This window comes from Maritimibacter alkaliphilus HTCC2654 (genome assembly GCF_000152805.1).
Classification (GTDB): domain Bacteria; phylum Pseudomonadota; class Alphaproteobacteria; order Rhodobacterales; family Rhodobacteraceae; genus Maritimibacter; species Maritimibacter alkaliphilus.
On the sequence record NZ_CH902579.1, the window covers coordinates 83,366 to 139,441 of the forward strand.

General features: G+C 60.9%; 50 protein-coding genes (1 of these 50 running past the window's edge). 19 read left to right on the top strand and 31 right to left on the bottom strand.

The features are described from left to right. The 10 genes in view from RB2654_RS20945 to RB2654_RS20990 are tightly spaced (at most 17 nt apart) and all read left to right on the top strand, a layout consistent with a single transcriptional unit that may run on beyond the window. A protein-coding gene (locus RB2654_RS20945) for a VirB4 family type IV secretion/conjugal transfer ATPase (RefSeq protein ID WP_187432416.1) crosses the window boundary here: on the top strand, positions 1-750 show its final stretch. Its footprint begins 1,644 nt before the window's first position; 750 of the gene's 2,394 nt are visible here — the last part of the coding sequence; its start codon lies off the left edge, out of view; its stop codon occupies positions 748-750. After that, entirely contained in the window at positions 747-956 is a 210-nt protein-coding gene (locus RB2654_RS20950) for a hypothetical protein (protein WP_008335582.1), read from the top strand. The genes RB2654_RS20945 and RB2654_RS20950 overlap by 4 nt, the downstream gene beginning before the upstream one ends. Further along, entirely contained in the window at positions 953-2,065 is a 1,113-nt protein-coding gene (locus RB2654_RS20955; RefSeq protein ID WP_008335584.1) for a lytic transglycosylase domain-containing protein, read from the top strand. The genes RB2654_RS20950 and RB2654_RS20955 overlap by 4 nt, the downstream gene beginning before the upstream one ends. Then, entirely contained in the window at positions 2,062-2,829 is a 768-nt protein-coding gene (locus RB2654_RS20960; protein ID WP_008335586.1) for a type IV secretion system protein, read from the top strand. The genes RB2654_RS20955 and RB2654_RS20960 overlap by 4 nt, the downstream gene beginning before the upstream one ends. An 8-nt stretch (positions 2,830-2,837) precedes the next feature. Further along, entirely contained in the window at positions 2,838-3,263 is a 426-nt protein-coding gene (locus tag RB2654_RS20965; RefSeq protein WP_083783484.1) for a hypothetical protein, read from the top strand. Next, complete coding sequence (locus RB2654_RS20970) at positions 3,264-4,277, top strand: TrbL/VirB6 family protein (protein WP_008335595.1); 1,014 nt, start codon at positions 3,264-3,266, stop codon at positions 4,275-4,277. Positions 4,278-4,294: 17 nt separating this feature from the next. After that, positions 4,295-4,975, top strand: a complete 681-nt coding sequence (locus RB2654_RS20975) for a VirB8 family type IV secretion system protein (RefSeq protein ID WP_040885920.1) — start codon at positions 4,295-4,297, stop codon at positions 4,973-4,975. 5 nt (positions 4,976-4,980) lie between these two features. After that, positions 4,981-5,703: a TrbG/VirB9 family P-type conjugative transfer protein gene (locus RB2654_RS20980; RefSeq protein ID WP_008335598.1), complete on the top strand. Its 723-nt coding sequence runs from the start codon at positions 4,981-4,983 to the stop codon at positions 5,701-5,703. A 2-nt stretch (positions 5,704-5,705) separates the two neighbouring features. After that, positions 5,706-7,133 carry a TraB/TrbI/VirB10 family type IV secretion system protein gene (locus RB2654_RS20985; RefSeq protein WP_008335600.1) on the top strand — a complete coding sequence of 476 codons (1,428 nt, stop codon included), beginning with the start codon at positions 5,706-5,708 and terminating at the stop codon, positions 7,131-7,133. After that, positions 7,130-8,113, top strand: coding sequence for an ATPase, T2SS/T4P/T4SS family (locus tag RB2654_RS20990; RefSeq protein ID WP_040885921.1), 984 nt, complete (start codon positions 7,130-7,132; stop codon positions 8,111-8,113). The genes RB2654_RS20985 and RB2654_RS20990 overlap by 4 nt, the downstream gene beginning before the upstream one ends. Positions 8,114-8,632: 519 nt before the next feature. On the opposite strand, the gene RB2654_RS20995 is transcribed toward RB2654_RS20990, so the two are convergent. The 8 genes from RB2654_RS20995 to RB2654_RS21025 form a co-directional block, all read right to left on the bottom strand. Beyond that, the gene (locus RB2654_RS20995) at positions 8,633-10,522 is read right to left on the bottom strand and encodes a hypothetical protein (RefSeq protein WP_083783485.1); all 1,890 of its coding nucleotides are present in this window, start codon (positions 10,520-10,522) and stop codon (positions 8,633-8,635) included. A 10-nt stretch (positions 10,523-10,532) separates the two neighbouring features. Further along, a complete protein-coding gene (locus RB2654_RS21000; protein ID WP_036761585.1) occupies positions 10,533-12,530 on the bottom strand; it encodes a hypothetical protein in 1,998 nt (665 codons plus the stop codon). Next, complete coding sequence (locus tag RB2654_RS21005) at positions 12,527-13,132, bottom strand: hypothetical protein (RefSeq protein ID WP_187432417.1); 606 nt, start codon at positions 13,130-13,132, stop codon at positions 12,527-12,529. The genes RB2654_RS21000 and RB2654_RS21005 overlap by 4 nt, the downstream gene beginning before the upstream one ends. A gap of 491 nt (positions 13,133-13,623) precedes the next feature. Further along, a complete protein-coding gene (locus tag RB2654_RS21010; RefSeq protein WP_027246185.1) occupies positions 13,624-15,537 on the bottom strand; it encodes a type IV secretory system conjugative DNA transfer family protein in 1,914 nt (637 codons plus the stop codon). 16 nt (positions 15,538-15,553) lie between these two features. Further along, complete coding sequence (locus RB2654_RS21015) at positions 15,554-17,482, bottom strand: relaxase/mobilization nuclease domain-containing protein (RefSeq protein ID WP_008335610.1); 1,929 nt, start codon at positions 17,480-17,482, stop codon at positions 15,554-15,556. Beyond that, the gene (locus tag RB2654_RS21020) at positions 17,475-18,095 is read right to left on the bottom strand and encodes a helix-turn-helix domain-containing protein (protein WP_008335612.1); all 621 of its coding nucleotides are present in this window, start codon (positions 18,093-18,095) and stop codon (positions 17,475-17,477) included. The genes RB2654_RS21015 and RB2654_RS21020 overlap by 8 nt, the downstream gene beginning before the upstream one ends. Before the next feature lie 525 nt (positions 18,096-18,620). Next, on the bottom strand, positions 18,621-18,797 hold the full coding sequence (locus RB2654_RS23755) for a hypothetical protein (protein WP_165198475.1): 177 nt from the start codon (positions 18,795-18,797) through the stop codon (positions 18,621-18,623). A gap of 635 nt (positions 18,798-19,432) precedes the next feature. Then, positions 19,433-19,771: a DUF736 domain-containing protein gene (locus tag RB2654_RS21025; RefSeq protein WP_008335621.1), complete on the bottom strand. Its 339-nt coding sequence runs from the start codon at positions 19,769-19,771 to the stop codon at positions 19,433-19,435. A gap of 922 nt (positions 19,772-20,693) precedes the next feature. Here RB2654_RS21025 and RB2654_RS21030 point away from each other — a divergent pair. The 3 genes from RB2654_RS21030 (at position 20,694) to RB2654_RS21040 (ending at position 23,991) form a co-directional block, all read left to right on the top strand. Beyond that, positions 20,694-21,275, top strand: a complete 582-nt coding sequence (locus tag RB2654_RS21030; RefSeq protein WP_200813253.1) for a plasmid pRiA4b ORF-3 family protein — start codon at positions 20,694-20,696, stop codon at positions 21,273-21,275. Between the two features lie 78 nt (positions 21,276-21,353). Further along, positions 21,354-22,613: a phosphoribosyltransferase-like protein gene (locus tag RB2654_RS23515; RefSeq protein ID WP_139199595.1), complete on the top strand. Its 1,260-nt coding sequence runs from the start codon at positions 21,354-21,356 to the stop codon at positions 22,611-22,613. 199 nt (positions 22,614-22,812) lie between these two features. After that, positions 22,813-23,991, top strand: a complete 1,179-nt coding sequence (locus RB2654_RS21040; RefSeq protein ID WP_050772053.1) for a reverse transcriptase family protein — start codon at positions 22,813-22,815, stop codon at positions 23,989-23,991. Positions 23,992-24,200: 209 nt separating this feature from the next. On the opposite strand, the gene RB2654_RS21045 is transcribed toward RB2654_RS21040, so the two are convergent. The 7 genes from RB2654_RS21045 to RB2654_RS21075 all read right to left on the bottom strand — a co-directional run bounded on the left by RB2654_RS21045 (position 24,201) and on the right by RB2654_RS21075 (position 31,652). After that, on the bottom strand, positions 24,201-24,992 hold the full coding sequence (locus RB2654_RS21045) for an AbiJ-NTD4 domain-containing protein (protein WP_008335632.1): 792 nt from the start codon (positions 24,990-24,992) through the stop codon (positions 24,201-24,203). Positions 24,993-25,004: 12 nt separating this feature from the next. Continuing rightward, positions 25,005-26,222, bottom strand: a complete 1,218-nt coding sequence (locus RB2654_RS21050) for a type II toxin-antitoxin system HipA family toxin (RefSeq protein WP_027246249.1) — start codon at positions 26,220-26,222, stop codon at positions 25,005-25,007. Then, positions 26,215-26,814 carry a helix-turn-helix domain-containing protein gene (locus RB2654_RS21055; RefSeq protein WP_008335637.1) on the bottom strand — a complete coding sequence of 200 codons (600 nt, stop codon included), beginning with the start codon at positions 26,812-26,814 and terminating at the stop codon, positions 26,215-26,217. The genes RB2654_RS21050 and RB2654_RS21055 overlap by 8 nt, the downstream gene beginning before the upstream one ends. Positions 26,815-27,058: 244 nt before the next feature. Next, positions 27,059-28,534: an argonaute/piwi family protein gene (locus RB2654_RS21060; protein WP_008335638.1), complete on the bottom strand. Its 1,476-nt coding sequence runs from the start codon at positions 28,532-28,534 to the stop codon at positions 27,059-27,061. Further along, positions 28,531-29,865 (bottom strand): DUF4365 domain-containing protein, encoded by a 1,335-nt coding sequence (locus tag RB2654_RS21065; RefSeq protein ID WP_008335641.1) that lies wholly within the window; start codon positions 29,863-29,865, stop codon positions 28,531-28,533. The genes RB2654_RS21060 and RB2654_RS21065 overlap by 4 nt, the downstream gene beginning before the upstream one ends. A gap of 309 nt (positions 29,866-30,174) precedes the next feature. Beyond that, positions 30,175-30,765, bottom strand: a complete 591-nt coding sequence (scpB, locus tag RB2654_RS21070) for an SMC-Scp complex subunit ScpB (protein WP_027246250.1) — start codon at positions 30,763-30,765, stop codon at positions 30,175-30,177. A 2-nt stretch (positions 30,766-30,767) separates the two neighbouring features. Continuing rightward, positions 30,768-31,652 carry a DUF1403 family protein gene (locus RB2654_RS21075; RefSeq protein ID WP_008335645.1) on the bottom strand — a complete coding sequence of 295 codons (885 nt, stop codon included), beginning with the start codon at positions 31,650-31,652 and terminating at the stop codon, positions 30,768-30,770. A gap of 125 nt (positions 31,653-31,777) precedes the next feature. Between RB2654_RS21075 and RB2654_RS21080 the strand changes: the two genes are divergently transcribed. Then, positions 31,778-32,875 (top strand): tyrosine-type recombinase/integrase, encoded by a 1,098-nt coding sequence (locus RB2654_RS21080; protein ID WP_037207775.1) that lies wholly within the window; start codon positions 31,778-31,780, stop codon positions 32,873-32,875. A gap of 12 nt (positions 32,876-32,887) precedes the next feature. Here the strand turns inward: RB2654_RS21080 and repC are convergent, their stop codons facing one another. From repC to RB2654_RS21105, 5 genes are all read right to left on the bottom strand, one after another. Further along, entirely contained in the window at positions 32,888-34,168 is a 1,281-nt protein-coding gene (repC, locus tag RB2654_RS21085; RefSeq protein WP_081940158.1) for a plasmid replication protein RepC, read from the bottom strand. 226 nt (positions 34,169-34,394) lie between these two features. Next, entirely contained in the window at positions 34,395-35,417 is a 1,023-nt protein-coding gene (locus RB2654_RS21090; protein WP_037207731.1) for a ParB N-terminal domain-containing protein, read from the bottom strand. Then, a complete protein-coding gene (locus RB2654_RS21095; protein WP_009804235.1) occupies positions 35,414-36,769 on the bottom strand; it encodes a ParA family protein in 1,356 nt (451 codons plus the stop codon). Before RB2654_RS21095 ends, RB2654_RS21090 begins: the two co-directional genes overlap by 4 nt. A gap of 209 nt (positions 36,770-36,978) precedes the next feature. Further along, complete coding sequence (locus RB2654_RS21100) at positions 36,979-37,317, bottom strand: DUF736 domain-containing protein (protein ID WP_008335659.1); 339 nt, start codon at positions 37,315-37,317, stop codon at positions 36,979-36,981. Between the two features lie 555 nt (positions 37,318-37,872). Then, complete coding sequence (locus tag RB2654_RS21105) at positions 37,873-39,036, bottom strand: ATP-binding protein (protein ID WP_008335662.1); 1,164 nt, start codon at positions 39,034-39,036, stop codon at positions 37,873-37,875. A 129-nt stretch (positions 39,037-39,165) separates the two neighbouring features. On the opposite strand from RB2654_RS21105, the gene RB2654_RS21110 reads away from it, so the two are divergent. Beyond that, the gene (locus RB2654_RS21110; RefSeq protein WP_008335665.1) at positions 39,166-39,459 is read left to right on the top strand and encodes a helix-turn-helix domain-containing protein; all 294 of its coding nucleotides are present in this window, start codon (positions 39,166-39,168) and stop codon (positions 39,457-39,459) included. Between the two features lie 8 nt (positions 39,460-39,467). On the opposite strand, the gene RB2654_RS21115 is transcribed toward RB2654_RS21110, so the two are convergent. The 11 genes from RB2654_RS21115 to RB2654_RS21165 form a co-directional block, all read right to left on the bottom strand. Then, a complete protein-coding gene (locus tag RB2654_RS21115; RefSeq protein ID WP_008335666.1) occupies positions 39,468-40,379 on the bottom strand; it encodes a DUF2493 domain-containing protein in 912 nt (303 codons plus the stop codon). 298 nt (positions 40,380-40,677) lie between these two features. Further along, positions 40,678-41,724 (bottom strand): DUF7146 domain-containing protein, encoded by a 1,047-nt coding sequence (locus tag RB2654_RS21120; protein WP_008335668.1) that lies wholly within the window; start codon positions 41,722-41,724, stop codon positions 40,678-40,680. Then, positions 41,721-46,118 (bottom strand): strawberry notch-like NTP hydrolase domain-containing protein, encoded by a 4,398-nt coding sequence (locus RB2654_RS21125; RefSeq protein ID WP_008335670.1) that lies wholly within the window; start codon positions 46,116-46,118, stop codon positions 41,721-41,723. Before RB2654_RS21125 ends, RB2654_RS21120 begins: the two co-directional genes overlap by 4 nt. 126 nt (positions 46,119-46,244) lie before the next feature. Continuing rightward, complete coding sequence (locus RB2654_RS21130; RefSeq protein WP_008335672.1) at positions 46,245-46,544, bottom strand: type II toxin-antitoxin system RelE/ParE family toxin; 300 nt, start codon at positions 46,542-46,544, stop codon at positions 46,245-46,247. After that, complete coding sequence (locus tag RB2654_RS21135; RefSeq protein ID WP_008335674.1) at positions 46,537-46,809, bottom strand: type II toxin-antitoxin system ParD family antitoxin; 273 nt, start codon at positions 46,807-46,809, stop codon at positions 46,537-46,539. The genes RB2654_RS21130 and RB2654_RS21135 overlap by 8 nt, the downstream gene beginning before the upstream one ends. Before the next feature lie 29 nt (positions 46,810-46,838). Further along, positions 46,839-47,483 (bottom strand): hypothetical protein, encoded by a 645-nt coding sequence (locus tag RB2654_RS21140; protein ID WP_008335676.1) that lies wholly within the window; start codon positions 47,481-47,483, stop codon positions 46,839-46,841. A 106-nt stretch (positions 47,484-47,589) separates the two neighbouring features. After that, a complete protein-coding gene (locus RB2654_RS21145) occupies positions 47,590-48,066 on the bottom strand; it encodes a DUF6915 family protein (RefSeq protein WP_008335678.1) in 477 nt (158 codons plus the stop codon). 1 nt (position 48,067) lies between these two features. Continuing rightward, the gene (locus RB2654_RS21150) at positions 48,068-48,451 is read right to left on the bottom strand and encodes a DUF6878 family protein (RefSeq protein WP_008335679.1); all 384 of its coding nucleotides are present in this window, start codon (positions 48,449-48,451) and stop codon (positions 48,068-48,070) included. Positions 48,452-48,528: 77 nt separating this feature from the next. After that, positions 48,529-48,825, bottom strand: a complete 297-nt coding sequence (locus RB2654_RS21155) for a hypothetical protein (RefSeq protein ID WP_008335680.1) — start codon at positions 48,823-48,825, stop codon at positions 48,529-48,531. A 116-nt stretch (positions 48,826-48,941) separates the two neighbouring features. Further along, positions 48,942-49,322 (bottom strand): DUF3768 domain-containing protein, encoded by a 381-nt coding sequence (locus tag RB2654_RS21160; RefSeq protein ID WP_008335689.1) that lies wholly within the window; start codon positions 49,320-49,322, stop codon positions 48,942-48,944. Positions 49,323-49,448: 126 nt separating this feature from the next. After that, complete coding sequence (locus RB2654_RS21165; protein WP_008335691.1) at positions 49,449-51,620, bottom strand: ParB/RepB/Spo0J family partition protein; 2,172 nt, start codon at positions 51,618-51,620, stop codon at positions 49,449-49,451. 299 nt (positions 51,621-51,919) lie between these two features. Here RB2654_RS21165 and RB2654_RS21170 point away from each other — a divergent pair, with 299 nt between their 5' ends. The 4 genes from RB2654_RS21170 to RB2654_RS21185 form a co-directional block, all read left to right on the top strand. Next, entirely contained in the window at positions 51,920-52,987 is a 1,068-nt protein-coding gene (locus RB2654_RS21170; protein WP_007803223.1) for a helix-turn-helix domain-containing protein, read from the top strand. Positions 52,988-53,136: 149 nt separating this feature from the next. After that, entirely contained in the window at positions 53,137-53,601 is a 465-nt protein-coding gene (locus RB2654_RS21175; protein ID WP_007803221.1) for an excisionase family DNA-binding protein, read from the top strand. Further along, on the top strand, positions 53,598-54,167 hold the full coding sequence (locus tag RB2654_RS21180) for a PIN domain-containing protein (RefSeq protein ID WP_007803220.1): 570 nt from the start codon (positions 53,598-53,600) through the stop codon (positions 54,165-54,167). The genes RB2654_RS21175 and RB2654_RS21180 overlap by 4 nt, the downstream gene beginning before the upstream one ends. A gap of 295 nt (positions 54,168-54,462) precedes the next feature. Next, positions 54,463-56,076 (top strand): ISL3 family transposase (locus RB2654_RS21185; protein WP_422908288.1); only part of this gene is annotated, 1,614 nt, incomplete at its 3' end.

Genomic DNA, 56,076 nt, shown 5'->3' on the forward strand with positions numbered 1-56,076 from the left:
CACATCCAGAGTGCCGTCGGCCAGAACGCCGATGCGGGCGCGGCGCTGCAGCGCTTCGCCAGTTTCGAGACCCTGTTTCAGTCGCTCGATGACGACGGCGAGCTGCAATCCCGCGTTGCCGAATGGGCGCCAGGCGGACGCTATGGCTGGGTCTTCGACGAGCCCGAGCGCGGCGCGGGTCTCAAGCTCACGGGCGACATCGTGGGCTTCGACATGACCGAAATCCTCGACATGACCACCGAGCGCATGGCGGTGCTCTCCTACATCTTCCGCCAGATCGAACGCGTGGTCGAAGACCGCCGCCCCACCATCATCGTGCTCGACGAAGCCTGGAAGCTCTTGGACGACCCGTATTTCGGGGCGCGGCTGGAAAACTGGCTGGTCACGCTTCGGAAGATGAACTGCGTCGTGATCATGATGACGCAATATCCAAGCCAGCTGCGCGACAGCCGCGTTGGCAAGACCATCGTCGAAACAGTCCCGACCCAGATCCTCTTCCCGAACGATCGTGCCACTGTCTCCGACTACGACTTCCTCCGCGTCAACGCCAAGGAGGCGGCCCTTCTCGTGCAGCCCACCATCGGCCAGCGCATCGCGCTCGTTCGCTCGGCGGGCGACAGCGTCTTCGTCGATGCCGATCTCTCTGCGCTCGGAGAGTTGCTGCCCATCCTTGGCGGCGGCGCCACCGGCGAAGCCCGCGTGCCTGCCGATTGGCGCGCCAATCCCGATTTCTGGAGACATGTGATATGAGTTCGCAACCCCTTCTCGCGCTTTGCGCCGCCGCAAGCCTTCTGTCGGCTTGCGAAAAATACACTGAGAAAACCTCGCCATGCTTCGGACGCAAGGGCGAGCCGCAGGTGACCCGGTCCGCACTTTCCTTCTCGACCATGGGCGCACCGGTTCAGGAGACAGCCAAACCCGACTGCACCTTCGAGCCCCTGCCCCGTCCGGAATGAGCCGTGCCGCAATCATATCCGCCGGGCTCTGCCTCGGCCTCGGGACCCTGCCCGCGCTCGCCCAGGGCGTGCCGACGCAGGACAATTCCGCGATCGGGCGTGCCATCGCGCGGGTGACGGCGCTCGCCGAGGATCTGGCCGTCCAGCAGGACAAGGACCGCACCGAATCCACCCTGGCCGATGTCCAGGCCGACCAGTTGCGCGTCCTCGAGGAGATGACGGCTGCCATCACCGGTCCCGGCTTCGATATCCGCGCGCTCGAGGGCAATGCGGATTTCGGGGTCGCGGCCGTCTATCCCAATACCGATGCGAGCCCGATGAACAGCCGCCTCTTCGGCGAAGGCCGTGAGACCGTAGAGATGATGATCGTCGAGGTCTCTAGCGAGTTTGCGAGTGCCCCCGGTGTAGCCCGCGCGGGTCTCTCGGCCACCCAGTGGCGCTGCCTTTTCCAGGCCCTGATCAAGCAGGAGAGCCGCTTCAACGTCGCCGCTGAAAGCCCGGTCGGAGCCTATGGCCTGACCCAGCTCATGCCCGGCACCGCCTCCGATCTTGGAGTCGACCGGTACGATGTGAAAGACAACCTCCGCGGCGGCGCGCGCTATATCACCACCCAGCTCAACCGCTTCGGCAACATACCCCATGCGCTCGCGGCCTATAACGCGGGGCCGGGTCGGGTCATCGAATTTGGCGGGGTGCCGCCCTTTGCCGAGACCCAAGGCTACGTGCGCAACATCTCGAAGTTCTACAACGAATACCTCGCCGTGGTCGGTGGCGCCGACGCGCTCGGAACACTCTCTCCCTCGGACTTTGCGCTCGCCGAATATGCCAGCATCTCAGAGGCGGGCGTCTATTACGCCGCCGACAGTTCAGCGACCACCGAACAGGTCATCAATCGTCTCCGCGCAATCATCCTGCAGATCGACGCGCAGCCCAATGCCAAGGCGGCCTGGGAGCTCAACACCTACGCCAAGGCCGAGATCGGCCGCATCCTCAACCTCCGCGTCCGGCTGATGGCGGCAAACCAGCAGCGCGAGGCGGCCTATGCGCAGCACCTCGTCGCCGACCGGCTGGCCGAGCGCGACTTCACGCAGATGGGAGTTCCCGAATGAGACAGCTTCTCCTGACCGTCGCGGCGGTCGCCACACTCGGGTTTGCCTCGCCCGCAACGGCCCAGGGCGTCCCGACCTTTGATGGCTCGCAGCTTGGTCAACTCGTGGCGCAGCTCGAGCACATGGCCGAGGATCTGAACGTCCAGATGCAGCAACTCGCCACCATGCGGCTGGAACTGGAAACCCAGCTGTCGCAGCTCACGAACCTCGAGGCGCAATTGACCTCGCTGATCGAAGGCAGCGGGCTCGGCGAACTCTTTGCCACAGTCGAAGAGTTCCGCGCGCTGCGTGGCAAGCTGGTGGCCCCGCTCAACACCGCGCAGTCTTTGGCCAGCGGCGATTTCCTGAGCGGCTTCAATCCCGGCGCCGAGCTTTCGGCCTCGGTCGAACGGGTGCTCTCGGGCAGCGGCTTCACCTCGGAACGTCTGAGCACGCTTTCGGGCTCCGATCAGCCCGCCGACAACCGCATCGCCGCCTCGGCCGGGGCCAGTGCCATGCTCTCCGTCGCGGCCGAGGCAAGCCATGAAGAGGCGGGGCAGAGCCTCGAACGGCTCGAGACCATGGTCGGGCTCATCGACGATCAGGACGGGCTGAAAGCCGCCGTCGATCTCAACACCCGCGTGACCGCCGAGCTTGGCATCATCCTGACCCAGATCTGGCGGCTGGAAGCGGCGCAAGGCGTCAGTGCCGGCCAGCTTGGCGTTGTCGACGCCGCAACGCTCGCGGATGAGCGCAAGTTCCGCTCGATGGCGGTGGACCCATGAGGCATGCCATGACCCACAGCTTGGCTCCAGTTCGGGCGCTTGGTCTCGCCGCGCTCGTCGTGAGTGCCTTATCCTGTGCCGCGCTGGCCCAGACCCCGAGCACGAACCCTTCCGTCGACACGCCCTCCAGCTCGATGGCTATCGCGCGGGACGAGGCCGACGACTGCCGCGTCGCGAAACCGCCCGTGGATCTCGCCGAAACCGCTTACCTGCGCAATGGTTACCGCGCGATCCTGCGCATCCTGATCGCCGAGGAGGCGCTGACCACAGAGAACTGCACTTGCCTGCTCGACCAGTTCACCTGGGATCAGGCCTTGGGCGCCCTGCCCCGGTTCCGGACCTCGGACAACCCGCGACTGCCGTTCAAGGTGCTCGATCTCTACGCCAAGGCCGATGCGCTGGAAGCCCAGGTTACGGAGGCCTGTGCGGAGTAAATGGGGGTCATTCGCGACATTCTGGGACAGGTCGATGCCGCAGTGAACACCGTGGCGCAGGACGGCTTTGTCTCTTCCGCAGCCTCGGTCGGCAATGTCATCTCGGCGGGCGCGACCCTCCTTGTCGTCCTTCTCGGGATAAACGCGGTGATGCAACTCCGTCCCCTGCCCTTCGGCACGGGCTTTGCCTTCGGGGTGAAGGTCGCACTTGTCGGGATATTCGCGCAGAGCTGGGAAAATTTCAGCGTCATCTATGGCGTGGTCACGGACGTCCCCGACTCCGTCGGCGCCTCGATCCTCGCGCTCACAGGCTCGGGCGACGAGGCCGGGGTCTATGAGAGCCTCGACAATATGGTCGCCCGAATAACCGCCTATGGCGACACGATTGGCGATCGCGCGGGCTGGGTCTTCGGCGCGGTCCTGGGCGCCATCTTCTTCGTCCTCTCCGCCGTCTTTGCCGCCGTCACCGCCGGGATCATCGCCTTCGCCCGCATCGTCTTCGCGCTGATGATCGTGATCGCCCCCTTCATGATCGTGACCTCGCTCTTCAAACCGACCCAGTCGCTCTTCGAGGCCTGGACCCGCGCCACCATCGGCTATGCGCTCATGCCGGTCGCTGCCGCCGGGGCCGCGGGCATCACCGTCGCCATCGCCGAAGCGATCGGGGACGCCTCCGCCGATCCCGGTGACGTGGAGACCGTCAGCCTTATCCTGCCGTTCCTCGTGATCCTGATTCTCAGCGCCGGGATCATGGCCTCGGTGCCCTACATCGCCTCCAACCTTACCGGGGTCGTCGGCATTGCCTCCAATGCCGTGGGCCTGACCGGGCTTGCGCGCCAGGGTTTCGTGAACACGCGGGAGTATGGCACGGGTGCTGCCTCGCGCCTCGTCACCGGCAAATCGCCGCATGAACTGAACCAGATGGCCAATGCGGGCGTGGTCAAGACCGGCGAGATGATCCGTCAAAGCCCCGGCGCGCTTCTCTCCGCCGCCAAGGCCTTCCGCAAACCCTGATGTGAAAGACGACGACTTTGAAGAAGACGGTAAATAGTTCTCCTGCGCCTGACCGCGACGCTTTCGAGGCGGATTTCATCTACGGGCCAAGACGGCGCGAGCGCTTTGCCTGGTTCGTTGCGGCGGCCGGCGTGCTGGTCGGCGTGGCCGGCATGGTCGCCGGCTCGAGCCTCTTTCCCCTCAAATCAACCGAAACCTTCGTGGTCGTGGTCGACAAGGAAACCGGCGAGATGGATCGGGTCGCCGCCGTCCAGGCCCTGACGCTCTCGGAAAGCGACGCCATCATCCAGGCCAATCTCGTGGCCTATGTCGACGATCGAGAGACCTATGACCTGACCGATGGCGAGCAACGTATCAACTCGGTCCTCGACCGCTCGGACGGCGATGCCGCCCGCACGCTGCGCGATCTCTGGTCCTCCACCAACGAAGACTACCCGATCACTGTCTATGGCCGCGACGCCAAGATCGAGGTGGTGATCAAATCGGTGAACCAGATCGAGCGCGGTGTGGCTCAGGTCCGCTTCACCCGCACGCTGCGCCGCCCCCGCGACACCCGCACCGTCACCCGGTCCTATGTCGCCACCGTCGGCTACGACTTCCAACCCGAAACCCGCCAGCGCCTTCAGGACGTCTGGGCCAACCCCTTGGGCTTCGTGGTGACCTCCTACCGCGTCGACGCCGAGACCCTGGAGAACTGACCAAGATGAAATCCTTCCCCGCGCTCTTCCTGGCGCTTGTCCTTCCTGTTGCGGCACTCGCCGAGGCCACGCCGCAAGGTGGCCCGCTCGACATCCGCATCCGCACCGCAGTCTATAATGAAAACCAGGTCTACCGGATCGAGACGGACTTGCGGCATTCGACCACGATCCATTTCGGGGCGGGGGAACGCTTCGAGGCGGTCATTGTCGGCGACACCGAAAGCTTCCAGGTCGACCCGATCCCCGAGCTCGGCAATGTGCTGACGATCAAGCCGCATGTCGCGCAGGCCTCGACCAACATGACGGTCATCACCAACCGCCGCACCTATTCCTTCCATCTGCGCGAAGGCTCGATCCCGAACCGCACCGGCATGTTCTTCGAAGTCCGCTTCCGCTACCCGGACGAAGAACGTCGCACGGCAGGTGCAACCCAGCCCAAGGGGTTCGAGGCACCCCGCAACTACAACTACCGTGTTTCGGGCGAGGGGGACTTCCGCCCCAGTCATATCTACGACGACGGGCGCTACACGTATTTCGTCTTCCCGGAAAACGCCCGTCAGCCCGCCCTCTTCAAGGCCGATGACCAAGGCCGTGAGCGCACGGTGAACTGGACCCAGCAAGGCAACACTGTCCGCGTTCTCGGAGTGAACACCTACTGGACGCTGCGCATCGGCGACGAAGCGATCTGTGCGTGGCGCGACGAGAGCGCGATCTATGTGAGCAACTGACCATGGCCGATCAAACCCCTCCCGACCTTCAGGACCGCCTCGATCAGTTTAGCCAGCGTGGCAAATCCAAACGCCGCGGCAACAGCCTCGGGGTCGGTGCCCTCGCCGCCGCCCTCGCTCTTGGCGGCGCCGGGGTAGCGTATTTCCTGGCGACTGGATTGCAGACAAGTGACAGCGCCCTCGAGACTTCCGATGTCGAAACCTTCCAGGACCGCCGCCCCGGCACCGGGGGGCGGCTGGAGTTCCCGCCCGACGAGACCGAGCAACGGGTCAATGACGCTCTGATCGCCGTCGAGGAAGCGCTGGATGTGCCTGCGGCCCCTGCCCCCGAGCCAAGCGCCGAAGTGCTGGCCGAGATTGCCAAGCTGCGCGAGGCCCTTGCCGCGAGCCAAGCCACGCGCAACTCAGAAATCCAGTCCGCCGTTTCTGACCTGCGCGAAGCCTTCGATGAACAGAAAGCGACGCTAGAGGCCACGCTGGCCGAAAAAGAAACCGAGCTTGCCAACCTGCAGCGCCAGACCGAGACCCGGATCGAAGGGTTGCAATCCATGCTCGATGCCGAGAGGGCGCAGCGCGAGGGGCTTGAGGCCGAGCTCGACCGTGAGGGGCTGATTGCTGACCAGCGCCTGCTCGAAGAACGCCGCCGTCAAGAAGAGGAACAGCGTCAGCGCGAGGCCGCACGGGTCGCCGAGGAGCTTCTGGCGGCGCAGATCAAGTCTCCTGCCGTGGTCTATGCCGACGGGCCGCGCGGCGGCGCGAGTGGCGCGGCAGTGGCCGAACCTACCGCCGCTTCTGGTGCCGGGGGGCCGGCCCTCTCGGGCAATGAGCAATTCCTGCAGACTGCCCGCCCGCTCGAGGTGCAGGAGGCTGCCCGCCTCGCTTACCCTGAGCGCACCCTGACCCAAGGCTCGGTTATCCAGGCTGCGCTCCAGACCGCCATCAACAGCGATCTGCCCGGGTCTGTCGTGGCGGTCGTCTCCGAGCCGGTTCCGGCGTTTTCCGGGGACCGGATCCTGATCCCCCGGGGCTCCCGCCTTTTTGGCCAATACCGCTCCGGCATCGAGATGCACCAGAAACGCATTTTGATCGTCTGGACTCGCGTCCTGACGCCGGATGGCACCTCGATAGAAATCGCCGCCGTCGGCGGGGATCAACTCGGCCGCTCGGGCCTGACAGGTCTTGTCGACACCAAGTTCGCCGAGCGCTTCGGTGGGGCGGCGCTGATCTCCGTGATCGGGGCGGCACCTGCCGTGGCGGCGGAGAGTACCAACAACGAAACCACAAGCATCGTCCTGGGTGATGTCGGCAGCGACCTTCAGGATGCGGTTGGATCGGTCATTGCCGACCAGGTCTCGATCGCGCCGACGATCTATGTCGATCAAGGGGCCTCGGTCACCGTGCTCGTGGACCGGGATGTGGTGATCTATTGACCCGGACTGACAGCCCAGCCTCCTACCTCGAACGCTATCTTGACCCGTTCCGCGACCTCTTGCGACGCGACGACGTGGTCGAGATCGCGATCAACCCGGATGGCAAGGTCTGGCTCGAAGTCGCGGGCGACGCCACCATGCGCCACGAAGGCCAGACTGTGGATCGCACCACCGCCCTCAACATGGCCCAGACCATCGTCGGCGACGCCAAAGCCCGCGTCTCTGAAAAGAACCCCCTCGTTTCCGGCAAGGTGGAATATGCAGGCCGTCCTCTTCGGGTCCAGGTCGCCGTGCCACCCGCCATCGATCGCGGGGCCTCGATCACCATCCGCCTTTTCGCCTCGGGCAGCGTTCGGGATTACGCCCCGGCCTATCTCTTCGGCAAGGCCGTCTCGCTCGATGCGCTCCGCGCCGAGAAGATGAAGAACATCGCCACACTCGCCGAAGTGAACCTCGAGGCCGCGCTGCAAACCCTGGTCGAGGCGCGGCTCAACGTCCTGATCAGTGGCGGCACCTCGACCGGCAAGACCACTTTCGCCCGCCATCTCCTGACCCATGTCAGTGAACACGAGCGGCTGATCACCATCGAGGATGCCTTCGAGCTCTTCCCCGGCCAGCCGAACACCGTCGCCCTCCTGGCCGACCGTGGTTCCGGCTTGCAACGCAGCGCCAATGCCCTCCTTCAGGCCTCCCTCCGTATGCGACCCGACCGGATCATCGTCGGCGAGCTGCGCGGGGCCGAGGCCCTGACCTATCTCGAGGCCATTAACACAGGCCATGGCGGATCGGTCTCCACCATCCACGCCGAAACCGCCGAACTCGCCATCGATCGACTGGCGATCATGGTGCTGCAGGCAGGGACGCCGCTGACATTCGCCGAGGTCCGGCAATACATCCGCAAGTCCATCGATGTGATCGTTCAGCTCGGGCGCGCCGAGGGGAAGCGGGGGATTACGGAGTTCTATCTGCCGGGGTCGTGAGACGTTCCGACACAGCAGGCGTCGAGCAAAATAACGTGCTTAGGCTACGAATGGCAGCAGCGCGCGAGCGCTGCTGTTCGCTTTGTATTCGTCAATAGCCGCTATTGGGCCGAGGCAAGCTGTCTTTTGGTGTCGGCCGAAAAAGCAACGTAGAATTACTTTCTCGACAATCGGACGCGTGATAATAAGGCATTTAAGGGAAAGAACTTACGCTACTAGGGCACAGTCGGCGGCGGTGCCACGCGTCCGGCGAGCTTCTGCCACTGTTTGTTGTCGATAAGGGTGGAACGGTAGATCCGCAGATTACCGCATCCCGGAAGTGACTTCAGCGTCTTTTTGACTGGATCAACCAACGCCGGTGCCAACCACGGACTAAAGGTTTGCTCAGACATTGCGCCATTGTCCTCATTTTCAATTCAGATATTGGTAGGCGGTTGAAAGGAAGATCGAAATCTGCGACGCCACAGACCCAAAAATCGGTTTGATGGAGTAACCTGGAGCAACTTTCATGATGCCGTATTACTTGAGGTCGTGCGGCGTCTTCCGGAGGGCTTGAACTCGGGCTACGACGATAAGGTATTCGGTATCAGATCCAACGGGCGTTTTACGCTCTATGGTTATCCGCTCCGAAATGTGTTGCTGGTGTCCGTTCCTATCTGTCAGATCGAGGACCAACAGAAATCCAAAGCGGACGCCTGTAGTGAGATATCCTGTCGCTTGTCCGGCGTAGCGCTTGGCCAAGGTAGCGTTGTCCGGTACGTTGTCATCCTTCTTAACCTCGATAATCGAACTTACACCGCGAAACTGGACGTCGATGTCGGCTCTCCCACCACCACGATCACGCGCCTCTGCTTGGAAGGTTGGCGCTCCCCCGGTCTGCAAGAATTTCAGAAAATCCAGCTGCAGATCATGTTCTACCGGTAGCTTTCCACTTCGCCGGAACAAATAGGAGGCGACAGGATCGGTGCTAACACCGACGTTTGACCGGGCAGCCAAAAACTTCAGTAATAGGCCGACAAGAGACTCCACGAGCATCCGCGCGTCGGGGAAACGTGAATAGTCTGGCTGAGTTGCAAACTGTTCGATTACCTGTTGCCAAAGCTGAGCAACCATAACATTGGCGTCCCCATGCATGCGGAGTTCCGAAACACCCATTTTGGCCGCGGCTTCGCTGAAGCCGGCATCTTCTAGTACCTCAACCAGCCGGCTAGTGGTCGTGGCGTCGAAAGGGCGGCGATTAAGCGAGTCCTCCATCGACCGCTTGAGCGTTTCGCGCAGCTCCGCTACAGCCCCGGCTTTTCCATGGTCAATGTTGACCTGTAGCCACTCCTCCAGCGCTTGAAGGTAGTACCTGCGTTCGCGCATTCCACGGATGGTAGCATCCTGCATTGACGCATCGAGGCCGGGCGTAGATGGCAGACCAAAAACTTCGCTTCCAGGGTAGAAAATTGACAGAAGCTCATCCTCAATCACAATTGCAACGTTCAACCAAATTTCTTTGCCTAGGGAGTGGGCCAGAGCAGCTAATTTTGTTGCCATTGACAACCAATGAAAGCGTTCCCTCGAGGAAACAGCCAGCCATGAGTGAGACGCGTGGCGCGCCTGTGAAAACGCAGTATACTCGATGGCAGCAATTTCCAATTCAGGTAAACGATCTTTCAAATCTGCTCGGAGCCCGTCTTCCCGTACTGACAGCAGGAAGGTCGTGCAAAGCAAATAGAGTTTTGCATCCGGACGACGCTCGCTGTTCTCGAGGGATCGCTCGAACCATTTTTTTGCGGACGCAAGCGCCGACCAAAGGGCTTCCTCGGTGGGTGCGGCCAGTCCTTCGCGAAGCTTAGCTAACCCAATTTCCATGCACGCTTCGTCTGCGACAGTATCCAGCGTCGCCAATTGTTCGAGAAGCAACATAAAGTCTGTATCCGGATATCGACGTAGAATAGCGCCAACCACCTTGGCGACGTGACGCAGGAATTGTGGATCGTCCTCTGTCGAAACGTCGAGGATGCTGGCCTGTAGCCTACGCACGAGAACCGCGTTCTCTTGCGAGAGCAGCATCGCACCTCTCAGTGCATGGGAACGCCCCCATGAATGATTGCTTTCATCTTCGAAATGGGAACAAAGACTTGTCCACGCTGGCTTGGCGAACCCGGCTGGTATCTCGATCCGCTCCAGACAATCGACCATCTCGGCCAGTGCTGGAGCGTCGTCAGTCCACGCCAGCATTTCCAACAATACGGATTGGACAGAGGTCTCGGATATCCATCGGGTCAGCCAGCAAAAGCCATCGGCTCGGTCTGAACCGGGCGCGAGTTTTTGTACTGCAGAAAGCAATCGCTCCGCTGAAACGGAGCCCGGATCACTGGATCCGTCAGCATCGGCGCGTAACAACTCGATAAGATATTCCATGACTCACCGCTTAGAAAACGTAGTCGTCGCCTTTGGCATGGAGACGATGCTCGATTGGCACAACGGCTTCAACGGAAGGACGCGCTGTCGTGCCGATGATTATCTGCACACCGCCTATCTCCGAGGCCGCGGTTGCAACGCTATCGAGCATCGCCTCGAAATCCTTGTCCACGACCTCTTCGGACGCCGGCGAGTCGATCACCATCAAACCGGGGTGGCGGCCGTGACCCCGTTCCCTTGCGACTTCGACCGCAGCGAGCGCCACGGCAATCTTGATGCGCAGCCGTTCACCCATGGTCAAGTTGCTAAACCATTCGATAGCTCCACCTTGTTTGACTTTGAGCCGACCTCCGTTGTCCAGTTGCATCTCAGTGGCGTTGGGCATGCCAAACTTCCGGGAAAGGAGCATCACCGATTGCGATATCTGCTTCAGAATCTCAGATTGCATATCAACCATAAGTTCTTTGGTGACGTCAGTGGCTGCCCTGAGAACCTTATCCGCAGCATCGGTATTGGCGTCCGAGCTTGTAGATGTCGCTCCATCACCCATGAGGTCGCGAAGTTGAGCTGCCTGGGCTTCCAGCTGGACGATCTCCAGCTCTGTATCAGGGACCTTGGCAGCAAGGTCGACCTGCAACGCGGAAACCCGATCCTTTGCTTTTCGAAGTTCGATTGCAGCGTTGTTTGCAGATTTTTCCGCGGCTTTTTGCTTCTCCCTAGCTAATTTCAATGACGCGTCGAGGGCGTCGACTTCATCTTTCGCAAGCTGAATGTGATCTTCTTCAAAATCCTCTGTGCCCTGGGGAATATCGTTCTTGCAAAGCAGACAGGTGCTTCCATCGCCAGTTGACCCAGGCGCCGCCACGACCTCTTTGTATTTGGCTTCGCAGGCTGGGCAGCAGGATGGGCTAAGCTTGCGGAACGAATAGCCGGCTGACTTCTCGTCCTCCAGTTGCTGTACCCTTTGACGGGCTTTCTCGAAGCTCTCCGCAATCTTCTGCAGCGAGACATCAGCCACTTCGAAAGCAGCCCGCGTGGAATCCGCAACTTCGCGCAGAGTGACCATCTGTTGGTCCAAATCGTTCAACTCGACCCGTTTCCTTGAGCGATCGTCAACCTTCTTCACGCTTTCCCTTGCTGTCTCCAGCTTGGCGTTGACCGTCTCCAACCTTTTCGCAAGGCCCTTGTACAGCGCAGACTGGTCTGGACGAGCGGCGCGGGATTCCTCGACCTCCTTCTGCGCTGTGAGGGCCGCGCTATACGTCGAGACCCACGGCAAACCGATGAATAGTTGCAGTAGGCGTAACGGGATACCATCGATCGTGACGTCGCCGAAAAGTGCCTTGGCGTTCGTCGAACTCGACAAGAAGAGTGCCGATGAAATCAGTGGCCAGCCATGAGCATGACCACCGGTTTTGGAATTGTGTGCATATATCGGCGAGAAGGTTAGTTCAGCCATCATTAGCTGTTCCGTTTGCGACTTCAGCCCTTCGCCGCCATCACCGTCGTATAATGGCACCCAGCTCCCGTCGCTGCCCGAACGGCTGACGCGGGCTTTCGCTTTCGCCGGATCCTCCTCTCCGACATCTTTCCGCAATTCAGTACGGTGGAGAATGCCGTCGATCTCATAAGTCACATCGACGATTTCCAGCCATTTCCAGACGTCCGCCTTAACCCTTCCCCGGAACTCGCCCCTGATGACAGCGTATAGCAGATTTAGGATAGAAGACTTGCCGCGGAGGTTGCGGTCCGACATTACCGCAAACAATCCAGCGCCGAGGTTGGCCCAAGTCTTATCAAACGGCCCGTCACAGTCGGACTCTGCACGGGCACCTGCAACTCTTATGCTTTTGAACCGCAATGACTTCGCTCGAGGAGGTGTAGGCTGCGGCTGGATGTTGTATTTCTGTAGCACAGACTTGGCTGTGCTTTCCTCAGTGCCTGAACGTTCCGCAATGGCGCGGAGCCAGCCACTCTCGGTGGATTGAATTGGCGCAGACTTTCTCATTTCAGATTCTCCGAAATCGCGCGTAGGCGCTTCTCGACTTCCACACGAATGCTCGGGATGAGATCGCCATGAAGTGTCTTGCCATAGGTGGGATGCTCGTATTGCCAGTCCTTAAGCTTCGAACCGCTTTTACCGGAAGCTACCCGCATCACTAGCGTCATCCGGTCCCGGTACCACACCAAGTCCGGATGATCGGCTACACACTGGTCCAAGAAAGCCATTGCCTTCGATGATATCTGGTATTCATAGCGACGCACCTTGCCATCTTCGCCTTTAAGCTGCATCGATCGGACGAGTCCGTAGTAGCTTAGCAAGGCAAGTGCATCCGCGATGTTCTCGTAAGCTCCTCGCTTCCACCTGACCATGCGCACTAGCCTGACAGAAGGTTCATCAGCATCAAAAATGCCTTCGACCTTCTTAAGCAGGTCGAGATCACCCTCGGCTTCGACCACGTCCAGTAACGCGTCAGCCAGATAGTCTGGATAGCGCACCAAGAAATCCATAGCCATTAGCCGTTTTTCGGCCCTGAAGACTTTCACGCATTCTTCAGCAGGATCGTCAGCAGGATCGGAACCGGCCGCTAGAATGAAGAGAAGCCGCAAGGCGTCACGATATCTAACCCCAACGGCAGAAACTGGGTCAGTTGAAGTCGCGCTCCCAGTTTCGCCCGCTATATCGTCAAGTAAGCCCATGCCTGCCGACAACTCCCCCATAAATCTATGATTGTATTATTTCGAATAAGATCGCGTATCGTCGCTTGCAAAGCAACCCATTGAGAATCTGGACGAACTGCCTGTCAAACACATATGAACACAAGTCTAGCAAGGTGTTGCTCGGCAAGCTGGCGGAGCAATCTGAAAACACAACCGGCTTGATTGAACGCTGATTGATTTGGGTTTCGGCTCTGTACCCTTACGCCAAAGGCCGCACGGGAGACCTTCTGGTTGCTGAAAAACGCTGGCGAACAGCAGCAGTGGAGACGTCAAGAGTACGCATGCTTTACGATGGCAGTCTGACTGGCAGAGGCTACAAACAGTCATCCTCCGCGCACAACACAGAAGATTAACAAGGGACAGTCGCGCGAAGACCGCGCTCACCCTCCCAATAGCTCTTCAATGAAGTCCTCCTGCCGGTCGAGCGCCGCCTCCCATTCCTTCGGCAAGTCCGCTTCCCGCTCGAGCATCTCCGGCTCTGGTTGCCCGCGCCCGGCTTCCATCGTCCTCACGCTCATCGCGCGCGCTTCGCGGCGCTGCGAGCGATCCCGGACTGGCGCGCGTTCGGCCGGTTTCGCCTGCTCGTCTGCGCCGGCCTCATCGCCACCTTCGCTGCCCCAAGGCCCAACACCCTGCACGCTCGGCGGATAGGGAAAGGGCTTACCTTCTTGGCGGGCCAGCATCTGCTTGAAGAAGGGATCGTCGTAATACTTGATCCGGCTCGCCTTGATCGGGTGCTGGGGCGAGGCGAGGATGATCACCTCGTCGGGGTCCATCAGGCGCGCTTCGGTCTCGGAAAGCAGCGGCCGTTCTTCCAGCCGCGCCGAAGTCGAGGTCGCGCCGAGGATACCTTTGTTGCGGCCATACATCTTGGTCACCGCCTCGCGGGTGGTGCTGCCGACGGCGGCCGAGACTTCCTTCACCGTGCGCTGGTCGCGCGGGGTGATGTAGAGCTTGAGCCCTGCCCCGTTCTCGAGGCTTTCGCGGCCCTCGGGCCCGTAGATCCGGTCGAGCGAAGCCAGAGACTGCGCGATCATCGCGACGCGGCCGCCATAGCTTGCCAAGGAATGGATAGCGCGTTCGAGATAGGGCATTGCACCCATCTGCTGGAATTCGTCGATCATCATCATGACCGGCCAGGGTTCGTCGGGGCCCGGTTCATTCAGGCGGATCGAGGCGATGAGATCGGCGAACATCAGGCGCAGGAGTGGGGCGAGGGTTGCGATGTGATCTTCGGAGACGGCGATATAGAGCGACTGCGGTTGATTCCGAAAAGTCGAGAAATCGAAGTCGCTGGCTTGCGTGGCCGAGCGCACTGCCGGGTTGTCCCACTGCTTGAGGCCCGCGGTCATCAGCGCCTGGATGTTTGAGGTCAGCAGCCGCGACGAGGCAGAGGCCGCGTTGGTCCAGAGCTCGCGCAGGATGTCTTCTTCGGCTTCATCGGCATAGGTCTTGTACTGGGCGTTCTTGTACTCGCCCCCGGCGACGATCTTGTTCACCTCGCCAAGGTTCGGCGTTCCGCGCTGGATCGCCAGCAGACAGGCCGCGACGAAGATCGACTTGCCGGCCTCGGAGAAGGTGTCGAGTTGCTTGTTGTCCTTGTCGAGGAAGAGGTCGGCCAGGATCGAGACCTCGGTGAAGCGCTGCGCGAAGCTCGGGGCCTTGGCGATCCGGGCCAGAGGATTGTAGCGATGCGTGGCATTGGCCCAATCAAACGGGCTGAAGCGATAGACCTCGTCGCCATTCAGCGCCCGCAACCGCGCTGTCTTCTCGAAGTTCTCACCCTTCACGTCGAGCACCACGACCGAACCCGCGAAGCTTAGGAGGTTCGGGATCACGAAGCCGACGCCCTTACCGGCGCGGGTTGGGGCGACCATCATCACATGCGGGATCGTGGTCGAAGAGATGAACTCAGCCTTCGAGGTCGGCGCGCCGAGTTTGCCGCAGACAAAGCCCTTGCCCGGCGCCTGCAACATGTCGTTCTTCTTCAGCTCCGCCTTGGTCTGCCAGTGTGCCGAGCCGTAATCGTCCCGCTCTTTCTTCCAGGTCCAAGCCAGCGCCAGGGTGCCGAGACCGATCGCGCCAAAGCCAACGGCCCCGAAGCCCACCTTGAAGGCTTCGGGATGTACCGCGCGGGTGCTGGCGCTCGCCTTCCAGAGCGCCAACATGTCGAAACTCTGAAACCCCGTTTTCAGGGCCAGGGTCAGGTAGAAGGCGGCAACGATGGTGCCGATGACGGCGCCGCAGATCACACCGAAGAGGAGCGCTGCCCAGAGGGGAAGTGTCTTGGTCATGGTGGTCATCTCCCCTTTAGAATTCCATCTCGTCATCGAGACCGCGGTCCCGACCGAGATCACGCCCCAACTCCTGCACCTCCTGCTGGCCGCGCAATCGCGCCACCTCGGTCGCCTTATCCTGCTGCAACCCGGCAGCGCGGTCGGTGAAGACCTGATCGCCGGTTTCCTCAAACGTCATCTCAAGGAACTCCTGCGTGACGGTGATCTGATCGAGCTTGCTCGGCAGCGCCGCGTCCAGCACCTCGTAGTTGCCGCGGCGAAGCTCGGCCAAGCCTTCTTCGCCCAACTCCTTGAAGAGCTCGGATTGCAGGGTCCGCTCGACCGTCTCTTCCTGTTCCTCGCTGAGCTTGCCGTCGCGCAACATGTGGGCGAGGTCCTGCAGGTAGGGATTGGGCGTCCGGTCGTCCTCGTCGATGAGCGGCAGCGTCGCCTCTTCCTCGTCCGCGAGGGTCCGACCAATCTCGACACCCAGTTCCTTGGCGCGTTCCATCAGCGCGTCCATCACGCCGTCGACCTTCTCGAGCGCGGCGTCGAGTTGGTCGTCACTCGCGGTCTCCACGCTCAGACCGTCCTTGGCCAGCACCGCGTTCATGTCCCGCTCGACCCAGTCCTGTGCCATGCCGTAGTTCCGCGTGCCGCCGGCACTGATCCGCGCCACCAGTTCCTCGCTATCCATCCCGACCTCCTCGGCCCGCTCGAGCACGTCACGCAGCCCTTCGTCATTGCCCGACTGCAGCGCGGCGATCAGAACCTCACTGCCCGCCCCCGGCGGATAGGGTTCTTCGAGCTGCTTGCCGAAGCGCACGCGCAACTCCGGGTCCGGCACCATCTGCGAGAGGTCCGCGATGATCGGCGCGGCCTTGGCCTCGAACGCGGCGCGCTCGGCCGGGTCCAGTTCCTCGGCCTTGAGCCTCAGCGCCTCGATCGTGCGCTCGGAATAGTCGATCGCATCACCGACGGTCTTGATGTCCTTCATGTCTATCTCTCCTTCGGTGAAGTTCCACGGCGTGCCCGAGCCCAGTCCGTCCGCCATGCCGCGCACGGCGCGCGCCATGTGGCGCTGGTCCATCCGGTCCAGCAGATCCGCGAGGTTCTTGTAGTCCTTGGCGAAGCCCACCACCTGCGCCTGCGCGATGGCAGTTTCCTGGGCCGTCATGACGATCTCGCGCGGCAGGCGAGCCTCTTCCTTGGCGCGGTAGATCTCCTCGATCCCGGCGGGCTTCTCGAAAATGCCGCGCTCGAGCCGCGTGGTGGCATCAAGCATCACGCCATAGCGTTCCGCAATTTCAGCCTGCTTCTCGCGCATGAGCTGCGGCGACATCACGCCCTCGGCCCAACACGAAAACCAGGTGCCCTTCTCGACGCCGCGATTGTTCAGGATGATATGCGCGTGCTTGTGCGCCCGGTCGTCATGAACCGCGAGGACATAGTCCCATTGGTCGCCGTATTCGCCGCTCTCGAAGAAATGCTCGGTCCAGTCTATCGCGATGTCGCGAACCTGATCGACCGTCACGTCGGTCGGGAAGGACAGCAGCATGTGCGAGGTGAACCCGAGCTTGGTCGAGCCGCGCCAGGTCCCGGCCCAGTCCTCGACGATGTCCTCTTTCTGTTCCTCAGACAGCACCGCCGCATCGGTCAGCGCGTTGGTCATCGTCGAATAGGTGTAGACCGCCTTGTCATTGATGTAGGAGATCTGCGCCCCAAGCGAAGCACGCGTCTTGCAGCCCCCTGCCCGGATCCGTTTGAACACCGCCGCTCGGCTCTGACCCGAGGCTACTTTCAGCGCGTTGCGCGCCGACATGGTTCCAACGCGCGCGAAACTCCGCCCCTGCCGACGCCCCGCCAACCGCGCGTCGATCCGCGCCGCGGCCTGGCCCCGGATGCGCTCATCCTCCCAGAGCCGCCCCATGACCGAGGTGTAGAGGGCGAGCGGATCAGCCATTCCTGACGAGCCTCAATCCGCGCTCGATCGCGCGCGGGTCATCCTCCAGGATCTCGTTCTCCGCCTCCTGCCCTTCTTCCTTTTGCGGCCATTCCTGATGACGCAGCGCCTGCGCCGCATCCTTCATCTGGCCCATCTCACGACTCATCGACTGCGCCAGATCGAGCAGTTCGATCAGCACCGCGCGGTCTGCCTCCGAGACCTCCAGCCGACCGCGATGGACCGCCTTGGCGAGCACCAGTCCGGCGTCGCTCATATCCTTCGCCTGACGCCATGCGGCGCAGAATTCCGAGACCAGATCACGGGGTATATCAAGGAACCCGCACCGTCCACGCAGCACCGCATTGAGCGCCTGTGATCGGTTGGCAAAGCCCCGTTCGCGCCACTCCGCATCGAAGGCGTCCAGCTCGGATCGGCTCGCCCGGAAGGCCACCGTCTCGCTTGGATCGCGCACCGCGATGCCCTCGCCCGCCTCCTCTTTCGCGAGCCGGTTCACGTGGCGCGGGGAGATGCCGAACGCCGCCGCCAGGTCCTTGGCGCTCTCGCCCGCCGCGAAGCGCTTTGCCACTTCGATGCGCTGCTCAAGCTTCAGGTTTTTCGCTGGCCTCGGCACTAGGACGTTCTCCCGCTTCCAGGGAAAAGATGCATGCGCAAACGCGCGCGAGGCAGCGATTGCTCGCAATCGCGTTCGCGTGCGGCGGAGCATTCAGCTTTGCGGGAAACGCCCATCACAGACCCCTCGGACAAAATGTGCAAACATTGGCCATATCCTGCCAACGTCTTCCTTCTCTCTTTTGCTTATACTTCAATACATCACATTGCGCAATATTACGTTTTGCATGATGTGTTTTTTTGCTTGCGATGAGGTGCACTCAAGACCGCTGGGCAGCGCGACATGGAGCGGTGCCGTCCTCATCGATGCGCGACAATCTGGTCGAATAAATCTGCTGAAACTTGCGCTGGAGCAGCACGCGATGTCAGGCAAACCGAGCGCCCGAGCCGGTCACGGATCGGGCGCCAGAAACACGAAAACGGCCCGCGCGGGATGGCGCGTGTCACGCCCGTTTGGGGCGTCACAATGTTGGTAAGGATCAGTGTCAGACCCCTGCGGATCCGAAGACCCGCAGGGGTGTCTGGGTCAGTGACCCAGTCCCTGACTGCGCAGATCGTCGTAGCGGCTGCGGGCGATCAGAGCCTCGGTCTCGAGGCTGTCGAGTGTCTCCGGATGGGCGTCTTCATCAAAGGCGGCGAGGTAGGCATCGAAAGCCATGTCGGCTTGCAGTTCGGCGAGGTCGATGGATTGTTCGAGTGTCATGGTGTGATCCTTTCCGTTGATCGTCGTTGGACGGATCGTGGAAAAGACCGGGGGCATGAGAGCGGGCTGCACCCTGCACGGGGCGGAATGAAATGGAGCACGCTGGGGGCAGGTTTGTTGTGAGCGATGCCCCGCAGCGCTCAAGGCGCCAGCCGTCCAGAAACCTGCCCCCGGCGTTGCCGGCCGCTCGACCCCGGGCTAGCGATCTCTAAGGCCAACAGGTCGACGGAAAGGCGCGCGGCGGTGACTCTGGCGTGAGACGTTGCCCCGGGATGCATGACGTTGATTTGCGACTTCCACCCTCGCGGCACAGGGTGAGTTCGGCGCCCCTGGTAGCTTCGCCAAGACGACCTAGGCGCGGGTTGTTCGACCGACGGAAGAGGTGCGCTTGGCTCGCTCAGTTGGCTCCCAGTTCTCCCTGCGGTCATTCGGTTCCGCCTCCATCGCGCGTGATCCACGCTGTCACTGAACTGAAAGATCGAAGCCGCGCCCGCGACCTATCCGGTCTGACGACCCGCCTCTGCGTCCGCTTCCGAAATATGCCGCGTTCTTCGGACACCGATAGTGCACCGGTCGAGGGCAAATTCCCCCGGAACGAGAAAAAGCCAGACCGCCGGAGCGGTCTGGCCTTTGGCTTAGGCGGCGTCTTTTGGGCCCCAGGGGATCACGGCCTGCAGGGACAGATCGTCCTGGTTCGCGGCCTTGCCGAGGTTGGCGTTGAAGCCGTGGTCGCGGATGGTCAGCGTGTAGTAGTCGGCGCCGGTCTCCTTGTTCTGCTTCTTCCAGATGCCGCCGCACTCGACAAGCTTGCCGCGCGGGGAGCGTCCGAGGACACGGTGCGTGGGGGCCATCGGGTTCGCGCTTGCGACGGGTTCGACCGTGATGTCGAGGTCGAAGGTCAGGGTCGAGATGGAGCCGACGCCCTTGGCGGTTTCGATGTCGGCGCTGGTGAATTTGATGCAGTTCGTGGTCATTGCTCTTCTCCTTGTTTGCGTTGCAATGATGGTCACCTTGCAGCTGGCCAAGGCCCGGTCACACCGAAGGCGAAGCGTAGCGGAGAGGGGCAGGCGCCGGTCTATTTGCTCCGCGCGGAATGGCCCGCAGGGACAGGGGAAAAAGATCGGCGACAACCTTTGTGGACGGGTCGACAGCTGCGACCAGCATGTCATGCAACTCAGACACCAGGAGAAGTGCGGTGGCCGCGAAGAAAGGAGGGTGAACAACCGAATGAGAGAAATGCCTGTGGTGGCGATATTTCTGTCCTCTCGCACCGAGCCGCATCCCGGCCAGTCAGAGCTTTGCTGACCCTGCCTCACGTGCCGCGACGGCTGGTTTCCGTGGCAACCCGATCTGTGTTGTCTGGAAGAGCTGCAGGGAGATCGTCGAAGCCTCGACACCGTTCCGCCCCCCCCGGATTTCGAACGGTCCCTCCACGGCACCCCGTAACGTGCGATCCGCGCAGCACGACCATCACCGGCCTGATGCCAGCTGCGGTCAAGGCAATCCGGCGGTCGTAGAACGCCGTTTGCGACCTATGATGACGGGGCGGCACGGCACGTCCGGCAAAGCAAGGAGCAACACCGGCCGAGACGCGAGATACGAGATCGATGTTGTCACGCGCCCGCCCAAGCGACCGTAACCGGAACGGCCGAGATGAAGCGTTGCCACGACCATGCGACGGCTGGCCGGGCTGGCTCCGGAGGAGACTGCACCGCCAGCAGCACGTCGCAGCGAGAGGCGGCGTTTCAGCTCGGGGCGGGCGGCTGCGTGCAGCCGACCGAGTAGGGCGCGGTCCTGACCAAAGGGCAGGAGGGGCCAATGTTCCCCTTGAATGCTTCAACTTAAGAATCAAAAGTTACTTCAACGGCAGGGCCATTGAGACAGGCGGAACACATTTTGATTGAGCTGAAAATCGAACTTGTTGGCATCAAACCACCCATCTGGCGCCGGATCCTCGTGCCGAATGACATCAGCTTGGACATCCTGCATTCCGTTCTCCAGGGCGCTATGCCTTGGCAAGACTATCATTTGCATGAATTCGAGATTGGCGAAGACAGGTTCGAGGCCCGCGACGAAAGTGACGACAGCTGGGACCCAAACGATGGCCGGAAGGACGAAAAGAGCTTTACTCTTGGCGAGCTGGTCAAGAAAGGCAATCAGTTCATATACACTTATGATTTCGGCGATGGCTGGCGGCACCTCGTCACTGTCGAGAAGGTTAGCAAACCAACCGGAAGACCAGATCTGGACTTTCCCGCCTGTGTTGCCGGAGCGCGAGCGTGCCCGCCAGAGGACTGTGGAGGGCCCTACTCTTACGAAGAGTTTCTCGACGCGCTGACCGACAAACGCCACCCGGAATATCGTGATACAAAGCAATGGGCCGGCGCGTTCGAACCGGAAGTGTTCAGCGTGCAGCAAGCCAATGCTGCCGTCGGTGCGATGTTCGTTTGGGCGAAAGAGTGTCGCGGTCTAAAGTGACTCCTGACGCTGGCTTGGCGCGCGATCCATATGGCGAACCTCGCAACCATTTTGAAGAACTGAGATCGAGGTACCGACGTGACCACAAGCTCGACCATCATGCAGCCGTTGGTGAAAGCATGGGTGGATCAATTCGAAGAAGCGGACCGGGCGGATGCCGCGATCCTCGCGTCCCTCATCCGGCTTGTCCCTGGTGATGCTTTTCGCCGCGATTTGACGCGGGTCCTTGAAGACCGCCTGAGGATCGGTCCCAACCCCGTGGCGCTTTACAACGAAACAGAGCGTAAGAAATGGAAAGGGCAACCCAACCGTTTGTTTCCCGAGACGTCCCGCGCGAGTAAAATTCAAAAAGGGAAGAAGACTGTGCGCGCATATGGCCGCGTCGGACCGCCGCTGGTGCCTCGTCAGCGACAGGTCGCCGAAGAAATAGGCAGTGAAGGGGTTGTCGCCAACGTCCTGACCCAGTTGCACAAGCGCCATCGAAGGTCGATCCTTCTCAACCCTGGGGCCGACATAATTCGCGAGAAGCGCGCGCGCCGGTTCGTTCTGGTAACGGACTTCATCGGAAGTGGAGATCGCGTCATCAACTATCTCAATGCCGCATGGAGGCTGCGGACAGTGCGCAGCTGGTGGTCGAGGCGCAGTCATTCCGGCCTTTGTTTCGAAGTGGTGGCCTACGCAGGGACAGAAGCTGGGGTCGAACGCGTAAAGGATCACGCCTCATCGCCCACCGTCAGCTTGGTGACACGATGCCCAACAATTCAAACGGTCTTTCCCCGAGGAAAAGTCAGGCGGATGGAAGAGCTGTGTCGTCGCTATGCGCCACCAGGGTCCAAACCCCTGGGCTATGGCGAAGTGGGGGCGCTTTTGGCGTTTGATCACGGCATGCCGAACAATGCACCTTCGATGTTCTGGAAGGATGCAAGAAGATGGTCGGCGCTGGTACCGGAGCGTGCATCCAGTACAGCTGGTTCCCCCTACCAAGAACCGCACACGCCAGAGAAAGAAAGAGCGCGTATTGAAGCGTCTGCCAAGGCGTCGGATACCGGGGCAATTCTGCGCCCGACGAGCTTGGAAACGATCATCCTGTCTGCACTGCGCCGATCTCCCCGTCATTCCGAAGCGATATCGGGTCGTCTCGGCATGAACATCGATGATGTGTGCGAAATCCTTGACCGCTTGAAAGGTTGGGGTTGGATAAACGCGTCGCATCAACTGACCGAACGAGGGCGGATGGTTGCGTCACGACTGATTCGCCAAGACCGCAAGAGCCCCCTTCCCCAAGGCGACGACACGATGTACTTTCCGAATGCGTTGAGAGCGCCACGCGATGTCTAGTGGTTGCCGGGGTAACGACCGGCACCGTTGGTGTCACGTCCTGCCCGCAGGAGGTGATGCCTGGGCCGTCGATTGCGATGGGCTCACGGTCAAGCTTTCGCTTGATGCTCAACTTGATCGAACCGCACGACCTTGCGGTCGCCGCAGCGGTAGGCTGACTTGCGATCCGATCAAGCTCACCCTGAAGGGTGGATAGTAGATGCGAACGTGGAACTCTCAACGCTACTTCGCCGAAGGCCTTGCGGCAGGAGTGGATGAATCCATCCTCAATAATGCAATCGCGACAGCTGAACACACATTGCGGCAGCCAAGTCCCGGCCCGCCGATCCTCACCCTTGGCCATCTGGGGCATTTGGCGGGCGTCGATGTCGGTATTTTGAAAACATATGCCTCAAGGCAGGATGCGGACCCTTATCGGGAGTTCTCGATCCGCAAGCGCCCGATCCCGGGCCAACCTCCGCGCTATCGAACAATTGCCGTGCCTGAGCCGCCCTTGCTGAGAGTCCAGACTTGGATCGCGTCCGAAGTCCTGCGCCACGCACCCTGCCATTCGGCGAGCACGGCGTTTGCACCAGGGTCTCGGTTGGCCCAGGCCGCGGCGCGCCACTGCCGCGCAGTTTGGATGGTCAAGATTGATCTGCGGAACTTCTTCGAATCGCTGACTGAAATCGACGTGCATCGGGTGTTTTTGGAGCGGGGCTACCAGCCGCTGGTCGCGTTTGAGCTTGCGCGCTTGTGCACCCGTCTCCGCGACAAACATCGCAACGATACTGCTGTCTTGCCTCAGCGACGAACGCCCAAGTTTCGGCACTCGTCCTTGACATCGCTTTATCCACGAGACCTGCTTGGCGTCTTGCCGCAAGGCGCACCAACCAGTCCAATGTTGGCCAATCTCGCAGTGCGCGACCTAGATGAAAGACTGACTGCTATCGCGAAGACCTTCGGCGTCCGATACTCGCGCTATGCAGACGATCTCACCTTTTCAACGACACGAAAGTCGTTTGGAAGATCCCGCGCACATGATCTGGTAGGGCGAGTCTATGAGACCCTGGCTGCTCGAGGACTGGCGCCGAACCAATCCAAGACGACGATTGTTTCTCCGGGAGCACGGAAAGTCGTGCTCGGCCTTTTGGTGGACGGAGACACGCCGAAGCTGACCCGCGATTTCCGCTCGCGGCTTCGAAAGCACCTGTATCACATAAGCGCTCCCGATCAGGGGCCGGTTCAACATGCAGCGCGGCGCGGATTCGCCTCCGTTGAAGGCCTCCGCCAACATCTGTTGGGCCTGATCGCGTTCGCCGGTCAGATCGATCCGGTCTATGCGGCGAAATGTCGGGCGATTTTAGACTCGTCAGATTGGTCGCAGACAAGGAGGTGAATTTAATCTGTTCGATGGGCGTCTTCTACCTACGGATTTTCATCAATTTGGAGAAGCTTCTGAGCTCAAATCACCACCGGAGAACCTAGAAGGTCTTTCCAGCCTGAGATCGCACTGATTTTGAACCGGTCCTGTGAATTAAGTGTCGGCCTTCTGCGTTGCTCCAGTATCTCTGAAATCCCAGTCACTTCATCAGACTGTTCGGGCCGCTATATCACCGCGCGTTTGGCCAAATAGGTGCAGACCGCGCAGGCTACACTGACAACCAGCTCGGCCTCTGGCGTATCAACCTGCTGTCCTTCCAACCCGTGACGAGCGTTGTTGGACGCATAGCCCCACAGTTTCTCGGCTGCGGTATCAAGAGGTTTTGGAAGGTCCAATCGCTTTACAAGCTGGCCGAATGTTGCTTTGGAATCGCCGGCCAGATCCCGCGCGGTCGCTTCCATCGCTGCGCAGGCATGCTGGATTGCCCCGGTCACATCCGGCTCTGGCCGCCGAGAAATATCGCGCAGCGCTTCGTGGATCTCGCGTGCGGCGGCACTGCGCCCGGTATGTTCGAGGATTTCGACGGCCTCTTGTGTCGCGCCGGTAAATGCTTCGGAGCCGCGATAGACTATCTGGCCGTCGTTCATATGCCAGCCGATGCCATTTTCGACAAAAAACTGGTTCAGCCGGCCATCGAACCTGCTTGCATTGTCGTTGAACCCTTGCGCGAGTGCCGTATGGAACGCTTCAGCAATGTCATAGACCTTGTACCAAGGACAGTCGGCAAGTAGCCCAACGACCTCTTCCCAGATGTTGGGGTGCTCCGACCAGTTGTTCCGGTCAGGCGGGACGAGCAACACCTGACAGATGATCCGGCGCATGGCGGACGGGCTCATGCCGATGTCCTGCCCAATCAGCGGGATCGCATAGCGCAGGTTTTCGGGCGCGTCCTCGTGAACGGTTATCTCCGCGGCTGCGCTGCGGTAGCCGTGCCGGTTCGAAAAACTCTCTGCCATTCTGCCAATCCCCTACGCTATCGGCACTGTGTGCAAATGGGCTTCGATCGCCTTGATCGCATCCGCGGTCAGCGGCAGGTTTCCCTTTTCGGCCTGCCAGTGCTCATGGAAGCGCGCGACAGTCTCGCGTGCGGTTCCCAGAACCAGCTTCTCGGATAAACCGGCGTTTGCAGCCAGGTGCGACAGCTCGTCCTTCGAGAACCCGGAGAACTTCTTGGTGCGGCTAAAGGTGAGCGCCGCCTTGTCGTCGTCTATGTAGGCAATGGTCGAAACAAAATCGTAACACGGCGCGAGCGCTGCCTGCCTACGATCCGGATAGATCAGCGACCAGTTCTTGAGGTGCATGTCGGCATTGCCGATCAGCACATTGAAAGTCAGCCGCCGGATAAACTCGGCGATGTCGGCCTCTCCGCATTCAGCGGCCAGTACCTGTGCGATGTTGCGCTGGCTTGCCTTCTCGTACTTGTCCTTGGGATAAACGCGAAAGACCTGCGCGAAGTCTTCAATGTGAACAGCGCTGCCATCACTTAGACGGTCAAATCTTTCGACCGCCAGCGCCTGACCGCTGACCTTATCCATGCCCTCGGGCAGGTTGCCGATGTCGGCAACATCGATCAGCCTTATCGGCGGAACATCCATGCCGCAGAGACGCGCGAGCGTCATCATCGAGAATTCATTCTCGGGGACAGCATCGAAGCCTTGCGCTGGCAACTTGACGATCCAGGAGCCGCCGACCCCCTTGGCCGGAATCGCAAGACCGCCTTGTTTGTCTCCCAAAGCCGAGAACTTCAACTGAACGCCTGCCAGCGAGAACCTCAGCGCCTGATCTCGATGATCATCGTGATGATCTTCACCATCATCAGCGTCGGGGGGCCACGCCTCACCATCGGCGGGCCGAACAGTGACCGCACCGGGAAGGTCCTCGCCGAGAACCCAGAGCAGGAAAAATTCACGGACGGGCTTCACGCCCGCGCGCTCGGCGAGATAGTCTCGCATGTGACCTTCGGGCAGAAGATTGGAGAAGAAGGGCAGCAGGTGCATGTTCTGCGTACCGAAATCAGTGGTCAGTTCCCCAAGCTCATTCTTGAAACCGAGGCTCAGAACCGGCCTGCCCGCATCGGCGACATAGCCTTCAGAGAAAGCAAAGAGCGAGGTATCACCGCTGACCCGCGTCAACGTACCTATCGGCTCTCCGTAGAGCAGGACTTCAAGGACACTGACATCAGCCATGATCGTCACCATCCAGACGATAGGCCGGACGCGGTAAGGATGGTGCAGATACACCCGCCCCATGGGCGAGTGCGTTGCGCAGCATGCGCAACTGGCTCTGCGCCTGCTCGACCGCTTCCAGATTGCGCGGATCGCTCAGGAACTCCTGCATGGCAGCAGACGCTTCTTGCAACTGAACAACATCATCGGCTGAAAGCTTGAAGTGCATCAATTCGCGCGCCCGGCGCTGCAACTCCTGAACGACAATCTCAGAGAGCGTTTCACTGGGAAGCGCTGCTATCTGGTCATCAAGGCGCTGCAATAGGTTCGTCGCCTTACGCGCGCTCTGAACGTCACGGTGACCATCATCATCACCGCGAATGATCGCCCGAACGGCAGGCAGCTTCTTGCGCGGGACCAGAGTCAATTCCAGATCAAGTACACGTGCAAGCTCGACCAGGCTGGACAGACGCAGATCGACCGCCCCGTTCTCGATCTTGGAGATGTGGCTCTGTGGAACCCCAGCCTTCGCACTGAGCGCGCGCTGAGAGATCCCTTTGCGTTCCCGCGCGGCTTTGAGCGACTCTGCGATGTGCTCTATTGCGTAACTCATGATCTATCTTGCTGCTTCGTTTGCCATCTATGATATTCATAAACATATCACTCACTGAAGCAGACTTCAAGATTGATGTAGAATTCTACATCAAGGCATGCGCGTGATGTTCTTTTATGTATCAAACGCCAGAGAAGTCACTTGCCGAAAAAAGATCCGCTGGAAACTTGGGAGCTTCGAGGATCGACGATCAGATGCTCTTAACAGCAGCCACGGAGCCGACGGCGTGCTCCGTGTGCAGCTTCTAAATGTACTTCCGATAGTCACTGCTGACCTTTTGCCCCGAGGGAACGTATTTCAACACGTCACCAACCTTACGGGCTGCTCGGATCGGAATCGGCAAGCGTTGGTTCATCTGGGTCGAGTTCCAGTTCACCTTCGTGAGGCTGAAAACTTCCTTCGCAATCTGTTCGATCGTGCTCTCGCTTTGCGGGTGCGGACAGAGCAACAGGGGGTTCGGGACATAGAGGCCAGGATAGGTCCCATAGTAGGGAATGCTGCCGTTGGTATAGAGCAGCCCATTGCCGTCCAGTTCAACGAAGGTGCCGCGGAGGACAGGGAAGTCGCCGTCGCGCAGCACCTTGACTGAATAGCTCTCATGAATCCAAACGAGATCGCGCAGTTCCACACCTGCCTCGTCGAGCGCCTTGCCAACACCCTCGGCCTCGTCCTCGCGAAAGCGCGACGTCTTCATGACGATCACGCGTGCCGGCATCGTTCTATGGACCGACTTGTAGGCGGCCAAGGCGCTCTCGGTAAGCTTGTGAGCCTCATCGATAGTGAGGAACGGGTGGCGACCCCGCGACTCTGACTGCGCAGGACCGCCTCTAAGAATGAACCCTCTGCCCCGCTCGTCGAACATTTGCGCAGCACTGGTCCATATCTCGTCGGTTTCGGCATCCTTGAAAAAGCTGATGCCAATGTAACAGGCGGTGAACTCGCCTTCTTCCGGCAATCTGCGCCAGGGCACCTTGCCGCTGCCCTTGTAGTAGAGCGTCGTCATGAGGTTCCATGCGAGGTCAGCTCGATCTTGGGTTTGGCGGTCAGAGTTCTCCTTGATCTTGCGAGGGATCTTGGCATCGGGGTTGATGACATCCTCCCAGACAATCTGAATTGAGAATCTGAGGTCCATCGCTCTGGCCTTGAGCAAGCCACGGAAGTTCGGAGAGGTTTCTCTGCCAGCTTTCGCGTCGGCCGCTTCGCCCTCTATACCTTCGTCATCGCGCGCCCGCTCGTTTCTCCAGACCCGTTCGATCAACTTGACAGGGAGAGAAACCATGACCACGTCCGGCCGTTCATGATGCGCCTCCAACTTTTCCAGTTGCGCCATAACTGCGTCGACGGCTATCTCCACAGCACGCGCATCGCTCGGTTCCTTGGCAATCTTCTCGATCTGACCTTTCGTCAGCACTCCATCTTCGGCAGCCACCATTTCAAACCGGCACCGATAGGGGTTCTGGTTTCTCAACCCAGGGAAGTCCGGGTGCAGGTTCGGGTGCTTTTCGGTCTTACCCTCGAACCCATCTTCGATCGCATTCAGAAACTCGCCTGATTTTTCGACGGTCAGAGCGCTGCCAACAACGCCGACTTTGATCGTGTCCCCCAGGTTCGTTTGCAACGGGCCCGCCTGTAGCAACCCCAATCGTGGATCAGGATGATGGTGTTGGTCACCAAATTCCAGTTCAGGCTCCGGGAAGATCTTTGTCTTGAAGTCGCTCATAGGTCAAAGCTGCCTTGTTCATTCGAGCCGGACGGCTTCTTCGACTTCTGCGCCTTCGCGCCCCACACGTCCTCGGGCACACTCTTTGGCAGTTCGATGGAAGGCGGGTCACCAAACTTGATGATACGATCCGTCTTGGTGTCGGGTGCCAGCAGTTCGCCGGCATCTTCAAATTCCATACCTGACAGCAATCGATGCCACATGATCACCTGGCCTCGAACGGTGTTGTTTGTGTCGAGGCGCTTCTTCCCGGACAACAAGGCATCCGGATAGTTGAGCGCGCGCTCTCCATCCGAAGTGAAATAGTAGGATGGGTTGATGATCAGGTACCATTGGTCCGCCAAGCGCTCGAACCGGGGATGGAATGAATGGTGCCGCACATAGTCGATGGGCCCCTCCCCCTTCGACTTCTGATAGACGCTGACAACGTCTGCCTGTGTCTTCTGCTTCGCACCAAGATAGCGAAACTTGCGCGCGACGCCTCCAGGTGTTGGCAAGAAGTAGAACTGCTTTTTCTTTCGGTCCCATCCAAGCAAATCCCGAAAGTCATGGCCCAGAGTATGTCGCAACAGACCCGCAAATTTGTATTGCTGATCCACTGCGTCGTGTTGTGCCAGAAAGTCGGTTTCGATCCGTTCGACCTGATCCCGTTCGACCAGGTCGCGAACGGGTGTGGTTAGTGGGTCGCAGAATGTCCAAAGCGAGGTTTCATCGACCATCCAATCGTACCGCTGGCCGTCCCGGACCTTATTCATCCGGGCGAGCGCCTTCTGGGTAGAGAGCTGTGTCTGTGCGACGAAGATTTCCTCAGGAAGCTGCAATGGCACCATGTTGATGATCGCTTCCTCCCCTCCCCCAAGTGGCGGGACGTAGTAACCGTGTCCTTGCTTGGCGACGGTCAGGGCAGCGAGGTGATTCTTCGCACGTCCGTCCAAGACGTCGCGCTCCTTGTCGAACTGCAATGTGCGTTCGGCCTCGCCAACGAGGTTTTCGAGCGATTTCCAGAAGAACGTGTCATCTGATTGCCTGTAGAGAACAAGGATCACGGGTAGGTTGGAGCCGCGCCAGTAGTCGAAATCTGAAGCGCGGACACGATAGGTGAAACCGGCGTCCGTCTCGCCGACATAGCTGCCACGCTCAGTAGCCTTGACCTGAACGGCAATCATCTTCGCTGTCGGCTGATCATCGTCCATCACCTCAGCGATGCCGTCTATCCCCGCTTCCAGCCGTGAACGCCCATCGAATTGGAACCCAATTCGCAAGAATTGAAGATTAGCCGCCTTCTCCCCGATTTCGCCAATGCGCTGACTGGCAGTAATCTTCTTGTTCACGCCAATAACCCGTACCTTCCATATGAAAGAGATAGCACTTCAATCAGCGTTTCGTAAGGCCTCGGATACTACATGTAGGCCATGATGGATTGAATGATCGCAGATGAACTGGGTAGGCGACCCTTGGACTGACCGGTCAATAGGTCTATCAAGCTTTCCCGACCAGATTTCAAAACGACTGACGTTGTCCTCACGATGGAATTCGTTGCTGCCGACGATGATGCCCAGAGGTAGATTCCGCGAGAGCAAAGTCGGGATGAATTCTATGCCGAGGATTCCAGTTCGTCAGCCGACGCCCACTTGAAGCAGCTACCCCACAACCCCCGCATCCTCCAACTGCTCCCGATCGGGAAGATCGTGCAGACTCTCCAACCCAAAAGCGACCAGGAACTGCTCGGTGGTGACGAAGGTATAGGGGGCCCCTCGCCTGGGCGACTTTGGCCCGGTCCCGATCAGGTTGCGCGAATGCAGCCGCCCTATCAGGTCGCGGCTGATCTCCTTGCCGAAGATGTCCTTGAGCCCGTCGCGGGTGATCGGTTGATGGTAGGCGATGGCGGCCAGGACCGCGACGTCGAACTCGCTCAGATCCAGAAACTGGTTCCCGACATCTGCCGCTGCGCGGATCGCGGGCGCGTAGGCGGCCCGCGTCCGGAACATCCAGCCGCCAGTGACCCGAGCGATCTCGAAGGCCCGCCCTTCCAGATCGGCGGCAAGGTCCTCGACCAGCAATTCGACCGAAGCCGCCTGCCCCACCACGCGGGCAAGGTCTTCGCGCGGCACTGGCGAGGCACTGGCGAAGAGCACGGCCTCGATCCGGCGCATCCATTCCCGCCAGCGCAGCTCGGGCGGCAGATCGGACAACTCGCGGTCAAGCTCAAGTTCGGGGCGATCCTTGGCCATCACTATACCCCGTAAAGCCGGAAGGTGTCCCGCCCGGTCAGCTCGCGCACAGCGCCGAGGTCGACCAACCGATCGCAGAGCCGCCGCGCGGCGCGATCCGGCAAGGGCAGCGCCGAAGGGGCAACCGCATCGCTGGTCAGGAACAACTCGACCGCCTGCCCTGCCCCCTTGGCCCGGAGTTTCGGCGCGACGGATTTCAGATGCGTCGTTCGGCGCTCGAGGTCAGCGGCAAGGCGCACGGCCTCGACTGCCGATGAGACGAGCGCCCGATGACAGGCGAGACGCAGGTCTTCGCCATGCTTGCGCAGGTCGGCGCGTTTCAGGGCTGGGGCCAGAAGCGGCACGAGATGATCCCAGCCGAGTGCCTGAGCGAGGGCCGCATCCGCGAGGATCAGTCCTACTACATCTGCGCGCGGCACCTCGTGCAGTACCGCCTCCAACACCTTCGCGGCCCAGGTTACCGGCGCCCCTTTCCCCACATCAAGCCACGCGGCAATTTGGCGGAGGTCGAAGCTGGGCAAGGCTCGACCCAGAGCCTTGATCGATACCGGCCGTTCCACAGCGCGTCGCCAGGCGAGGCTAGTTTCGCCCGCCGGTCCGGGCAGATCGCCGGGTCGCAGCAGGTGCACCGCGTCGCGCAGCTCCCCTGCCCGCTCCGGCCGCCCAGAGAACGCGATACAAGCCTCGGCCGCGCGCAGCGCGAGCCGGTCCCGAAACAAGGCTTGGGGCACCTCCGCGCGTCCCAACATAAGATGCAGGTGGTTCAGCGCCGAACCCGACAAAAACGCAACATCTTCAAGGGTTTCAGCGCGTGCAGAGGTGACCCAGGCGGGCATCCGGGGTAACGTGTCGAGGTCGACGATGTGATCCGGCCGGGCAAATGTCATGCCTGCAGCCTATATCAGCGCGGCGCTTTCTACCAGAAAATAGCACATAAACCGCCCCACCTTGTCGCTCGCAGTCATGTCCAATAAGTTTGCATTATCGGACACCAAAGAATATGCTCAGCGACATGTCAGAAAACAACGAGAAATCGATCTCAAAGCCGCCAAATGGGCCTTCGGTCAGCGAGAACAACGAGAGAGATCATCCCAGCAGCGAGGCTTTGAGCCTTCCTTCCTTTGTGGCTGGTTCAGGCACGCTCGATCGGCTGGTGGATACCGCGCGCGACTATGCGCGCGCCGCGGCCTCGGACAATACGCTGAAGGCCTATGCGAAAGACTGGGCGCATTTCGCGCGCTGGTGCCGGATGAAGGGCGCGGAGACTCTGCCCCCGTCGCCCGAAATGATCGGGCTCTACCTTGCGGACCTGGCGTCCGGAGCGGGCCCCTCCCCTGCCCTATCGGTCAGCACCATCGACCGCCGCCTGTCGGGCCTCGCCTGGAACTATGCGCAGCGCGGCTTTGCCCTCGATCGCAAGAACCGCCATATCGCCACCGTGCTGGCCGGGATCAAACGCAAACACGCCCGTCCGCCGGTGCAAAAGGAAGCGATCCTGGCCGATGACATCCTTGCGATGGTGGCCACCCTGCCTTTTGACCTGCGCGGCCTCAGGGATCGCGCGATCCTGCTGCTGGGCTACGCCGGCGGCCTTCGTCGCTCGGAAATCGTCAGCCTCGATGTCCACAAGGACGACACGCCGGACTCGGGCGGCTGGGTTGAAGTGTTCGACAAGGGCACCCTGCTCACCCTCAATGCCAAGACCGGCTGGCGCGAGGTCGAGATCGGCCGCGGCTCCAAGGATCAGACCTGCCCTGTCCATGCGCTCGAACAATGGCTGCACTTCGCCAAGATCGACTTTGGCCCAATCTTTGTCGGCACCTCGCGGGACGGCAAGAAGGCGCTGGAGACACGCCTCAACGACAAACACGTCGCGCGCCTGATCAAGCGCACCGTGCTCGACGCCGGCATCCGGTCGGACCTGCCTGAGAAAGACCGCCTGGCGCTGTTCTCCGGCCATTCGTTGCGCGCCGGTCTCGCCAGCTCCGCCGAAGTCGACGAGCGCTACGTCCAGAAACACCTCGGCCACGCTTCCGCCGAGATGACCCGCCGCTATCAGCGCCGCCGGGACCGGTTCCGGGTGAACCTGACCAAAGCCGCCGGTCTCTGAGCCCCTGCCCTATCACGCCGCCTGCCCACTGAGCCTACCATAGAAGCTGCGCTCGAGATGCAGCTCCCCTGCCCCGGCCTTCTCGACCATGCCCCGCAGATAGCCGCCCGGCGAGGCAACCTCGCCCGCACTGTGCTTCTCGAAGACGAGGGCAAACGCGGCCGTGGCCACCTGGGTGCCCATTCGGTCCTGCGCCACGTTCCAGGCATGCTCAGAGATCCCGATCATCGGCCTGAGTTGACCGGCAACCCGGTGCAGATCGCCCCAATCTTTCAGGAATCCACCCAAATTCCGCGCCCAGGATGCGAATTCCGGACAGGCCTGCATGATTGTCGGCAGATCGAGCGCTGTCCGCTTCTTGCGTACCTCGGCAACCCAGTCTTCCAGCTCCCTATCAACCCGCTCTTCGGGTTGGGCATTAGGCACCACACCCGCCGCTTCCTCTTTTTCAGAGGAATTACTAGTTACAGGATTAAGTTGGTTTGTAATTAGTATATGAGGTTCAGAAATGACCTCCCTGGGGTTCATTTCTTGAGTCTTCTTCGTGACTTGGGCGTGTTTATCATCGGTGTTTTCCACAGGTTTTGTCGCAACAGTCGCCTTAAGATAAGCCGCCTCGACCCGTTCTTGGAGTTCCTTGAACCATGCCAATAGCCGCTCCAACTGCTCTGAAGCTTCATGACGGCGCGGAAGTCGTTCCAGAAGCTCCTCAAAAAGCCCCGTGAATTGCCTCCAGGGCCCACGCAGAGCGCTGCTGAGAGCTGCCTCGATCCGGGCTCGGATCATCCGGCGCGCCACAGTGATCTGGCGCTTCAGGCGTAGGCAGAGCTCGCGTTCAGCCTGCAACTCAGCATGAAGCTCCTCGAACTCCTCGACACGGGCTGAGAGCGGCGACAGATCGAAGCCATAGGCCTCGACGATGCGGCCATCGACGTCTCTGCGGCCCCACCGCTTGCCATTGGGGCTATCCTGGAAGGAGATCACGCCGATCTCAGCAAGGCGCCGCGCGTGGCGCTTGAGGGCAGACAGCGAAAAACCCGTTTGCTCCATCAGATAGGCGTTCGACGCCCAGACGATCGGACGCTGCCCCTCCTCCCAGTCCTGGGCCTGGGTAAAGGCCCCGAGCGTGTCGAGGAGCAACATGTCTCCGGCCTTCAAGCCGATATGTGCCCCCACGCGCTTAAGTGCCACGAATGCCCGTGTTTTGGGTACTGCTACCCGTTCACCGGCTTGGGCAAGTTGCTCAGCAACCCCAAGACCCGGTGTCGGCTTGCGCCAACCTGTATGTTTCATGCCTGTATCTCACCTCCGTTTATGTGGAGGCAAAAGAAAGCCGTTCGCTCAGGAGCGTTCGTCGTTGACAGTGAATCCTGCGAGACTTATCTTGAAGGTGACCAAACCATTAAGATCAGCTCTCAGGCCACACCGCTTGGGGGCTTTTCTTTTGCCTTTATTTCGATTGTCGTTCCTTTTTGCTCCTTGCCTCGTCGTTCTGGAGGATATGTCGCTGACATTGTCGTCAGTCGGTTTCCTTCCCCGAACCTTCGGCGCTCAAGTAGTCGGCGACTAAATCTCCGAGCTTCTCGAGACGCTCTTGGTCTATCGGCACACCTGCAACCTTGATGGATAGGTTTCCATCGACTGAAGTCGCCGAAAGATTTCGGTTGCCCACCTTGCGTTTGACCGTGAGCTTTCTGGGCTTTGCCTTCGGTTTGAGCTTGGGTTTGTTCACCCTCTCCAAGCTCGCTAAGGCTCCCTGCAAATCACGAAAGCTCATGTCGTAGACATTCTTGAACGCGTTCAAGATCTGATCCTGCGCAGCGAAAACAGACCTCGCTCGTGAGACTAGGCTCTCATGCACGCCAATTTTCTTTGCGAAGGCCACAGCTGTCAGCTTGTCTGCCCCAGAAGCCAACGTTTCATACATTTCACCAATCGAAACCAAACGCTCAAATGGGCTAAGATTCTCGCGCTCCTCATTCTCGCGGAACCGCAGAAACAACATCTCAAACTTGCTGTTCTCGGCGTTTCGCGCTTCCGGCGAAGCGAGGATTGCACGAAGAGGTAAACCCAACTCCGACGCGGCCGCCAGTCGGCGGCGTCCTGTAAGCATGACAAATGGAACACCAGTGACGTTCGACGGCTCCAACGGATCCGGCTCCCAATCCGGATCCTCGGGCCACACCAGAATGGGTGTGTCCTGCCCGTTCGAGGCAATGCTGTTTACCAGAGACCTGAATGCTTCCTGGGACATCCAGTCTTGACGGCGGTCTGTCCCCATCGGATCTGATATCTGGTCTGGCGACAGGCTTATTTCGTGGCGGCCGTTTAAGATATCCGAACAAAGCTCAGCTCTGCTTCGCTCCACAGCGGCTTGCGATTGCGCAAGCGCCCCTGATTTCCAAGCACTGCCGGCCCCCTTGAAAGGAGTAGAAACAGCGTCGCCCGTTTCTGCCCGGCCTTCGGGACCGGGCGTGCGCTCCTTGGATGTGTCGGGACTAGTAGCCTTGCTGACCAGCGACCTTGGAATACTGCGTTTCATGCTTCACCCTCGCCGTCATCTTCATAGAACTCGTCCATCCATGTATTGGCATAACCGCGTTCGAAGCCCGGCCAGAGTCGCGATACTATGGCGTCGTTAACCGCATCGGCATTCGTGATGAACCGGTTGATCCCCTTGCGTTTTCCCGGCGTGTCCGGCTCATATTCGTATACGGATTGATAGACGTCCGACGCATTCGAGATTGCGTCGGAACGCAGATAAAACACCGGCAGAATTTCCGTGGGGCAGTGTTCCAGCAGGTTTCCGATGTGGTTTAGATCCTGCGCATTGGATCGTTGGACGATCGTCGGCAACAGCATGTTGGCACCAGTTCCTATTTCGATCCGTTCATGGGCCAGAATATGCTGAAGCATCCCCAGCAGGCCGGTCACAAAGGTCGACAGCGTTGCGATGTCAAACCCCTTCATGGTTTGCGGGATGACCAGCGAAGTCGACGCAATCACGTTATTCAGCTGGAAAAGTGTCAACGCAGGCTGATAGTCGATGATGATGACATCGAGGGTCTCGGTCAGCGCAGCGTTCAGTCGCTGCTGATCGACCTTGCCCTCGACTACCAATTCGTTGGGCAGCGTTTTTGGCGGGTGGCCCGCTTTCCAGCGATCAAGGGCATCGCGCAGGTAGCGATAGAAGCTCTTTCCGGCGGGGGCCTCTCGCACAAGGCGCGCAATCTGGATCTCTCCCTCAGACGTTTCGCCATGTGCCGGCAGCAGACGCAGCCCCGGCCAGGAGGTCTTTAGAAAGAAGCTGTCGAGCGTCTGCGCATCGTGATCAGTGTATGGCGCATCTTCCGACTGGAAGAGGCCGGCAAAGTCCACCATGGAGGCGGTGTTTTCGTCGGGCATCTGGGGAAGACCTTCACCCCCGACAAAGTAGAGCGTTATCGTGCTTTGCGGGTCTGCATCCATGACACCAACGCGCATGCCGTAATGCAAGCTGAGATACTGCGCAAAATGCGCGGCGCTCAGGCTCTTAGCCGTGCCCCCTTTCTGGCTGGCAAACGAGATGACGGGTAAGGGGGCGTCGGGTTTGCGCCAGGCTAGGTAGTCGTAGGGCCGCTTTGCCGAGGCCGCCAGAAGGGCCCGCATGTGCATCAATTCGGAAAGCGTGAAAACACGCTCTCTTCCAACATATTCGCCCGCGGGAAAGTCGTCGCTCGAATTGGCGAACTTGGTTAGATACTGAATACTGACGTTCATAAACCTTGCGCACTGGCGCATTGACCACGTGCGCTTGATGCGCTGACGCAAGGTGAGTTCCTTGTTCACTGCCACCATCGTGCGCTCAAGCCCACGTGACAGGTCCGTCAAAAACTGTTCTAGACTACCGCTCATTCCTAAGCCCTGACTTCGGTTGGGTCCGAGTTCGACTCGATTCTGCTTCTATGGTAGCACGGTTTTGGAGGAAAAATAAAGATACCACGCGCCTATGAGTTTCAGGCGCTTATTTAGAAGCTCCACCACCCCTAAAACTCCAATCTTGAACGCGTTCAAGATTGGAGTCTTGATGGGCCGGTCGGTGGAGAACCGACCGGCCTTAGCCGTCACGCGGCGTCTTTGGGACCCCAGGGGATGACGGCCTGCAGGGACAGATCGTCCTGGTTCGCGGCCTTGCCGAGGTTGGCGTTGAAGCCGTGGTCGCGGATGGTCAGCGTGTAGTAGTCAGCGCCGGTCTCCTTGTTCTGCTTCTTCCAGATGCCGCCGCACTCGACCAACTTGCCGCGCGGGGAGCGGCCGAGGACGCGGTGCGTGGGGGCCATCGGGTTCGAGCTCGCGACGGGTTCGACCGTGATGTCGAGGTCGAAGGTCAGGGTCGAGATGGAGCCGACGCCCTTGGCGGTTTCGATGTCGGCGCTGGTGAATTTGATGCAGTTCGTGGTCATTGCTCTTCTCCTTGTTTGCGTTGCAATGATGGTCACCTTGCAGCTGGCCAAGGCCCGGCCACACCGAAGGCGGAGCGCAGCGGAGAGGGGCAGGCGCCGGTCTTTTTGGTCCGCGCGGAATGACCCGCAGGGTCAGGGGAAAAAGATCGGCGACAACCTTTGTGGACGGGACGACAGCTGCGACCAGCATGTCATGCAACTCAGACAAAGGGAGAAGTGCGGTGGCCATGAAGGAAAGTAGGGGAACAGACGAGAGAGATGCCGCAAGGAGTAGGGATTGTCTTCTCGTCCATCCAAACTTCAAGACTCTTCGAAGACCAAAGCCGTCAGATCACAAATCGATGGCAACGGCAGAGCATTCGCCCATCCTTCCGTGGCATCACAGGGGCGTTTGCGTTCGCATTCGGAGATGCAGGCGTCCAGATACCATCGAGTTGCCAGACACTCATCCGCTCTGGTGCCCGACTAATGGCCAGACCTGGCTCTGAGATTCTTCGCGTGTCGCTGTTATCCTCAGACCAATGGAAGTGTCCTGAGCCAGAGATAAAAACGAGGTCATAGCGCGCTCAACAACTCGATTGCATGTGCCAGTGGTAACGCTCGAATGTCCTTCGCGACGGGGACCTCATGCTCACCGGCATAGACCAGGAGCTTTCGGTTGGCTCCAATGTCCTCGGCCCCTGTGTGAAATCCTCTCGAAACCTTTGGTGCAGTCGTCCGTTTGATCTCAACAGCCCAGATGTCGCCGCTTGGCAAACGCAAAACCAAGTCGAGTTCAGCACCGGCCGAAGTGCGATAGAAGAAAGGTTCGGTGCCTAAAGGGGCGGCAGCAAGAAGCGCCTCGATACAGAACCCCTCCCAACTGCCACCGACGACCGGGTGCCCGAGCAAGCCTTCTGTCGTGCCGATGCCCAACAGCGCATGCACGATGCCGCTGTCTCTCACATAGACCTTTGGCGATTTCACCAGACGCTTGCCGACATTCTCGTGCCAGGGCTGCAGGCGTCTCACCAGCATGAGATCGACGAGCAGATCGAGGTAGCGCCCAACGGTCTGGCCGGACACGCCCAATCCCTCGGCAAGGGCCGCGGCGTTCAGAAGGCCGCCCTGGACATGCGCAAGCATCGTCCAGAACCGCCGCAAGGTCGCTGCCGGAATCCGAGGTCCGAGGGCAGGGATGTCTCGCTCCAGATAGGTGCGCAGGAAATCCAGACGCCAGTCCATACTTGCCCGATCGCTCGCGGCCTGAAAGCTGTCGGGAAAGCCGCCGCGCAGCCAGAGCAAGTTCAACTGATCGGCCCCCACCTCGTCAGGCTGCAAGGGGGGCATTTCAACATATCGAACACGACCGGCGAGGGATTCCGCCGTTTGGTGCAAGAGGATATTGGAAGCCGATCCCAATAGCAGGAACTGTCCCGTCCGAAACCCGGCCCGCCGACGCTGATCGATCTGGCCGCGCAAGGTTCTGAAGAGGTCAGGCATCTGCTGCACCTCGTCGAGGATGACGAGTTTGCCCGCCTGTTCGTCCAGATAGAGATCTGGTTCAGTCAGGATTTGCCTGTCCGCCTCACGCTCAAGGTCGAGATAGACAGATGGGCGCTCTGATGCGATGTCGAGTGCAAGTGTTGTCTTTCCGACCTGTCGGGGGCCGAGAAGGACCACAGCCGCTTGGCTCTCCAAGGAAGACTGAACGAATTGTTGGGTCTTGCGTTTGTACATACCTTGCAATTACTCCACGATACGGAAGATTTGCAAGGTTAATCTTACCTACGGCCATAGCTAGTTGCTCAAGCCGAAGTATCTTACTGCCCCAGCAAAACAGCCGTGGCCAAGGAGCATCGACGCAAAATGAGTGCATTCAAATCTGTATCCAAGGGCCTCGAAGAGGCTCTGGCCTTCGCGAATGGCGATTTGGCCGACGCCAAAGTGCATGAAGTGTCCGTGGCGGAGGTCGATGTCGCCGAAGTCCGGCAACGGACGGGCCTGTCCCAGGCCGAGTTCGCCAAGAGCATTGGCGTCGCGAAAGGTACGCTCCTGAACTGGGAACACGGGCGCCGGCACCCGACAGGCCCAGCACAGGTTCTGCTGGCATTGATCGCCAAGAAGCCTTCCGTCGTACAGGACCTCTTGCGCGGGGCGTGAACCGGGGCCTAAGCCCCGATCCTCTTGATGCGGATTCCGAGCTTGCGGGCCTTGTCGACGATGTTCTCGGTGATGCCCGAACCGGGCGTGGCAATCAGACCCTGTGGCATGGTTTCGAGCATCTTGTCGTTGCGCTTGAAGGGGGCGGCCTTGCCGTGGCTCTTCCAGTCGGGCTTGAAGACCACTTGGGTAACGCCACGGGTATCTGCCCAGCGGGCCGCGATCATCTCGGCACCTTTGGGCGTACCGCCGTGCAGCAGCACCATGTCGGGATATTTCGTATGGGTGGCATCGAGGACGGACCAGATCAGATCGTAGGCGTGATAATCCCCGCCCGAGAAAGCGATCCGCGTGCCTTCGGGGCAGTGCACCTCGGTCTCTTTGCGGCGCTTGGCCGAGAGATAGGCCCGGCTGTCCACCACGGCGGAAGTCAGGCCGCGATGCGAGACCTTGGAACCGGTGCGGGGCAGCCAAGGAGACCCGGTGGCGGCCGAGAAGTGGTCCACGGCCAGATCGCGCATCTGTTCGAAGGCGTCGCGATGGTCCCAGAGCTTAAGCCCGATCAACTGGAGGCGTTCCAGTTCAACCGAAGCGACCTCGGAACCGTCCTGGATGGCCAAACTTTCCCGGACCTCGAATTCGTTATCGTCGAGAAGCTTCTGGATATGGGCAAGCCGGCGATGGAAGATCGAGGTGAGGGACCAGAGCATCTCTTCGAGATTGTCTTCCAACTGGCTGCCGGTGAGGAGGCCGATAGTGGTGTCGAAAAGTGTCGCCATGGCGAGCTCGACCTCGTCAGGCTGGGGCAGGGGGCGATGATCGGTCTCGCCGGGTCCTGGTGTTGCGCCATGAAGTGCGAGGTGGTCGAGGATGGCGGAGGTTACGCCGGTTTCCTCGGGGATGTCTGTCTGATGGGGCATTGTCTGGTTCCTCTGATTGATCTGACCCGATTTGGATGGGGCGATAACAGGACCGGCGGCGACCGGGCCGCATCCGTCAGGATCGGAGCGCAGCGGAGAATGCGCCCAGGGCCGGAAAATTGCTCCCGCGAGGAATGAGCCGAAGGCTCAGGGGAATTTTCTGGTGCGGGGCGCATTGCTGTCCGGGCGAGGAGCACTCTGCTCCGACCCGCCGGTCCATCGCTCCTCTTTTCCAAACGGGTTCAGATCGAACCCGCGGAACCTTTGCCCTGTCGGACGTCACTTATGGGGCTGGCGCTCACCCGTCCTCGATCTCCAGACCTTGTACTTTCATGGCCTCAAGCAACGACCGGCGCAGCGCATCTTTGCCAAATGCCCGCAGATCGTCGTTGAAATCGCCCATGTTTGGCACGAGACCACCACAGGCAATACCAAGCGATTCCAGTTGGTTACGCAGTCTCAGTGATGCGGTTCGTCCCGCTTCGTCATTGTCCCGCGCGATCCAGATACGCTTGATCCCCGGCGGCGGGATGAAGAGGCCGAGATGGGTGGCAGTGAGACAGGAGGCGAGGTCAAACTCGGAGAGAGCCGTGCCGACCGAGAGGGTGTTCTCGAGACCTTCACCGACGATGAGATCGCTGCGCGCCTTGCCGGACCAGAAGCGGATGGCATGGCCGTGCAGCTGTCCGAGGATCCGCTTCGGGCTCTCGATCTCGGCCAAACCGCCGGTGGACGGGTCGAGATAGAAGCGTGCGCAGCCGGTGATCTGGCCCCGATTGTCGGTGATCTTCGCGAGCAGGGCAGGGGCCCTTTGCGGCGGATCGGCGTCGTCCTCGCCCTGCCGCAGGAAAACCCGCGGGTGATAACGCAGCGCCGGACCCAGCCGTGTGATCCCGCGCCCCTGCAGATAGGTGGCAGCCAAGGTGCCGAGAACCGGCTTGCCAGCGGCAAAGAGCTTCCGCGCCCGCGCAATGCGTTTGCTAGAGGCAGCATCGGGGCACTCAGCCCTTTGGGTGTCACAAGGTAAGGAAGGGCAGGGGGCCTCGCCGAGAAAGGACCGGGCCTCCCTCAGCGTTTCCTTGAGCGTGACCGAACCAAGCCGTTCATGCATCAGGTCAATCAGATCGCCATACTCACCGGTCGCGAAATCGGTCCAAGATCCGGCTTTGCGCCCACCCTGAGCTTGCAGCCGGATGGCGAGGCTCTGACCCTTTGCGCCCGAAGTGTCGCCAACCTGCCAATAGTTGCCCTGCTTGGACCCCTCGGGGAAATACTGGCGGCAGAAACTCTCGGCGCGGTCTGCAAGATCAGCCGAGAGGTCTGCGATGCTGCGCCGCGCGCTCATGCGGCTGCATCCGCTGCGCTTGCGCCAACCGGATGCGCGGCAAGGACCCGCGCCAGCACCTCGGTGCAATCCACCGGGATGAACACCCGCGTCTTCCACTGGATCACCTCGGTGAAACAGCCCAAGGCCTTCAATGCGGGCAGTGCCGCGCCCGACGCTCCGATCAGCTCGAGCCTCGGCTGTCCCATGACCAGAGAGCGACGCAACTGGTAGCCCCCAAGCAGGCTGAGGGTCGTCTTCGCGTCCATGACCGCGCCGAACACCTCCTGCGGCGTCATCTCAATCTGGCAGTCGAGACCAAGGCGCGCATAGACATTGAGAAGCTGTTCCTGGCTGACCAAGCGGCCGATGGCGCGCTCCCCGTCCTCGGTCTGCAGACGATAGATCCGCATGTTGTCGGCGGGCAGCCGGTCCCAGATCGGCAGGAGGAGGCCGCAGATCAGCGTGATCTTCGATGTAGTGAACTCCGGCACCGCGTCGACCTCGGCCTGCCAGAGCTGCTCGAACATCGCATCATCGATCTCTTCCCAGTGCGACTTCGAGAACTCGGTCAGCGCGAGGATTTCGGTCGCCATGGGCCGCAGGAGCTTCACCCGCAAGATCGGCACGCCATCCTCGTCCATGAAGGCCGGCGCTTTCACCATCAGGGCCGCGCGTTTGGAGGTCTTGTTCCAGCACAGCGTCGCGCCTCTTGTGTCGGCGCAGATGGCTTTGACGCGGGGCAGAGTGAGCGGATCGTTGCGATCGATACGCTCCACGGTCAGCGCAGTTGCCGTCGCGCCCGTCGCCTCATGCTCGAAGATGACCTTGCGATCAACGATCTCAAACTTCTCGGCGCGCAGGGTCTCTAGCCCGACATCGAGGGTGCCTGCCTGACGCGCGTCCTCAATTATCGCCGAAAGAAACCCGCCGAAGGCCTCGAAGATCGCGTCCTGCATGTCGATGCGGAGCGCGAGGCAGCGGTTCAGGAACTGCTGGATCGGCGGCAGGGTTTCCTTCATCGTGCCATCCGCCTCATCGAGCGTCAGCCCGGTCATCTCCTGGAACCTGGAGTAGGAGCAGGCGTCGATCTTGCCCGCGCGCAGCTTGTAGAAGAACTGCCGCAACGCCGCTCGTGCATAAGGGCTCTCGAGGTTGTCCTCGGCGCGGAACATGTTCTGCCCACCCGTCTCGCGTTGCCCCTTGGTGATGGCCCCGAGCGTATCGAGGCGGCGGGCGATGGTGGAGAGGAACCGCTTCTCACCCTTCACGTCTGTGGCAACGGGGCGAAAGAGCGGCGGCTGCGCTTGGTTCGTGCGGTTGGTACGCCCCAGCCCCTGAATCGCATTGTCGGCTTTCCAGCCAGGCTCAAGCAAGTAATGCACCCGGAGGCGCTGGTTCTTTGCACCAAGATCGGCGTGGTAGCTGCGCCCCGTGCCACCGGCGTCAGAAAAGATCAGGATGCGCTTGGCGTCATCCATGAAGGCCTGGGTTTCGCCGAGGTTGGAGGAGGCGGCTCGGTTCTCGACCTTGAGCCGCCCTTCACGCGTCCTCGCGATGCGCCGCTTGCGCCCCGTGACCTCGGCCACCGCATCGCCCCCGAAATGCCACAGGATCTGATCGAGCGCGCCCTGCACCGGGGCAAGGGCACCGAGATGCTCGACAAGCTCATCCCGCCGCCGCTCCGCCTCACGGCAGATAATCGGATTGCCATCACCATCGAGGGCGGGACGCGAGCGTAGGTCGCCGTTCTCGTCGGAGTAGGGCTCGAAGAGCTGCGTCGGGAAGCTGTGCATGAGGTAGTCCATGATGTTCTCGCGCGGCGTAAAATCGACCTGCAGGTCGTCCCACTCCGAGGGCGGGATCTCTTCGAGGCGCCGTTCCATCACCGCCTCGCTGGTCGAGACCACCTGAATCACGGCCGAATGCCCCGCGGCCAGGTCCGCTTCGATCGCATGGATGAGCGAAGGGCATTTCATGGCGGTGATGAGATGATTGAAGAAACGCTGCTTGTTGCTCTCGAAGGCCGAGCGCGCAGCGGATTTCGCCTGGGGGTTCAGCGTACCGGTCTCGGAGGAAATACCCGAGGCCTGAAGGGCGGCCTCCAAGTTGGTGTGGATGATCTGGTAGGCATCGGCATAGCTGTCATAGATCGCGATCTGTGCGGGCGTCAGCTCATGCACCAGCATTTCGTATTCGACCCCGGCATAGGAGAGGGACCGCGCAAGATAGAGCCCGAGCGCCTTCAGATCGCGCGAGATCATCTCCATGGCAGCAATGCCCCCGGCCTCCATCGCGGCAACGAACTCGGCCCGCGTCACGAAAGGGAAATCACCCGTGCCCCAGAGCCCGAGACGGGAGGCATAGGCGAGATTGCCGACCACCGTCGCGCCGGTCGCTGAGACGTAGAGCACCCGGGCATCGGGAACGGCATTTTGCAGCGCGAGGCCAGCAAGGCCTTGTTGGGATGCCTTCTTGTCGCCGCGGTCGGACTTTTCGCCGGCGGCATTCGCCATGGCGTGGCTTTCGTCGAAAGCGATGACCCCGTTGAACCCCTCGCCAAGCCAGGACGTCACCTGATCGAGGCGGGAGGCTTTCCCGTCGCGTTCAGCAGAACGCAGGGTGGCATAGGTGACGAAGAGGATGCCCTCTGGGAGACGGATATCGCTCCCCTGGCGGAATTTCGAGAGCGGCACGATATCGCTTTCACGCCCCCCAAGCGCCATCCAGTCGCGGCGCGCATCCTCGATGAGCTTGTCGCTCTTCGAGACCCAGACCGCGCGGCGTCGTCCTTGCAGCCAATTGTCGAGGATGATGCCCGCGACCTGCCGGCCCTTGCCGCAGCCCGTGCCATCGCCGAGGAACCAGCCCTTGCGCAGGCGAAAGGCACCTTCGTCATCCTCAGACGCTGCCATCAGCTGACCTTCGATCTCGCCGCGCTTGAACCAGCCCTTGAGATGCGTCTCGTGGGCATTGCCCGCATAGATGACGCTTTCAAGCTGCGGCGCGGAGAGGAGACCGTCCGCGACGAGGGTCTTAGGCAGCATTGGGCGGTAGGTCGGGACAGGCGGCGGGACAGAGGCCATGGCCGCGGATTGCACGAGTGCGGTCGGATGAGCGGCCGCGCCGTCGATCCGGATCGATTGCAGGTCATAGGCTTCGTAGACCGTATCCTGCAGCGCGCCCTCGGGTTCGCTCCAGGCTTTCGGCAGGTAGTCGAGCGGGGCCGTGTCGATGTCGTCGAACGGGTGCTTCGCGCGTTCCTCGGCGAGGGCGCGGGTTTCTTTGCGTGCTGCGTTGCGCAGGGCGTGGAGGTTGGTGCGGGTCGGGCGAGGTGGCACCGAAAGAGCCGCGCCAGTGGGGCAGGGCAGGGGGTTGCGGCGCGCGGGACAATGGGTGAGTACTACGGAGAGAAGATCACTCGTGGTCGCGCAGATCGGATGATAGGCGGCGTCAATATCAGCCGGTGCGGTCTCTTCAGCACCAGCCACGCGCTTGTCGATCACCGTCAGCCTCGTGTCGATCGTGGTGCCATGCCGCGCGAAGACCTTGCCGTCGATGGCTGCGGAAAACACCACGTCAGCGCTTTGCCTGATCCGCTGAAACGTAGGCTGGAAACTCTTGGTGGAGGGACGGAAACTCTCGCCGGTGATGACAACGAGACGCCCACCGGGCGCGAGGCGAGCAAGGGAAGACAGAACATGTTGGCTGGTGGCCTGCCGGAACCGGCCTTCGACGTGGCTAGCGGCCGAGAACGGTGGGTTCATCACGATGACCGAGGGCGTGATCGACCGATCCAAACGGTCGTCGATCGAGGCGGCATCGTGTTCCGAGACTGCAGCGTCGGAGAAAAGCTGCTCCAGCAACGCGCGGCGGGTCTCAGCGAGCTCGTTCAGCGCCAGGCGAGCGCCTGCGATCCGGGCGAAGATCGCCAGCATGCCGGTGCCGGCCGAGGGCTCGAGCACGAGTTCGTCGGCCCGAAACCCCGCCGCCTGCGCGACGATGGCTGCGAGCGGCAGAGGGGTCGAAAACTGTTGCAGACGGATGCTGTCTTCCGAGCGCCGCGTGTGAGAGGGCGCCAAACCGGCGAGGCGTTCGATCATGGAAAGAAAGGCGTGCGGCGTAGCCGCCTGCCGCTGTATCAGCGCACCGTAGCGCGAGAGCATCAGGATCTGGGCGACCTCTGCGGCCTCATAGACGTCCTTCCAGACCCAGGCACCACTGGTGTCGCTGGCACCGGAAGCTTCTTCCATCGCGGCGCGCAGGGCAGCGGCGTCGATGGGCTTGCCCGCCTCGAACTGGGGGACGAGGGTTTTCGCAGCCAGCAAAAGGTTTTGGGCGAAGCGCGAGGCTTCCGAGCGGGCAGGGGTCTCGGCCTCGGGCGCAAGCGGGACGGAATGGGGGTGAGCGTTCATCGGCAATCTCCGGGGTTGAGGGTTGGCCCCAAGCCCCGCGCGCACTCTCTCACCCGGGAGGGGTCACCCCTCCCGCCCTGTCTCTCGCTCTTTCATGGCAAAGCCCCGGTGCAAATTTGCCCGTTATCAGGACGACCGCAGATGCCTCGGCACGTCCATGGACTGATGCAGGACCCGGATCACGAATATCCTGTCCGGGTCCACCTCGTAGAACACGAGGTGCCGACCCGTGATCAGTTTACGCGCACCCTGCTGGAGGTCGGAGCAGTCCGATCCCATTTGCGGGTTGGCGATGAGCCCCTTCAGGGCACGATCGATGTCGTCGAGATAGCGGTCCGCCTGCGCCGCGCCCCACTGTCGATCTGTCTCGACCCAGATGTCGACGAGATCGGATTTTGCCGCCTGGGAGTGATGGATTTCACGCATCAGAAGCGCCAGAGCGGCTCCGCGCCTCGCGCTTGATCTCATCCATGTCAAGCGGACCGGCGTCACCGGATTGTTTGCCCTCCATCAGCGCAACGCGAAGCCGCGCCCGCTGACCTTCCTGCTCCTCCATCAGGCGCAGAGAGGCGCGGATCAACTCGCTGGTTGACCCGTAACGCCCCTCTTTAAGCATCAGGGCGATGAATTCGTCCCAATGGGGGCCAAGTGTGACGCTTGTGCTTGCCATGCTCATCTCCAGAATACGCATGAATAAGATATATGAGTATTTCGGGCATTTCAACTCGGGGGTGGGCTTGCGCCCTGTTCGGCGCCGGCAGGTCTGTGCAGCTCTCGCAAAGTCAGGTGATCTACAAATGCTCGTGCCTCGGACAGGCAGTCCAACTCATAGTGCCCGAAGAACCCCCAGCAGGCATCGACCTCCTCGCCGTCACGCTCGACGACATAGCCATAAACCTGGCCGCCGAGGTAGGCATCGAAGGTGACGATCTCAGCGCGCAGAATGTTTTTGGCCTTTTCGCGCATCGCCTTGGTGACGCGTTTCACGCCGAACTCTTCCCGGACCGCGTCGAGCGTCACGTAGACATAGCCGACTTGGCTGGAATCCCACGGGCAGTGAAACCCGATCGTGTTCATCGCGAGACCGGAATGATCGTAGAGAAACACGGGCAATAAGATCGCCTTGCGCTCGGCGCGCTCGCGCAGCTGCTCAATCGAGAGGTCGCTCTGGTCTGTGACGCCCGAGAGATCGCGCAGGAGCGCATCTGGGCTGTCGAAGGGATGGCTGTCGCCCAGCCGATAGCGCCGGTGCCAGCAGATCAGTTTCCCGAGGTTGGACCACTCCCTCGGGCTCTCAGTATCCGGGTCATGGTAGATCTTGATGGTATGGCCTTGGTAGGCCTCCTCGTAGACAGGGTCTTGCATTTCGATATCCTTTCTTGAAACGCAATCGACCCGCCGAGCCGGTTGAGGCCGCAGGCGGGTCGATTTGGACGTGGTCAGGTGGTCGGCGAGTTTGCCGTCCGGTGGATCAGGCAGCAGCGCGGTTCTGACGATCTTGGATGTGCTCAACCGAAACCTTCAGCAGCCAGTCCTCGAAGCCGAGAATGGTCTGGTGATTGACCACCGCCGCGACCCAAACTGCGCGCGGATCGCCAACAATCTGTGTCGGGTCGTTGTCGATCCGGCCATTGGCCATCCACGGCTCTGGCTGGATGCGCCCGAGCCAGTCCGCCAGCGACGGGATGCGTCCTTGGCAGTCTTCGCGCACATGCTGCTCGCCGATCCAGCGGATGGGAACAACCCGGCCCGCGCTGTTGGTCAGGCTGCGACCGAAGTGGCGTTCAGCATCATAGATCCCAACGGTATGATGTTTTTGGGCTCTGTGAACAAAGAGACCTAGGTGCTCTTTGGATGAGTCAAACCAGTCATGCACATGCTGGTAATCGTTTGGCACACCGCCAAACTTTCGGGCTGAGCTTTCAGCGTGATGGAGGGGGTGTGCCATGTCAGAGCCCCTCGTGTTCAGTGGTGTTGGTCTCGATGTAACGGTTCGAATGACTGACATCGATCTTGTCAGTCTCAAGCGACCAAGTCAGTTCACCATAGCCGCCCTCGTTGTTCTCGAACCCGGGGCACAGGGCATAGGCGAAGTCCCAGCCGAAATCTTCGGCCCGGCGCCGCAGGTCTTCCGTCAGGATGATCGTGTCAGGGGTCACCACGACATCCTCGACATTGCCGGAATCGCCGTAGCCTTCGTATTGCACCTCGATGTTCGTTACGCCGAGGGTGCGCAGTTCGGAAAGAAGCGTCGCGCGGGTTTCTACCCGCTGTTCGGCAGCACGCCTCTGGGATTCGAGTATCTGCGCGTAGAAATCAGTCTCTTGTGTCATGTCTTTGATCCTTTGGAATTGAGGAAATGGGAGGGCGACCATTACGCGGGGTCGCCCAGGAAGTTTCCTGCGGGGCTTCAGGCCGCAGCGTCGCCGCGGTCTTCAGCCGTCCGATCTACCAGGTTGAAATAGAGGTTCTCGGTCGCGCGCTTGAACCCCGGCGGTTTGCGCGGGGCGAGACAACGCACCGAAGCGCTGCAGCTCTCGCCGTGCTCCATTGCGAACTGCGTCACCTTGTCGATCAGGTCATCCATTCCCGCGGCCTGGATGCGCTTTTCGGGGTAGCTCGCCATCATCTGGAACTGAGTGACAACGAAGGCGCCATCGCGATGCGCGGGATAGAGGGTAATCTGGTAGTCGAGTGTCTTGGCCATCTCTGGTCTCCTGTGGCGGGCCGGACGCGGGTATCGCGCCCTTTGGAACCCGCCAGCCTGAAAGGACCGCCCTTTGTGCAAGGGCGGTCCGGGGCGGTGACTAGGGATGGGGGGCGTCAGTATTCCGACGGCAGCAGCAGGGTCAGGACCCGACGCGTTTGCGCAAGGTCAGAGGGCTCGGGGGAGCCGTATTGGTAGTCGACATCGTACAGGTCGAGTTTGAACCAGACCGTCGTGTCCTCAAGCTCAATGACACCCATCTCGTGCCAGCCATGGGGGTCGCTGTCGGCAATGAAGGTGTCGAAAGCGGCGACGCGGCGGGTGAGTTCCAGCTGCACATCGAGCCCAAGCGCCGCGACGCCGCGTGTCATTACGAACTGGCCCTGCGGGGCATCGGCAACTGGGGCATTGCCAAGGATGGTACGGCGAAAGGCGTCATTCTGCGCAGCGATAAGTGCGGCTTCCTGAACGGGGTCGAGGTCGAGTGTGGTGGTCATAGGAATTCTCCGGGACGGGCCAGCTGATCCGTTATCGGCTGTGGTCAACCCGCCAGCCGGAAAGGGCCGCCCTCGATGTGAGGACGGCCCAGAGATCATGTCAGGTTCAGGTCGGTGGTCGCTTCGTCAGGCAGCATCCCCACTGAGGAAGGCTGGCAAGGACGACGGTTCGTCGTTCTCGGCATCGATCTGAGTATCTGAGGCGGGCTGGTCGCCTTCTTCGGCCTCGGGCACATCGTCACCCATGTCGGCGTCAGCGTCCATCGCACCGGCAAACGCCATCCCGTCGGGCAGCCAGCGCGTCGTCTTCGCAACCGTCGCCGCGCCGAACCCTTCCGTCTCGCCGGCGGTTTCCGCGAAAGCCCGCTCCATCGCGGCCGCGATATCGCCCTTGCGCTCGCGATTGCGATCTTCGGCGTAGTCCTCGCTGATCAGCTTGAGCGCAGTCGCGACTGCATGGCCCTTGTTGACTCGACCCCAGTAGTTTTGCGCGGTCGGGCGCCAGCAGGCCGCCACATCGACATCAAGCCGCGCGCCAATCTCCTCGATGATTGGGGAGGGGCGATTGTCGGAGGAGAGCTGCGGCTTTACCGCCAGACCCGTCGCCCAGGCGAAAAGCGCCTGCTTATCGGCAAGAGGCAGCGCCGACATCACCCGGAAGTCCTCTGGTTTCTCGAGCTTCATCCAGTCGGTGGCGAGGTCCTGTTCCAGTGCCTCGAGCATTTTCTGGGCGACAGTATCCGCATGCAGCACCTCGCGGTCTTGCGCCTGGAAAGGCCGGATCGAGATGTCGAGCGCTTCGTTGTTGTAGGACCGCCCCAAAGCCTGTTCGCAGAGCGCGTAGAGCATCGCATCGAACGCCACCTCGAAATCCGCCGCCAGATGCGCCCGCAGGATGTGCTGACGCGTCGCGCGCAGATCGTCGGCGAGGCTCGCCGAAATCCCATCCGCCTTGCGCAAGGTCGCCGCCGGATCGGAGGTTGGCACCGGCGTCGAGGAGGTTGGCGGCGTCACGTGCGGGCGGGCAGGGGATGGGGCATCACCCGCTTCAGCACTATCCTCGCCCGGCTCGGTCGCAGCGGGGATATCTTCTGGTCGCACGAGGCCTTTCTCGACACGTAGCGCCCCGTCATGACCGATGGTCAGAACCACGCCCGCGATGGCACGATCTTCGTCCGCGTACGGTTGCCGTTCGCGCTGCAGGGCTTCGATCTCGCGCAAACGCGGCTCGATTGCGTAGTATTCCTCCGTCTCCGCCTCAGACCAATCCTCGCCGTCGTTCTGCGCCGCCAATTCCTCTTCGCGGGCGATGAGACGTTCCTCCTCGGCGAGCAAGTCCGGATCGGGATCGACATCCTGCGGATAGACCCGCCCGAAACTGCGAAACGCGCCGTAGTCGACCGAGAGGTGAACCTCGACCCATTTCCACATCCCCTCAAAAGTCTTGGCCGCAGCCTGCAGCCTCTCGATGGCGAGGCGCTCCAGGAGCTCGGGGTTTTCCATATGGGCGCTGGCACGATCGTCGAAGAGATCGCGCAGCAGAACGCCGCCTGCCGCCTCATACGCCTCGATGCCGACAAAGCGCCCGAGGGCCGAGTTCGCCGAATGCGCGGTCTCAGTCAGCTGGCGTTTGATGCTCTGTGGGTGGATGTGATAGCCGCCCTTCACCGCGTTCCAAACTGCCAGTTGGCGGTCATGGTCGTCGGTCAGCGTGAAAGCCATCACGCATTCGAGGGTCAGATCGCCCGCACGGAATTGTTCGATGATCTCGGGCGCGACACGGGCGAGTTTGAGACGACGTCGCACCAGGTCGACCGAGACGCCGAACTTCAGCGCGATCTCGTCCTCGCTGCGCCCCTCGGCGATCATCGCCTCAAAAGCTTCGAACTGGTCGGCCGGGTGCATCGCCGCGCGCTGGAGGTTTTCCGTGGTAGATGTGAGGATGGCGTTGCGCTCGTCCTCGACGAGGCAGGGCACGGGGTGATCAACTGGGATCACGCCGTCATCGGCGAGCTGCTTCAGCGCCTTGAGGCGGCGACCGCCGGCATCAACCGCAAAACGTGTCTCAGACAGCGCATGAACCACCAGGTTCTGCTTGATGCCGGTTTCGCGAATGCTTGCGAGAAGCTCGGCTTCGACGCTGGCGCTCGGCGCCACCTTGCGAACGTTGAGCGGGCTGGGCTCCAGCTGGTCGAGCGGGATCAGACGAATGTCGGTCGCTCCGTCAGCCGTTGCCGATGCGGCGGCTTCTGTCTTCTTCACGGTGGCGGGTTTCGGGCGGGTTGAGGTCTTGGCCATGGTCAGGGTCCTTGTTACGCCGGACCCGGATGAGACTCTCTCTATCCTATCAAGCCCGGCACCCGGGCTTCCCTTTCTCTGGCTTTTTCCAATTGCGGATCACGTCACCAATCGACCGTTTGTAAATGAATGCAAGGGCGCGCTCTGTGGCGCTGTTCATCAGAAAGCCCTTGGTTTCCATACGCAGAGCGCGATCAGGGAGGTCTCGCGGACCATCGCGCGCGCGTGCTATGTAAGGTGTACAAACGCACTCTGATAAAACCCTTGGGTAAAGCTCAAAATAGCTGTATTTTGCGCATATGAGGCCTGGAACCCCCGCATTGTATGATGAATCCGACGCGCTCGGCATTTATGCTGAGGAGGTCGAACAGGCGTCTGAGGACGACCTGTGGTTTCTGCCCGGTCCGATGGACGACGAGCCGGACTATTTGCCGCCGGGACCACGGGCCGAACCGCGTGAAACCGAGGTCCTCGACGAATGGCGGAAGGCAGAGGGCGGGCAGGCCGCGCGTCTTGCCCGTGTGGCCGGTCGCGTCGGCGCGCTGGACGACCGGTTGAAGCGCGGACCGGAAGGATGGCGGCATCGGCTTGCGCTGATGGAGGCCGCAGATTTGAGCTGGCACACCGGTGACCGCATCAGCCAAGACCGGCTGGCGCTCTGGATCTCGCTGCGCCTGTCCGGTGTCCAGGACGACACGGCGGCGCTGGCGCGAGTCGGATGGGCGATTCGGCGACTGACGGGTGGACCGGGACCGGAGCAGGACCTTTCCGCCTTCCTCGACCGTCGCGACCCCGAGAACATCAGTGATGAGACCGAGCCGTTCGTGGATCGCGCGAGCGGTTGGCTGGATCTGATGGGGCAGGCCACGGACCTGCACCCGATCACTCGCGCTTGCGCGGGCTTTCACCTCTGGCGCCTCGCGGGGCTCGGGCAGCACGACGACCGTATGGAAGCGGCTGTCGCAGCTGCGCGGATCGCGGCCAGCGATGGAAGAGGCGCAGTCTTCACGCCTCTGGCCATGGGCGGGGCAGGGGGACTACGAGCCGGTGGTTCACCGTTCGAACGTCTGGAACGCTGGCTATACGGGATGGAAGCCGCGTGCCTGACCGCGGTGCGGCACCTTGACGATATCGAGGCATGGTCGGCGCGGGCGGAAGCCGAAATGACATTGCTCTCGGGCAGGACGCCGCCGGCCTTGCGCGCAGTGCTGACCGAATGGCCGCTCGTCTCTGCGCCAATGGCCCAGGCCCTGACGAGTGCCAGTCGCGCCGCTGTTCAGCGCAACCTTGCATGGATGCAAGAGCGGGGTCTGATCCGCGAGGTGACAGGACAGGGGCGGTTCAGGATGTGGAAGGCGACAAACTGAAGGTTAGCGTGGGTCTCACCCGCTCACTCGACAGCAGCGATAACCGCGAGCACGCGGCAGGGCGCGCAGAAACTCACCAACACTTAATGCATTTGTTGCACTTATTTCATATATGGTGGTAGAGAACAGAAACCGGAGAGGAGACCACCATGAACATGCTGGCACACCGACATCTTCCGCCCACGCCGCAGGACGCAGCGATTGCGCGCGTCTCTGGCCAGGCATTGTCACGCTTCGCCCAGGCGCGCGCGCCGTTGAAACTTCGTGTGACGGACTCCGAGCAGATGGAGCCGATCGAGCTTCCTGCGGGCGCCGTATCGCTGCTCATGGAGATCCTCGAGGCGATGGCAGCGGGGCGGGGGGTCACCATCATCCCCGAGAACGCCGAACTCTCGACCGTACAGGCCGCTGAGGTTCTGAACGTCTCGCGTCCGTTCCTGATCAAGCTGCTCGAGGATGGTGCCATACCGCATCGGAAGGTCGGCAAGCATCGCCGCGTCCGCATGGAAGACGTGATGTCCTACAAGGCCGCGATCGATACCGAGCGTGAAGCTGCGCTCGATCAACTGGCCGCCGACGCTCAAGAGCAGGACATGGGCTACCGCTCGAAATGAGCCAGTACACGGTCCTGTTCGATGCGAACGTCCTTTATCCCGCGCCGATGCGCGATGCACTGATGCAGTTGGCGGTCACAGACCTTTTCAAGGCCAAGTGGACGGCCGATATCCATCGGGAGTGGATTGATGCGCTTCTGCGCAATGAACCTCATCGGGAGCGCGCCGCGCTGGAACGAACTCGCGACTTGATGGACAGGGCCACACGCGACTGTCTGGTCACCGGCTACGAGGCATTGGTGCCGGCCCTAACACTGCCGGACCCTGACGATCGGCACGTTCTGGCGGCGGCAATCGTTGGGCGCTGTGACGCGATCGTCACGCAGAACCTGAAGGACTTCCCACCAGCGGCACTTGCGCCCTTTGGCATCGAGACCCAACACCCTGACGACTTTTTCCGGAACCAACTGTCTCTCGCGCCCGGTCTGGTCTGTTCCGCGCTGCGGAAAGTTCGCGCGCGCCTCAAGAATCCGCTCAAAAGCGTCGACGAGTATCTCGCGATCCTGACACAGCAGGGGTTGGTCGCCACGGTTGCCGACCTGGAGCAATTCGCCGACCTGCTTTGATCCCAGAACTGCCCTGACTGAATACGTTCTGGCCAGAGTTGTGGCACCCGATCCATCATCACCGCGAGATTTCGCCCGCCAGGACTGCACGCCCGTGGACTGCAAGCGTAGCAGTGAACCTCGGGCAACCGAACTGCCGGATCACGGCGACAATGCGCGCATCGTACGCCGCTTGCCCTATGACGCGACACAGGTCTGACGCGTGAAACTGGCTGTCGCGTAGCCCTTAATTGGGCTCTGCCTCACTTTGTGTGGCGCAACTATCCTGAAACTGGAAAATTCAGGAGGGATAGTTGTGAGTTCGAAGAAGCACTGGTCGCCGGGCAGCGATGTTGCAGTTCAAAGCGTTGAACGAAGTGAATCCGGCGGGTGGATTGTATCTGGCGTCTTGGCACCCAACGGCATTTGCCCAGACTGTGGATTGCATTCACGCCGACGTCATGGCTGGCGGCGTCGGTGGCTGCAGGATTATCCCGCGCATGGAGACGCGGTAACGGTTGATCTCGCAGTTTGCCGTTGGCGATGTTTGGCGCCTGCTTGCCCGCGCCGGACTTTCTCGGACCAGATCAGCTCGATTGCGCGTCCATTTGCACGTCGTACTTCGCGTGTAGGGGAGATTGTCGGCCATCTTGGGCATGCGACAGGCGGACGGCCTGCGGAGCGGTTGTTGCATCGTTTGGGCCTTGGGGTCAGCGATGACACGGTGCTCAGGCAGCTGAAAAGGTGTGCTCAAGGCACCACCGAGGCGCCGACAATCATCGGGATCGACGATTGGAGCTGGCGGAAATCGCAAACCTACGGCACGATCATCGTGGATCTGGAGCGTCGCGTGGTCATCGACATCCTCGAGGATCGAGATGTCGTCACCTGCACCAACTGGCTAAAGCGACACCCCGAGGTGGAAGTGATCAGCAGAGATCGGTGCGGTCTCTACGCCAAGGCTGCCCGGCAAGGGGCACCGCAGGCAAAGCAGGTCGCCGACCGGTTCCATATCGTGCAAAACCTGCGGCAGGCCATTGAGGAACAGATGAACCTTCACGGCCGTGCCACCGGCAGGGCGCTGCTGTCCGACGCCGACAACATCACCGCAGCCGGAAGCCTTCTGAAGTCCCGCCTTGCGCACAGGACGTCCCGGGAAGAGATTTTCACCACCATCCATGCGCTCCGAAATCAGGGACTTTCCTGCAGCGAGATCGGGCGGCGAACAGGGTTTCCGCGTCGCAGCATCGCGAAATGGCTGCAGTTCGAAACACCACCGGACCGCAGGCGGGCCGCTTTGAAGCCGAGTTCGCCATGGTATTTTGAAGAGTTCCTGAGCCAAAGCTGGAAGGAGGGCATTCGAACTGGCAGCGCCCTTTTCAGTCTGATCCAAGAGCGTGGTTACGAGGGGAGCCAGTCGCATTTGCAGCGGCTGCTGGCGGGTTGGCGCAGAGCCGAACAGCAAGCGAGCGATCCCAAGGTAGAACACAAGATCCTGGAGCCGGTTCGGGACCCGGAAACGGGGCACGCGATCTCCCCGGTCATCGCGGCCGCGCTGTGCATCAAACCGCGCGGCAAGCTCACCTCGGATCAGGCGCGTAAAGTCGATGCGCTCAAGACCCGCTCTCCCGCCTTCGTATCGATGCGCAGCCTCGCCATGCGGTTCAATGGTATCCTGCGCGGCCGCGTGGCAGACCCGCTCCCTGCATGGATCGACGACGCGATCGAAACCGACCTGGCGCCCATCGTGCGCTTTGCCCGCACAGTGAACCGGGACTACGAAGCCGTCAAAAACGCCATCGAGATGCCCTGGAGCAACGGCCAAGCAGAAGGTCAGATCAATCGCCTGAAGACCCTCAAACGCGCCATGTACGGCCGAGCCGGTCCAGAATTGTTGCGGGCGAGAATGCTACCGTTCCACCACACAGAT

What these genes read in the sequence shown, in the direction of transcription:
- RB2654_RS20950 (WP_008335582.1), top strand. Translation starts at nt 747, where the DNA reads ATGAGTTCGCAACCCCTTCTCGCGCTTTGCGCCGCCGCAAGCCTTCTG.
- RB2654_RS20955 (WP_008335584.1), top strand. Translation starts at nt 953, where the DNA reads ATGAGCCGTGCCGCAATCATATCCGCCGGGCTCTGCCTCGGCCTCGGG.
- RB2654_RS20960 (WP_008335586.1), top strand. Translation starts at nt 2,062, where the DNA reads ATGAGACAGCTTCTCCTGACCGTCGCGGCGGTCGCCACACTCGGGTTT.
- RB2654_RS20965 (WP_083783484.1), top strand. Translation starts at nt 2,838, where the DNA reads ATGACCCACAGCTTGGCTCCAGTTCGGGCGCTTGGTCTCGCCGCGCTC.
- RB2654_RS20970 (WP_008335595.1), top strand. Translation starts at nt 3,264, where the DNA reads ATGGGGGTCATTCGCGACATTCTGGGACAGGTCGATGCCGCAGTGAAC.
- RB2654_RS20980 (WP_008335598.1), top strand. Translation starts at nt 4,981, where the DNA reads ATGAAATCCTTCCCCGCGCTCTTCCTGGCGCTTGTCCTTCCTGTTGCG.
- RB2654_RS20985 (WP_008335600.1), top strand. Translation starts at nt 5,706, where the DNA reads ATGGCCGATCAAACCCCTCCCGACCTTCAGGACCGCCTCGATCAGTTT.
- RB2654_RS20995 (WP_083783485.1), bottom strand. Translation starts at nt 10,522, where the DNA reads ATGGAATATCTTATCGAGTTGTTACGCGCCGATGCTGACGGATCCAGT.
- RB2654_RS21000 (WP_036761585.1), bottom strand. Translation starts at nt 12,530, where the DNA reads ATGAGAAAGTCTGCGCCAATTCAATCCACCGAGAGTGGCTGGCTCCGC.
- RB2654_RS21010 (WP_027246185.1), bottom strand. Translation starts at nt 15,537, where the DNA reads ATGACCAAGACACTTCCCCTCTGGGCAGCGCTCCTCTTCGGTGTGATC.
- RB2654_RS21015 (WP_008335610.1), bottom strand. Translation starts at nt 17,482, where the DNA reads ATGGCTGATCCGCTCGCCCTCTACACCTCGGTCATGGGGCGGCTCTGG.
- RB2654_RS23755 (WP_165198475.1), bottom strand. Translation starts at nt 18,797, where the DNA reads ATGACACTCGAACAATCCATCGACCTCGCCGAACTGCAAGCCGACATG.
- RB2654_RS21025 (WP_008335621.1), bottom strand. Translation starts at nt 19,771, where the DNA reads ATGACCACGAACTGCATCAAATTCACCAGCGCCGACATCGAAACCGCC.
- RB2654_RS21040 (WP_050772053.1), top strand. Translation starts at nt 22,813, where the DNA reads ATGCGAACGTGGAACTCTCAACGCTACTTCGCCGAAGGCCTTGCGGCA.
- RB2654_RS21045 (WP_008335632.1), bottom strand. Translation starts at nt 24,992, where the DNA reads ATGGCAGAGAGTTTTTCGAACCGGCACGGCTACCGCAGCGCAGCCGCG.
- RB2654_RS21050 (WP_027246249.1), bottom strand. Translation starts at nt 26,222, where the DNA reads ATGGCTGATGTCAGTGTCCTTGAAGTCCTGCTCTACGGAGAGCCGATA.
- RB2654_RS21055 (WP_008335637.1), bottom strand. Translation starts at nt 26,814, where the DNA reads ATGAGTTACGCAATAGAGCACATCGCAGAGTCGCTCAAAGCCGCGCGG.
- RB2654_RS21060 (WP_008335638.1), bottom strand. Translation starts at nt 28,534, where the DNA reads ATGAGCGACTTCAAGACAAAGATCTTCCCGGAGCCTGAACTGGAATTT.
- scpB (WP_027246250.1), bottom strand. Translation starts at nt 30,765, where the DNA reads ATGGCCAAGGATCGCCCCGAACTTGAGCTTGACCGCGAGTTGTCCGAT.
- RB2654_RS21075 (WP_008335645.1), bottom strand. Translation starts at nt 31,652, where the DNA reads ATGACATTTGCCCGGCCGGATCACATCGTCGACCTCGACACGTTACCC.
- RB2654_RS21080 (WP_037207775.1), top strand. Translation starts at nt 31,778, where the DNA reads ATGTCAGAAAACAACGAGAAATCGATCTCAAAGCCGCCAAATGGGCCT.
- repC (WP_081940158.1), bottom strand. Translation starts at nt 34,168, where the DNA reads ATGAAACATACAGGTTGGCGCAAGCCGACACCGGGTCTTGGGGTTGCT.
- RB2654_RS21090 (WP_037207731.1), bottom strand. Translation starts at nt 35,417, where the DNA reads ATGAAACGCAGTATTCCAAGGTCGCTGGTCAGCAAGGCTACTAGTCCC.
- RB2654_RS21095 (WP_009804235.1), bottom strand. Translation starts at nt 36,769, where the DNA reads ATGAGCGGTAGTCTAGAACAGTTTTTGACGGACCTGTCACGTGGGCTT.
- RB2654_RS21100 (WP_008335659.1), bottom strand. Translation starts at nt 37,317, where the DNA reads ATGACCACGAACTGCATCAAATTCACCAGCGCCGACATCGAAACCGCC.
- RB2654_RS21105 (WP_008335662.1), bottom strand. Translation starts at nt 39,036, where the DNA reads ATGTACAAACGCAAGACCCAACAATTCGTTCAGTCTTCCTTGGAGAGC.
- RB2654_RS21110 (WP_008335665.1), top strand. Translation starts at nt 39,166, where the DNA reads ATGAGTGCATTCAAATCTGTATCCAAGGGCCTCGAAGAGGCTCTGGCC.
- RB2654_RS21115 (WP_008335666.1), bottom strand. Translation starts at nt 40,379, where the DNA reads ATGCCCCATCAGACAGACATCCCCGAGGAAACCGGCGTAACCTCCGCC.
- RB2654_RS21120 (WP_008335668.1), bottom strand. Translation starts at nt 41,724, where the DNA reads ATGAGCGCGCGGCGCAGCATCGCAGACCTCTCGGCTGATCTTGCAGAC.
- RB2654_RS21125 (WP_008335670.1), bottom strand. Translation starts at nt 46,118, where the DNA reads ATGAACGCTCACCCCCATTCCGTCCCGCTTGCGCCCGAGGCCGAGACC.
- RB2654_RS21130 (WP_008335672.1), bottom strand. Translation starts at nt 46,544, where the DNA reads ATGCGTGAAATCCATCACTCCCAGGCGGCAAAATCCGATCTCGTCGAC.
- RB2654_RS21135 (WP_008335674.1), bottom strand. Translation starts at nt 46,809, where the DNA reads ATGCGTATTCTGGAGATGAGCATGGCAAGCACAAGCGTCACACTTGGC.
- RB2654_RS21140 (WP_008335676.1), bottom strand. Translation starts at nt 47,483, where the DNA reads ATGCAAGACCCTGTCTACGAGGAGGCCTACCAAGGCCATACCATCAAG.
- RB2654_RS21145 (WP_008335678.1), bottom strand. Translation starts at nt 48,066, where the DNA reads ATGGCACACCCCCTCCATCACGCTGAAAGCTCAGCCCGAAAGTTTGGC.
- RB2654_RS21150 (WP_008335679.1), bottom strand. Translation starts at nt 48,451, where the DNA reads ATGACACAAGAGACTGATTTCTACGCGCAGATACTCGAATCCCAGAGG.
- RB2654_RS21155 (WP_008335680.1), bottom strand. Translation starts at nt 48,825, where the DNA reads ATGGCCAAGACACTCGACTACCAGATTACCCTCTATCCCGCGCATCGC.
- RB2654_RS21160 (WP_008335689.1), bottom strand. Translation starts at nt 49,322, where the DNA reads ATGACCACCACACTCGACCTCGACCCCGTTCAGGAAGCCGCACTTATC.
- RB2654_RS21165 (WP_008335691.1), bottom strand. Translation starts at nt 51,620, where the DNA reads ATGGCCAAGACCTCAACCCGCCCGAAACCCGCCACCGTGAAGAAGACA.
- RB2654_RS21170 (WP_007803223.1), top strand. Translation starts at nt 51,920, where the DNA reads ATGAGGCCTGGAACCCCCGCATTGTATGATGAATCCGACGCGCTCGGC.
- RB2654_RS21175 (WP_007803221.1), top strand. Translation starts at nt 53,137, where the DNA reads ATGAACATGCTGGCACACCGACATCTTCCGCCCACGCCGCAGGACGCA.
- RB2654_RS21180 (WP_007803220.1), top strand. Translation starts at nt 53,598, where the DNA reads ATGAGCCAGTACACGGTCCTGTTCGATGCGAACGTCCTTTATCCCGCG.